Origin of the sequence: Micromonospora maris AB-18-032, assembly GCF_000204155.1 — a bacterium.
Lineage (GTDB): Bacteria > Actinomycetota > Actinomycetes > Mycobacteriales > Micromonosporaceae > Micromonospora > Micromonospora gifhornensis.
The window spans coordinates 2,344,312-2,401,982 of sequence record NC_015434.1 but is presented as its reverse complement, the minus strand read 5'-3'; the positions used below and the strand labels follow the sequence as shown (position 1 = coordinate 2,401,982).

General features: G+C 70.0%; 53 protein-coding genes, 1 tRNA gene and 6 pseudogenes (2 of these 60 only partly in view). 20 read left to right on the top strand and 40 right to left on the bottom strand.

Annotated elements, in window-relative coordinates; genetic code table 11:
- The 5 genes and pseudogenes from VAB18032_RS11040 to VAB18032_RS32790 all read right to left on the bottom strand — a co-directional run.
- Window positions 1-1,106 carry the 5' portion of a prenyltransferase/squalene oxidase repeat-containing protein gene (locus tag VAB18032_RS11040; RefSeq protein ID WP_013732904.1) on the bottom strand. It extends 346 nt beyond the left edge of the window, so the window shows 1,106 of its 1,452 coding nt (coding positions 1-1,106); it begins with the start codon at window positions 1,104-1,106; the stop codon falls past the left edge of the window.
- Window positions 1,107-1,440: 334 nt separating this feature from the next.
- Window positions 1,441-1,935, bottom strand: a complete 495-nt coding sequence (locus VAB18032_RS11035) for a hypothetical protein (RefSeq protein WP_193386298.1) — start codon at window positions 1,933-1,935, stop codon at window positions 1,441-1,443.
- Between the two features lie 31 nt (window positions 1,936-1,966).
- Window positions 1,967-3,010 carry a prenyltransferase/squalene oxidase repeat-containing protein gene (locus VAB18032_RS11030; RefSeq protein WP_013732902.1) on the bottom strand — a complete coding sequence of 348 codons (1,044 nt, stop codon included), beginning with the start codon at window positions 3,008-3,010 and terminating at the stop codon, window positions 1,967-1,969.
- Window positions 3,011-3,619: 609 nt separating this feature from the next.
- Window positions 3,620-3,697, bottom strand: a pseudogene (locus tag VAB18032_RS32795) (CGNR zinc finger domain-containing protein); the annotation flags it as partial.
- Window positions 3,698-4,001: 304 nt separating this feature from the next.
- Window positions 4,002-4,259, bottom strand: a complete 258-nt coding sequence (locus tag VAB18032_RS32790) for a hypothetical protein (RefSeq protein WP_244881190.1) — start codon at window positions 4,257-4,259, stop codon at window positions 4,002-4,004.
- Between the two features lie 69 nt (window positions 4,260-4,328).
- On the opposite strand from VAB18032_RS32790, the gene VAB18032_RS31600 reads away from it, so the two are divergent.
- On the top strand, window positions 4,329-4,592 hold the full coding sequence (locus VAB18032_RS31600) for a PDDEXK family nuclease (RefSeq protein ID WP_148272232.1): 264 nt from the start codon (window positions 4,329-4,331) through the stop codon (window positions 4,590-4,592).
- A gap of 120 nt (window positions 4,593-4,712) precedes the next feature.
- Window positions 4,713-5,830, top strand: a pseudogene (locus VAB18032_RS11020) (IS630 family transposase).
- A 3-nt stretch (window positions 5,831-5,833) separates the two neighbouring features.
- Here VAB18032_RS11020 and VAB18032_RS11015 read toward each other — a convergent pair.
- From VAB18032_RS11015 to VAB18032_RS33345, 3 genes and pseudogenes are all read right to left on the bottom strand, one after another.
- Complete coding sequence (locus VAB18032_RS11015; RefSeq protein ID WP_086011323.1) at window positions 5,834-6,103, bottom strand: hypothetical protein; 270 nt, start codon at window positions 6,101-6,103, stop codon at window positions 5,834-5,836.
- A 55-nt stretch (window positions 6,104-6,158) separates the two neighbouring features.
- Window positions 6,159-6,401 (bottom strand): DUF2267 domain-containing protein, encoded by a 243-nt coding sequence (locus VAB18032_RS32785; protein WP_013732894.1) that lies wholly within the window; start codon window positions 6,399-6,401, stop codon window positions 6,159-6,161.
- Window positions 6,402-6,459: 58 nt separating this feature from the next.
- Window positions 6,460-6,540: pseudogene (locus VAB18032_RS33345) on the bottom strand (hypothetical protein); the annotation flags it as partial.
- A gap of 657 nt (window positions 6,541-7,197) precedes the next feature.
- On the opposite strand from VAB18032_RS33345, the gene VAB18032_RS11005 reads away from it, so the two are divergent.
- Complete coding sequence (locus VAB18032_RS11005) at window positions 7,198-9,675, top strand: ATP-dependent Clp protease ATP-binding subunit (RefSeq protein ID WP_013732893.1); 2,478 nt, start codon at window positions 7,198-7,200, stop codon at window positions 9,673-9,675.
- Between the two features lie 90 nt (window positions 9,676-9,765).
- Here VAB18032_RS11005 and VAB18032_RS31595 read toward each other — a convergent pair whose 3' ends face one another.
- Window positions 9,766-9,966, bottom strand: a complete 201-nt coding sequence (locus VAB18032_RS31595; RefSeq protein ID WP_013732892.1) for a hypothetical protein — start codon at window positions 9,964-9,966, stop codon at window positions 9,766-9,768.
- Between the two features lie 109 nt (window positions 9,967-10,075).
- Window positions 10,076-10,669 carry a DUF1345 domain-containing protein gene (locus tag VAB18032_RS11000; RefSeq protein ID WP_198408929.1) on the bottom strand — a complete coding sequence of 198 codons (594 nt, stop codon included), beginning with the start codon at window positions 10,667-10,669 and terminating at the stop codon, window positions 10,076-10,078.
- Between the two features lie 763 nt (window positions 10,670-11,432).
- Here VAB18032_RS11000 and VAB18032_RS31590 point away from each other — a divergent pair.
- From VAB18032_RS31590 to VAB18032_RS10990, 3 genes and pseudogenes are all read left to right on the top strand, one after another.
- Complete coding sequence (locus VAB18032_RS31590; protein ID WP_013732890.1) at window positions 11,433-11,792, top strand: hypothetical protein; 360 nt, start codon at window positions 11,433-11,435, stop codon at window positions 11,790-11,792.
- 384 nt (window positions 11,793-12,176) lie between these two features.
- A complete protein-coding gene (locus tag VAB18032_RS10995; protein ID WP_013732889.1) occupies window positions 12,177-12,944 on the top strand; it encodes a hypothetical protein in 768 nt (255 codons plus the stop codon).
- A 145-nt stretch (window positions 12,945-13,089) separates the two neighbouring features.
- Window positions 13,090-13,467: pseudogene (locus VAB18032_RS10990) on the top strand (tyrosine-type recombinase/integrase); the annotation flags it as partial.
- A gap of 516 nt (window positions 13,468-13,983) precedes the next feature.
- Here VAB18032_RS10990 and VAB18032_RS10985 read toward each other — a convergent pair.
- Complete coding sequence (locus tag VAB18032_RS10985) at window positions 13,984-15,267, bottom strand: IS701 family transposase (RefSeq protein ID WP_415877999.1); 1,284 nt, start codon at window positions 15,265-15,267, stop codon at window positions 13,984-13,986.
- Window positions 15,268-15,487: 220 nt separating this feature from the next.
- On the opposite strand from VAB18032_RS10985, the gene VAB18032_RS10980 reads away from it, so the two are divergent.
- Entirely contained in the window at window positions 15,488-16,054 is a 567-nt protein-coding gene (locus tag VAB18032_RS10980; RefSeq protein ID WP_148272231.1) for a hypothetical protein, read from the top strand.
- Window positions 16,055-16,521: 467 nt separating this feature from the next.
- Window positions 16,522-18,087, top strand: a complete 1,566-nt coding sequence (locus tag VAB18032_RS31585) for a hypothetical protein (RefSeq protein ID WP_148272230.1) — start codon at window positions 16,522-16,524, stop codon at window positions 18,085-18,087.
- Window positions 18,088-18,264: 177 nt separating this feature from the next.
- On the opposite strand, the gene VAB18032_RS10975 is transcribed toward VAB18032_RS31585, so the two are convergent.
- The 5 genes from VAB18032_RS10975 to VAB18032_RS10955 all read right to left on the bottom strand — a co-directional run bounded on the left by VAB18032_RS10975 (window position 18,265) and on the right by VAB18032_RS10955 (window position 21,288).
- Window positions 18,265-18,834, bottom strand: coding sequence for a cysteine hydrolase family protein (locus tag VAB18032_RS10975; protein WP_013732885.1), 570 nt, complete (start codon window positions 18,832-18,834; stop codon window positions 18,265-18,267).
- A 4-nt stretch (window positions 18,835-18,838) separates the two neighbouring features.
- Window positions 18,839-19,510, bottom strand: a complete 672-nt coding sequence (locus tag VAB18032_RS10970) for a hypothetical protein (protein WP_232510774.1) — start codon at window positions 19,508-19,510, stop codon at window positions 18,839-18,841.
- 82 nt (window positions 19,511-19,592) lie between these two features.
- The gene (locus tag VAB18032_RS10965) at window positions 19,593-20,507 is read right to left on the bottom strand and encodes an IS3 family transposase (RefSeq protein ID WP_013732883.1); all 915 of its coding nucleotides are present in this window, start codon (window positions 20,505-20,507) and stop codon (window positions 19,593-19,595) included.
- Window positions 20,504-20,797, bottom strand: coding sequence for a transposase (locus VAB18032_RS10960; RefSeq protein WP_013289120.1), 294 nt, complete (start codon window positions 20,795-20,797; stop codon window positions 20,504-20,506). Before VAB18032_RS10960 ends, VAB18032_RS10965 begins: the two co-directional genes overlap by 4 nt.
- A 56-nt stretch (window positions 20,798-20,853) precedes the next feature.
- Window positions 20,854-21,288, bottom strand: a complete 435-nt coding sequence (locus VAB18032_RS10955) for a hypothetical protein (RefSeq protein WP_013732882.1) — start codon at window positions 21,286-21,288, stop codon at window positions 20,854-20,856.
- A 723-nt stretch (window positions 21,289-22,011) separates the two neighbouring features.
- Between VAB18032_RS10955 and VAB18032_RS10945 the strand changes: the two genes are divergently transcribed.
- From VAB18032_RS10945 to VAB18032_RS10900, 10 genes and pseudogenes are all read left to right on the top strand, one after another.
- Window positions 22,012-22,260: a DUF6284 family protein gene (locus tag VAB18032_RS10945; protein WP_013732881.1), complete on the top strand. Its 249-nt coding sequence runs from the start codon at window positions 22,012-22,014 to the stop codon at window positions 22,258-22,260.
- Window positions 22,260-22,634 carry an RRQRL motif-containing zinc-binding protein gene (locus VAB18032_RS10940; protein WP_043720388.1) on the top strand — a complete coding sequence of 125 codons (375 nt, stop codon included), beginning with the start codon at window positions 22,260-22,262 and terminating at the stop codon, window positions 22,632-22,634. Before VAB18032_RS10945 ends, VAB18032_RS10940 begins: the two co-directional genes overlap by 1 nt.
- A gap of 112 nt (window positions 22,635-22,746) precedes the next feature.
- Complete coding sequence (locus tag VAB18032_RS10935) at window positions 22,747-23,583, top strand: DUF2637 domain-containing protein (protein WP_013732878.1); 837 nt, start codon at window positions 22,747-22,749, stop codon at window positions 23,581-23,583.
- A gap of 263 nt (window positions 23,584-23,846) precedes the next feature.
- Complete coding sequence (locus VAB18032_RS10930) at window positions 23,847-24,227, top strand: hypothetical protein (protein ID WP_013732877.1); 381 nt, start codon at window positions 23,847-23,849, stop codon at window positions 24,225-24,227.
- Window positions 24,228-24,271: 44 nt separating this feature from the next.
- Entirely contained in the window at window positions 24,272-26,170 is a 1,899-nt protein-coding gene (locus tag VAB18032_RS10925) for a conjugal transfer protein TraB (protein WP_232510773.1), read from the top strand.
- A gap of 134 nt (window positions 26,171-26,304) precedes the next feature.
- A complete protein-coding gene (locus VAB18032_RS10920) occupies window positions 26,305-26,544 on the top strand; it encodes a hypothetical protein (RefSeq protein ID WP_013732875.1) in 240 nt (79 codons plus the stop codon).
- 280 nt (window positions 26,545-26,824) lie between these two features.
- Window positions 26,825-27,717: pseudogene (locus VAB18032_RS10915) on the top strand (bifunctional DNA primase/polymerase).
- Window positions 27,714-28,979, top strand: coding sequence for a DUF3631 domain-containing protein (locus VAB18032_RS10910; RefSeq protein ID WP_013732873.1), 1,266 nt, complete (start codon window positions 27,714-27,716; stop codon window positions 28,977-28,979). The pseudogene VAB18032_RS10915 and the gene VAB18032_RS10910 overlap by 4 nt, the downstream one beginning before the upstream one ends.
- A 290-nt stretch (window positions 28,980-29,269) precedes the next feature.
- Window positions 29,270-29,503 (top strand): helix-turn-helix transcriptional regulator, encoded by a 234-nt coding sequence (locus tag VAB18032_RS10905; protein ID WP_013732872.1) that lies wholly within the window; start codon window positions 29,270-29,272, stop codon window positions 29,501-29,503.
- On the top strand, window positions 29,503-30,708 hold the full coding sequence (locus tag VAB18032_RS10900) for a tyrosine-type recombinase/integrase (RefSeq protein WP_013732871.1): 1,206 nt from the start codon (window positions 29,503-29,505) through the stop codon (window positions 30,706-30,708). Before VAB18032_RS10905 ends, VAB18032_RS10900 begins: the two co-directional genes overlap by 1 nt.
- Before the next feature lie 84 nt (window positions 30,709-30,792).
- On the opposite strand, the gene VAB18032_RS10895 is transcribed toward VAB18032_RS10900, so the two are convergent.
- The 9 genes and pseudogenes from VAB18032_RS10895 to ald form a co-directional block, all read right to left on the bottom strand.
- Window positions 30,793-30,866, bottom strand: a tRNA-Pro gene (locus VAB18032_RS10895).
- Window positions 30,867-31,061: 195 nt separating this feature from the next.
- Window positions 31,062-32,465: a ribosome biogenesis GTPase Der gene (der, locus tag VAB18032_RS10890; RefSeq protein ID WP_013732870.1), complete on the bottom strand. Its 1,404-nt coding sequence runs from the start codon at window positions 32,463-32,465 to the stop codon at window positions 31,062-31,064.
- Entirely contained in the window at window positions 32,462-33,142 is a 681-nt protein-coding gene (gene cmk, locus VAB18032_RS10885) for a (d)CMP kinase (protein ID WP_013732869.1), read from the bottom strand. The genes der and cmk overlap by 4 nt, the downstream gene beginning before the upstream one ends.
- A gap of 150 nt (window positions 33,143-33,292) precedes the next feature.
- A complete protein-coding gene (locus VAB18032_RS10880; protein ID WP_013732868.1) occupies window positions 33,293-34,063 on the bottom strand; it encodes a pseudouridine synthase in 771 nt (256 codons plus the stop codon).
- Window positions 34,050-34,898: an SMC-Scp complex subunit ScpB gene (scpB, locus tag VAB18032_RS10875; protein ID WP_043723733.1), complete on the bottom strand. Its 849-nt coding sequence runs from the start codon at window positions 34,896-34,898 to the stop codon at window positions 34,050-34,052. Before scpB ends, VAB18032_RS10880 begins: the two co-directional genes overlap by 14 nt.
- A gap of 236 nt (window positions 34,899-35,134) precedes the next feature.
- Window positions 35,135-36,224, bottom strand: a pseudogene (locus VAB18032_RS10870) (segregation and condensation protein A).
- Window positions 36,225-36,248: 24 nt separating this feature from the next.
- Window positions 36,249-37,172 (bottom strand): ParA family protein, encoded by a 924-nt coding sequence (locus VAB18032_RS10865; protein ID WP_013732865.1) that lies wholly within the window; start codon window positions 37,170-37,172, stop codon window positions 36,249-36,251.
- Between the two features lie 179 nt (window positions 37,173-37,351).
- Window positions 37,352-38,359, bottom strand: a complete 1,008-nt coding sequence (locus tag VAB18032_RS10860) for a site-specific tyrosine recombinase XerD (protein ID WP_050814581.1) — start codon at window positions 38,357-38,359, stop codon at window positions 37,352-37,354.
- Window positions 38,356-39,471, bottom strand: a complete 1,116-nt coding sequence (gene ald, locus VAB18032_RS10855) for an alanine dehydrogenase (protein WP_013732863.1) — start codon at window positions 39,469-39,471, stop codon at window positions 38,356-38,358. Before ald ends, VAB18032_RS10860 begins: the two co-directional genes overlap by 4 nt.
- A 292-nt stretch (window positions 39,472-39,763) precedes the next feature.
- Between ald and VAB18032_RS10850 the strand changes: the two genes are divergently transcribed.
- Window positions 39,764-40,018: a TM2 domain-containing protein gene (locus VAB18032_RS10850; RefSeq protein WP_013732862.1), complete on the top strand. Its 255-nt coding sequence runs from the start codon at window positions 39,764-39,766 to the stop codon at window positions 40,016-40,018.
- 64 nt (window positions 40,019-40,082) lie between these two features.
- On the opposite strand, the gene VAB18032_RS10845 is transcribed toward VAB18032_RS10850, so the two are convergent.
- The 13 genes from VAB18032_RS10845 to VAB18032_RS10785 all read right to left on the bottom strand — a co-directional run bounded on the left by VAB18032_RS10845 (window position 40,083) and on the right by VAB18032_RS10785 (window position 55,792).
- Entirely contained in the window at window positions 40,083-40,688 is a 606-nt protein-coding gene (locus tag VAB18032_RS10845) for an NUDIX domain-containing protein (protein ID WP_013732861.1), read from the bottom strand.
- On the bottom strand, window positions 40,685-42,418 hold the full coding sequence (locus tag VAB18032_RS10840; protein WP_043720374.1) for a CTP synthase: 1,734 nt from the start codon (window positions 42,416-42,418) through the stop codon (window positions 40,685-40,687). The genes VAB18032_RS10845 and VAB18032_RS10840 overlap by 4 nt, the downstream gene beginning before the upstream one ends.
- Before the next feature lie 138 nt (window positions 42,419-42,556).
- Window positions 42,557-44,938 (bottom strand): hypothetical protein, encoded by a 2,382-nt coding sequence (locus tag VAB18032_RS10835; RefSeq protein WP_013732859.1) that lies wholly within the window; start codon window positions 44,936-44,938, stop codon window positions 42,557-42,559.
- Window positions 44,938-46,071: a glycosyltransferase family 4 protein gene (locus tag VAB18032_RS10830; protein ID WP_013732858.1), complete on the bottom strand. Its 1,134-nt coding sequence runs from the start codon at window positions 46,069-46,071 to the stop codon at window positions 44,938-44,940. The genes VAB18032_RS10835 and VAB18032_RS10830 overlap by 1 nt, the downstream gene beginning before the upstream one ends.
- A gap of 7 nt (window positions 46,072-46,078) precedes the next feature.
- Window positions 46,079-47,737, bottom strand: a complete 1,659-nt coding sequence (gene murJ, locus VAB18032_RS10825; protein WP_043723729.1) for a murein biosynthesis integral membrane protein MurJ — start codon at window positions 47,735-47,737, stop codon at window positions 46,079-46,081.
- A gap of 1 nt (window position 47,738) precedes the next feature.
- Window positions 47,739-48,596: a hypothetical protein gene (locus VAB18032_RS10820; RefSeq protein ID WP_013732856.1), complete on the bottom strand. Its 858-nt coding sequence runs from the start codon at window positions 48,594-48,596 to the stop codon at window positions 47,739-47,741.
- Between the two features lie 94 nt (window positions 48,597-48,690).
- Entirely contained in the window at window positions 48,691-49,632 is a 942-nt protein-coding gene (locus VAB18032_RS10815; protein ID WP_013732855.1) for a copper transporter, read from the bottom strand.
- Window positions 49,633-49,660: 28 nt separating this feature from the next.
- Window positions 49,661-50,839, bottom strand: coding sequence for a putative cytokinetic ring protein SteA (gene steA / locus VAB18032_RS10810; protein ID WP_013732854.1), 1,179 nt, complete (start codon window positions 50,837-50,839; stop codon window positions 49,661-49,663).
- A gap of 118 nt (window positions 50,840-50,957) precedes the next feature.
- On the bottom strand, window positions 50,958-52,715 hold the full coding sequence (gene recN / locus VAB18032_RS10805; RefSeq protein WP_013732853.1) for a DNA repair protein RecN: 1,758 nt from the start codon (window positions 52,713-52,715) through the stop codon (window positions 50,958-50,960).
- A 497-nt stretch (window positions 52,716-53,212) separates the two neighbouring features.
- Window positions 53,213-54,097, bottom strand: coding sequence for an NAD kinase (locus VAB18032_RS10800; protein WP_013732852.1), 885 nt, complete (start codon window positions 54,095-54,097; stop codon window positions 53,213-53,215).
- Between the two features lie 85 nt (window positions 54,098-54,182).
- Window positions 54,183-55,037 carry a TlyA family RNA methyltransferase gene (locus VAB18032_RS10795; RefSeq protein ID WP_013732851.1) on the bottom strand — a complete coding sequence of 285 codons (855 nt, stop codon included), beginning with the start codon at window positions 55,035-55,037 and terminating at the stop codon, window positions 54,183-54,185.
- 15 nt (window positions 55,038-55,052) lie between these two features.
- Window positions 55,053-55,268, bottom strand: a complete 216-nt coding sequence (locus tag VAB18032_RS10790; RefSeq protein ID WP_013732850.1) for a hypothetical protein — start codon at window positions 55,266-55,268, stop codon at window positions 55,053-55,055.
- Window positions 55,265-55,792 carry a hypothetical protein gene (locus tag VAB18032_RS10785; RefSeq protein ID WP_013732849.1) on the bottom strand — a complete coding sequence of 176 codons (528 nt, stop codon included), beginning with the start codon at window positions 55,790-55,792 and terminating at the stop codon, window positions 55,265-55,267. The genes VAB18032_RS10790 and VAB18032_RS10785 overlap by 4 nt, the downstream gene beginning before the upstream one ends.
- Window positions 55,793-55,903: 111 nt before the next feature.
- Here VAB18032_RS10785 and VAB18032_RS10780 point away from each other — a divergent pair, with 111 nt between their 5' ends.
- Window positions 55,904-56,242: an SCP2 sterol-binding domain-containing protein gene (locus VAB18032_RS10780; RefSeq protein WP_043723725.1), complete on the top strand. Its 339-nt coding sequence runs from the start codon at window positions 55,904-55,906 to the stop codon at window positions 56,240-56,242.
- Window positions 56,243-56,248: 6 nt separating this feature from the next.
- Here the strand turns inward: VAB18032_RS10780 and VAB18032_RS10775 are convergent, their stop codons facing one another.
- Window positions 56,249-57,268, bottom strand: coding sequence for an HAD-IIA family hydrolase (locus tag VAB18032_RS10775; protein WP_013732847.1), 1,020 nt, complete (start codon window positions 57,266-57,268; stop codon window positions 56,249-56,251).
- On the bottom strand, window positions 57,265-57,671 hold the 3' portion of the coding sequence (locus VAB18032_RS10770; protein ID WP_415877998.1) for a tetratricopeptide repeat protein. It continues 631 nt past the right edge of the window; the window shows 407 of its 1,038 coding nt (coding positions 632-1,038); the start codon falls outside the window, past its right edge; it ends in the stop codon at window positions 57,265-57,267. Before VAB18032_RS10770 ends, VAB18032_RS10775 begins: the two co-directional genes overlap by 4 nt.

The window sequence follows — 57,671 nt, the reverse complement described above, 5'->3', positions numbered from 1 at the left end:
ATCCGGCCGAGCGGCACCTGGGCCAGGCCGAGCAGCGCCTGGGCGGTAGCGCGACGCCACTGGTCCCGAAGGTTGTCGGTGATGCCCTCGTCGACCGCCTCGGTCAGCGCGCCGGTGTCGTAGGCGATGGCTCCTGCGTCAGCCGTAGCGGCACCACCGTTGGCTCCGGTGAGCTGCAGCGCTGCCAGGGCCTGGGCGGCCCGGGTGGCCTCGGTGTCGCGGCCGGCCGCGGCGAGTGCCTGGCCGGCGAGGCCGGTGCTGTTGGAGTTCGCGCCGCTGGTCGGCCCGGACCCACCGAAGGACCCGTCGGCGCGTTGCTGTGCCACCAGCCAGTCCGCGCCGCGTCCCGCCGCGTCGTCGGCACCCGCGGCCAGCAGCGCCTGGACGGCCATCGCGGTCGAGTCGACATCGAGCGTGGCGTTGCTCTCGGCGTCGCAGGACGGCGACGGTGCGCCCGCAGCATCCGGGTACAGCCGAAACCCACCGGCCGCGCACTGCTGCCGGACCAGGAAGTCGACCGTCTCCTGCGGTGCGCCGCCGCTGCGGGCCAGTCCGAGGACCGCGAAGCTCTGATCGAAGGTGTTGGACGGGTCCTGGCCGGACTCGTCGGTGGTGCGGCTGGTGATCCGACCGTGCTGGTGACCGGTGTGCGCCCCGGAGACCAGCGCCAGGGTTTCCGCCCGTAGGTCCCAGCCACCGAAGTCGGTCGGATCGGTGCCGGCGGCGGAGGCCGCATAGAGCAACTTCGCGGTGGCGCCACCGTCGGTGAAGCCCTCGATGCCCCAGTCGTCGTAGCTGTTGTAGGAGCGCACGTTCGCGGCGATCTGCGCGGTCGCCGCCTGCCGGGTCGACGGGTCGACGCCGGTGGCGGCCAGGGCGAGCATGCCGTCGATGGTGAGGCCCCAGTCGGCACCACCGAACGGCCCGGGCAGGACACCGTCGGCGTACTCGCCGGCGAGCCAGGCTGCGGCGTCACGCGCGGCAGCGCTGTGGGCCGCAGAGGAGGCGGCCACCCCAGAAGGGGGTGTGGCGACGACGATGGCGAGCGCCGTGGCGACGGCGACGCCGAGACCGGCGCCGACGCGCCGGAGCGGGGATGTGGGCATCAGGGGTGCCTTTCGCAGAGCGGTCGGTGAAAGCTCCGGAAGGCACCGGCAACGCCGTCGCGACGACGTGCCGAAAGTCGGCTGCCCGGACTTCACCCTGTAGACCTCGACAGTGGAAGCCGCTCGTCCGATTCGGGGCATTCCGGCTCGCGAGACAGGGCTCGCTCACGGTTGCGGGTCAGCGCCGGCTTTTACCGGCTTCCCCCCGAACGGGACGCATTCAGTTGTGTGCCCGACACGCCGGGTGTCGACACCGTACCGTGCGGTCGCCCTACGGTGCCAGACGGCGTCGACACCCGGCAGGCGTCAGCGGCTCATCAGCCCGATCTGCAGGTCAGGGGGCGGTGATGCTGGGTGCCACACCGGCACCGAAGGACCATCCCTCGACCGTGCCCGGCGCCGGGTTGTAACTCGTCGCCCCCAGCGTGCTGTACGTCCAGGCGGCGCCGCTGCCCGAGGCGTGCCAGTACGACCAATACGCGCTAGCCGGCGGGGTGTTGATGCAGGGCTCAGTCGCGGCGGTCGGTTGACCGTTGATCCGACAGACGAACCCCAGGCCCCACCGCTGCGTTCCGGTCACCGTGAAGCCGGCGCCCTGCAGCGCGGCAAGCCCGGTGGCCGGGTCACCGAGAGCACACGCCACCTGGACGCCGCCACCGAGCGAACCGTAGTCGACCACCACGGTGACACCGGACGTCCCGGTGCACGTGGTGGCCTGCGCAGCCCGCGGGGACGGTTCGACAGCGATCAGTCCGAGAGCGACTACGGCGGTGGCCAGCACACCGGCGAGCCACCTACGGACGGGAATCTGGACAAAGGACATGGACACTCCTTCGAGGGGACGGGCGCTGTCTGGACCGTCAGCGGCAGCGCAGGATGGGGGCACCGGGAGACGCGGTGGCCGTGGTGAGCCGGGCATATCCGGTGCCGGTCAGGCCGAGCACGGCCTGGGCGGTGGCGCGGGTGGCGGTCGCCGGGTCGAAGACCCCACCGTCGAAATCAACCGCTCCCCGGTCGGCCACCGGCGCGGCGCAGCCGACCTGTAGTCCGGCCAGGAAGAGCCGGGCCCGCAGCCAGGCCACCGGCCGACCCCCGTCGCGCAGCGCCTGCGCCGCCAACCCGGTGCTGTTCGCATTCGCGACCCCGCCCGCGCTGGCGAAACCGCCGTCGACGCGCTGCACGGAAACCAGCCAGCGCAGCCCTGCAGCGGCGTCGGCCGACCGGCCGGCGGCACGCAGCGCCTGCACCACGACGGCGGTGGCATCCACATCGGAGACACAGACCGGCTGGGCCGCCAGCAGCGGATAGCCGCCGTCGGGGCACCGCGTGCCGGCCAGCCACCCGGCGGCGGCCGTCGGCACGCCCTGCGTGGTCCGGTCCAACGCGAGGATGGCGAACGACTGGCTGAACGCGTTGCTGAAATCACCCCACGCCGACAGGTCGGTGAAACGGCCACTGGGCGACTGGAGCGAGCGCAGCCGGGCGATGAGATCCACACCGCCGACGTCAGTCGGGTCACCGCCGCGCACCGCGACCGCAAGGGCAAGCTTGGCGGTCGCACCCGCGTACGCCTCGGTGACTCCGTCGCCGATGTACCCGTCGCGAACGCCCGGTCGGGTGACCCAGGCCAGGGCCTGGGCGCCGAAGTCGTCGGCGGCACCGGCGGCAGCGAACGCGAAGACCGCGTCGAGGGTCAGCCCCTGGTCCGGGTACGCGACGCCGTCGAAGACGGTCTCGAAACGTTCCCCGTCAACGAGTTGGCGGGCCAGCCAACCAGCGGCCGCATCCGGCCGGACGGCACCCACCTGAGTGGGCGCGGCGACCGCCGGGGTGGCCAGGGTGAGAGCGGCGAGTACGCCGCAGAACAGGGCGAGCAGGCGGTGCCGGCTCAGGCGGACGACCATCGGAAGCGCCTTTCCGGCCCGGCGGTCGTCAGAACCCGGCCCGCCCGGCGAGGGCGCGACTGGCCGGCCTCCGACCCGTGGGCCACGACGGGTGAGGAGCAGGACTCGCGGGCACGGCAGGTATTCGGGCTCGCCACCAGGGATACCCCTGGCGGCCCACCGTTGCGGGCCAGCGCCGGACTTCGACCGGACTTCCCCCGCACGCACACGCGGCTGTTCAATTGTCGCGCCAGTCTCGTCCACCCCGCAGCCGCTGTCAATCCGCGACCAGACACGCACCGTATGTGACCGTGACGGGTGGGGACCCCCTCCAGCCGGATCAGCCATCCGGCGTGACCGCCACAAGGGATTAAGAACAACCATCGATCTGGCAATTCCCTCGACGGAGTGCCCGCTCGATCGTGCCGGACACGTTCCTGCTCCAGACGTAGACCCGGGGCATACCGGTCGGTGAGCAGGTCTGCGTAAAGGTCGGCCTCGTCCGGATGCGGATGGGGAAGCTCAGTCCGGATCGGGTTCGGCTCCCGATTGCCTGGGTCGCCACACTCGGTAAAGCTCCTCATTCCACCGGCTGCGCCCTGACCATCGACCGGCTTCCCTGGGCGGTGGTCAGGGCTGGGTGGCGCGGTGTCTGGCGCGGTGGGCGCGGACGTGGTGGCGGGTGGCGCACCGGTCGGAGCAGAACCGGCGGCATCGGTTGCTGCTGTCGTCGAGGAACGCGGTCGGGCACCGTGGTTCCGCGAGACGCCGAGCCGGTCGATACCCCGTTCACACAGCCACACGGCGAGTCCCCACACGGCGGCAGCGACGTACTCGACCGAGCGCGGTGTGCCAGGTGCGGCGACGTGCACGGCCAGTCGACCGCCGAGGTGCCGGAGATCATTGGCCGGAACCGGTACCGGGCCAGCAGGGCTTTGAGCTCGTCCACCGCCTCCCGCTCGCCGCCTGCCGTCACGCTCTGGAACACCTGACGCAGGCGATGTCCGACCACCTACAGCCTGTGCAGGTCGGTGTCCACGACGGCGGACAGTGGGGGATGGTCGGCCAGCAGCGTCCGCGCGTCGGTGAGATCGTCGAGCCGTGCGTTGGCCAGTGCCATCGCCCGCAGGGCGAGTCGATAGCTGTCGGCCAGCCCGCTGCGGTTGCCCGTGCCGGCGCCGCGGGCACGGGATGGACGCTGTGATCCCACCGTCGTCGGGGCCGACCGTACGCCGACGGGTTGTGCCCTTATCGGGTCGCTGTCCGGCACCCCGCGCACCGTCCGTAGACGACGACACCGCCGGGCTGGGCGGGCAGATCTGGCCCGACGGCGCGTGCGGTGGCGAGGCTCGCGTCGACCGCCTCGGGCAACTGCCGCATGTCGCCGCAGGCGCCACAGACGGCGTGGTGGTGCGCGTCGTCGCCATCGCTCTTGATCGAGCTGCCCGAAAACATGGACCGCGACAAACGAACCCGCCAGGCGCTCGAGGACGCTGGCTGGCTGCTGATCGTCGTATGGGAGCACGAGGACGTGAACCTGGCAGTTCACCGCATCGTCAAGTCGGTGCGAACCCGCCGAGGATTCACTGCACTTGAAGGATGAGCATCGACGGCATGGCTTTCCAGGAGCTCCCTAGTGCTCTGACCACGAAGGTTCGCGGTGTTGGATGACACGCCGTCCGGCTTGGCTGACGGGCGGCGTCGCGGGCTTCAGGCTGTGGCGGTGGCAGAACCCGTGCGCGTCCGGCGGCTCAGTGACCAGGAGGGTCAGCAGCTGCTGAGGATCACCCGTCGTGGTACCGGCTCGCCGGTCCGATTACGGCGGGCCATGGTCGTGCTTGCTTCGGCCGGTGGGAACACGGTGCCGGCGATCGCCTGGCTGGTGCAGGCGGACGAGGACACGGTCCGGCAGGTCATCCACCGGTTCAACGAGATGGGCATGGCCAGCCTGGACCCTCAGTGGGCGGGTGGCCGTCCCCGCCTGATCAGCGACGATGACGAAGCGTTCATCGTCGAGACGGCCAACGCCCGCCCCGCAGCACTGAGGCGGCCGTTCACCCGGTGGAGCGTGCGCAAGCTCGCCGACTACCTCACCGCCCATGCCACTCGCCGAGTTCGGATCGGGCGGGAACGTCTGCGGCAGATCCTGCACCAGCACAAGATCACCTTTCAGCGGACGAAGACGTGGAAGGAGTCCACCGACCCCGACCGGGATGCCAAGCTGGCCCGCATCGAGTACGTCACCGCGCATTTCCCGCAGCGGGTGTTCGCCTTCGACGAGTTCGGGCCACTGGTCATCCGTCCACAGGCCGGTGCCGGGTGGGCGCCGTCCGGGCATCCGCAGCGGCTGCCGGCGAACTACCACAAGCTGCACGGCGTCCGGCAATTCCACGGCTGCTACAGCGTCGGGGACGACCAACTCTGGGGCATCGTCAGGCGTCGCAAGAGCGCTGCGAACACCCTGGCCGCGCTCAAATCGATCCGGGCTGCGCGTCCGGACGGAGCGCCGATCTACGTCATCCTCGACAACCTCTCCGCGCACAAGGGCCTCAAGATCCGGGCGTGGGCGGCTCAGAACAAGTCGAACTGTGCTTCACCCCGACGTATGCGTCCTGGGCCAACCCGATAGAAGCCCAGTTCGGCCCGCTGCGGACCTTCGTGATCGCCGGCTCCGACCACCCGAACCACACCGTCCTGACCCGCAAACTGCAGGCCTACCTGCGCTGGCGAAACGTCAACGCACGTAATCCCGACGTCCTGGCCGCCCAACGCCGCGAACGCGCCCGCATTCGCAGCGAACGCCAACGAGGCTGGCGGCAGCCGACTACACGTGCCGCCTGAGCGTCACGCATCGCCGGTTGCCCGCCCCACCCCGCCAAGCGCATCCAGTAGCCGGTTCCTCGCCTCCTGCAGCCGGACGGGGTAATCCGGCCTGAACACCTCCGCCAGCGAGGTCTCCAGCGTCCCGGAGATGCGATACAGCGGGGACCAAACTGCCTGGTCGCGATCGACCAACTCGTCGAAATCGGCAGTGCCCATCATCCGGTGAAGCCAGTCTGAGAACACCAACGCCTCGTCCCGGCTCAGCCTGATCATGAAGTCGTCCTCCGTCACCGCGCCGAGGCTACCGTCCACTCGACACCGTGAACGTTCGTGGTCAAGGCACTAGCTAGGTGCCAACCCCGCGGGTCTGGAGCCGTTCAGCCCTCGGCCCGGTCAACTGCCAGAACTCCTGCGGCAACTGGTCGACAGTGTCCCCGTACTCCTTCGCTCTGACCGACTCACGAAGGGTGTCCAGCACGGCCCGTGCTCCGTCGGTGGCCACCTGGTGATCCACCCCGGCCCGTGACTGCACCCGTTCGAAGAATTCGGCCAGTCCGAACCGTTCCGGATCTTCGGTGGGCCTGGCCACCAGCCCTCGTGGTTTCCTGAGGGAGTTGGGAGGCGAGGTCCCTCGCCTGGCCGCCTGTGATCCTTTCTGCCAACGTCTCGAGCGTGGCGCGGGTGATCGGTTCCGCCTGCCCCGGTGGAACCTTCGGTCGTGCTGCCACGGACTGGACGAACTCGGTGTAGTTCACCTCGGATCCCCCTTTCGAACCGATTACGGCGGGTGCCCGCGCCCGCCCGGGTGAAACGGCGGTTCGCCCCGCAGCCGGGTGGTGGCGGAGCGCGATCCCGACGAGGGCTCCGAGCCGCTCGACGGGGAACGCCCCGTCCCTGACCTGCTCCTTCAGCAGGTCAGGGCTGGCGGGCTAGGTAGACAAGACGCGCACAGCAACGCGCCGATCAGCCGGTAGAAGGCAACGGCCAAACGCTGGTCCCATGTTGGCGTGCTTCTGCAGGGCGTCCGGCCCGACGATGGTCGGAAGCGGCAGCAGCGCCGTGGTGAACAGCACGAACAGGTCGGTCCATTACAGGCCGCGATCGATTGCTGGATGCAGTCGAACGCCGCCTTGAGGTTGAGCCATACGACGGGCACGTACGAGTAAGAGGGCAAGGTAAGCGACGTGCTCGGGCACGAGAATGCCGAAGGTTTTACGGCGGTGGGTGACGACGGCGACCATCCCACCTGCCCCGCAGCGAGTACAAGCCCTGACCTCCCTCGCAAACCAACAAACCGCAAAAGCCGCCTTGGCTGGCGAAAGGTGCGTAGCGTTCAGGTGGGGCCTGTGCCGAGGACCCCCACCCATCCGGCAGGAAGGTATGAGATGTCGCTCGACGCGTTCCGCATCCCTGGCGGCTCCTTGGATGACCTGGTGAGTCGGTTCTTCGGAGGGGATCCGTTCGCGGGACGTCCGGTGGAGCGGGTCGACCTGTCCCGGCTGCTCTCCACCGAATCGCGGCAACTCCTGCAACGGGCAGCCGAGCAGGCTACAGAGTGGGGCAGCCCGTACCTCAACGTCGAGCACCTGCTGTGGGCCGCTGCCCAGTCCGACCCCACCCGCCGGATCCTCGACGCGAGCGGCGCCGACTCCGACGACCTGGCTCGCCAGATAGAGTCGGCCGTCCCCAGGGGCAGGCCACGCGAGGACACGCCTCCGCTCGCGCCGGCGGCGAAGCGCGCCCTGCTCGACGCGCACCGCGAGTCGCGACGGTCCGGCGCGACATACATCGGCCCCGAACACCTCCTACTCGGCATCGCCGCGAACCCGGAGACGACCGCGGGCCGGGCGTTGCGGGCCCTCGGTGAGGCCGTCACCGGGCCCACGCCGCCGGCTGGCGGCGCCGGTGGGCGCGGGGCCAGCAGCACCCCCACCCTTGACCAGTACGGGCGGGACCTCACCGAGGACGCCCGGGCCGGTCGGCTCGATCCGGTCGTCGGGCGTGACGACGAGATTGACGACACGATCGAGGTGCTCTCCCGGCGTACGAAGAACAATCCGGTGCTCACCGGCGAGCCGGGCGTCGGCAAGACGGCGATCGTCGAGGGCATCGCACAGCGCATCATCAACGACGACGTGCCCGAAACCCTGGCCAACCGGCGTGTGGTCGCACTCGATTTGTCCGGGATGGTGGCGGGCACCAAGTACCGCGGTGAGTTCGAAGAGCGACTGAAGAACGTGATCCAGGAGGTGACGGCCGCCGAGGACGAGCTGATCCTCTTCATCGACGAACTGCACACAGTTGTCGGCGCGGGCGGCGGTGGCGAGGGGGCGATGGATGCCGGCAACATGCTCAAGCCCGCCCTGGCCCGCGGCGAACTGCACGTGGTCGGCGCGACGACACTGAACGAGTACCGTCGCTACATCGAGAAGGACCCGGCGCTGGAGCGCCGGTTCCAGCCGATCCTGGTGTCGGAGCCGAGCGTGGAGGACAGCGTCGCAATCCTCAAGGGCGTACGCGACCGGTACGAGGCGCACCATCAGGTGCGCTACACGGACGAAGCGCTAGACGCCGCGGCTGAACTGTCCCATCGCTACATCACCGACCGGTTCCTGCCGGACAAGGCCATCGACCTGCTCGACCAGGCGGGGGCACGGGTCCGGCTGCGTTCCCGCACCCCGGCTCCGGACAAAAAGGAGATCGAAAAGCGGCTGTCCCAGCTGCGCCGGGAGAAGGACAGCGCGGTGGCGAACGAGGACTACCAGCGCGCGGGTGCGCTGAAAGCCGAGATCGGTGCGGCCGAGCGGGACCTGGCGGCGGCGCAGGAGGGCACGCCTCCGGTGCCCGAGGTGCACATGAGCGACATCGCCGAAGTGGTCAGCCGCCGTACCGGTGTTCCCGTCACCCAGCTCACGGAGGTAGAGAAGCAGAGGTTGAGGCGCATCGAGGAGCAACTGCACGAGCGCGTGGTCGGCCAGCACGAGGCCGTACGGGCTGTGGCGGCCGCCGTACGCCGATCGCGCTCCGGGCTGAGTGACCCCCAGCGACCCGACGGGTCGTTCCTCTTCCTTGGACCCACCGGCGTCGGCAAGACCGAGCTGGCCCGAGCCCTCGCCGCGGCGCTCTTCGGCGACGAGTCCAGCATGATCCGCTTCGACATGAGCGAGTTCCAGGAGCAGCACACGGTCAGCCGGCTGGTCGGAGCGCCCCCGGGCTACGTCGGGTACGAGGAGGCTGGCCAACTCACCGAGGCGGTTCGGCGCCGGCCGTACTCGGTGCTGCTCTTCGACGAGGTAGAGAAGGCGCACGCGGATGTGTTCAACGCGCTGCTGCAGGTGCTCGACGACGGTCGCCTCACCGATGCGCAGGGTCGCACGGTCGATTTCAGCAACACCATCCTGATCATGACGAGCAACATCGGCGCGGACCGCATTCTGGCCGCGCAGACGGCAGGGCGTCCAGTCAGCGACCAGCGCGAGGAACTGATGGGGCTGCTGGGGCAGCGGTTCCGGCCGGAATTCCTCAACCGGATCGACGAGATCATAATTTTTACCGGCCTGGACCGGGACCAGCTCCTCGAGATCACCGGCCTACTGCTGGACCGCACCCGCCGCCGGTTGCACGCACAGGACATCAACCTTGAGGTCAGCCCGGACGCCACCCAGTGGCTGGCCAACCGGGGCTACCAGCCCGAGTACGGGGCGCGGCCACTCCGGCGCAGCATCCAGCGTGAGCTGGAAGACCGGCTGTCGACCCTGCTGCTCGAGGACGGGGCGAATCCCGGCGACACCATCGAGGTCAATGTCGTCGGCGGCGAACTCGACCTCTCGGTCCGGCCTGCCGCCGCGTCGGCCGGCACATGATGCCCGTCCCACCATCGTCATCGAAAGCCCGAGGAACAGCTCACGAATGACTGCTCCTTCGGGCGTCGCGTCCACCATCTGCAGCACCCTCTAATGCCGATCCCACAGCGGTGACGCTTTGACGAGCCGCCTCGCCTCGGCGCGGAGGTCGTCCGGGTCGGCGGTCTGATCGACGTGGAGCCTGGTCTCGCCGATCACCCGCGTCTCGTGCCGGATCCAGTTCTGCAAGGAGTGCTCGGTGAACCAGGTGGTGAGCAGGTTGAGCATCCGGTCGTCGCAGGGCCGGATCAAAAACGTTGGTCAGCTTCATCTCCTCGACGCGCCCCCACTGCCCGTGGGGTCCCGCGCCGGGGTACGCGCGGATCCGTTCCAGCAGCGGGCGCATGCCATGCCACGTGGATCACGACTGGCCCAGGTTGGTGACCAGGTTGACGGCGACGGCCAGGATGCCAGTTCCGAAGGTATACGAAAGCAGCGCGTGCCCGAGCGCGATCCGGCGCATACGGTTACTCGTCGGTTCGTTCTCGCCCGGGGCGTAGGACATGCCGACCGTGAAAGCGACGTACGCGAAGTCGGCGTACGCCGGTGGATCGTTCCGCTTGAAGTCGATGCCACCGCCGTTGTCGCGGTAGTACAGCCGGGCGTACTTCAACGCGAAGACCGTGTTCACCAGCACCCACGCCAAGACCACTCCGACGACGCTAAGGATCACCAGCGTGACAGCCACCATGTCCTGCTGGTTCGAGGCGCGCACGAGCGCCTCGCCCACCGCGGCGAGACTGACAACGGACGCGATCAGGATCGCCGAGTCAGTGGAACGGGAGTGCTGCTCCGCCTCGGCAAGCTGCTCGGTACGCTTCGGGCTCGCCGACCAGCAGGCCCGCCACACCCAGACGAGGATCGTGCCCGCCGCGATCGTCCAGATCACCAGCGGCGTCAATTCCGGCGCCCCGACCAGCGCGGCGGCCGCCCCGGCGACGACACCGACGGCCAACGACCACAGCGCACGCCTGACCGACAGCAGGCGTCCCAGCGCCGGTCGTCCCGATCGCTGCTCCACCCAGTCAGCGTTCCGGATCAACCGGGTCGAGCAGCGGAAACCCGGAGCCATCACCAGATCGGGCTGCGCGAAGGTGGCGAGTCGACGGCGATCCACGCTCGAAGGCGCCTCGCGGCTGGTTCCGCATACGATGCTCGATGAGCCAGACTGCCGCCCCTCCGGGCACCGATGAGACGGCCGGCAGCCGGACAAAGTCCTCCGGCGGTTGCGCTCACGAGAAAAGTGCCGAGCAGGAGGCTGGCCGGCCAGTAACAGCCTGCGTTAGGGCAGTGGAGCCTGCGGCGAATCCCGGAATGGCCATCGGACCAGTCCGGTTTCGCGGAGAATGTGCTGGCGAACGAGTAGGCCCGGATCGAAAGTAGGGAGTCGACGTAGCGTCGGTGACGGCGGCGCTGCGTGGCGAAGATCCGATGATCCGCGAGCCGGATGAAAATTGGGTGTTCAGCGGCACGACTGCCGGTGACAGGCCAGGAAAGCACGAAGGACTCCACTTGGTACGCCCGGACGAAACGAAGGCGCCGCGCGGCCGCAGCGCCAGAGGCGGAAGAGCGGCCAGTGCGCTACGCGGACGACCTGCCAGCTCAACGGCGTGCTTCAGTAGGCCGGCACGGCCGTCGCTGCCAATCGGAACGGTTCCAACAGCATGGACACGTCGCATCGTCGGGCCGCAGGCTCCGGTGCGGATTGGGAGTCACGGATGTGGGCTGTCGCCGTCGGCGTTGACACACTACGCCTGATCACGGCCATTGAGGCCGCCGCAGGCTTCGGCCTGATGACCGCGGCCATCACGTACGTTCTGTCGATTTTCCCACCCACCGCACAGCTCAGTAACGCGGCCCGTAAGGTGCAGACCCAAGCCGACGACCCAGCGCTTCCCGTTCCTCTACTACTTCCGGGCGAGCGACCCGTCGGCCACATCATCCGTGGCACCGCCATGGCATGTCTGCAGGCACGGTGGGGCATCTCCACGGACGCCGCCCATACGCCCGTGTGCAGGGGCGCGAACTGCAGCTTCGTCTTCAGCACGCCATCGACCAATACGCCATCGGCTTCCTGATGCGCTCCCCCGGTGCCTGCGCCGTCCGCTGCACGCCGACGACGCTCATCGCCGCTGGCAGAGCTTGACTGACGCAGCCGACAACTGGGGCGTGGACACGCCCTGGGGAGGACGAGACGGATCTCGACGAGTTCGCCCGGTTCGTCGGATGCTGCCAGACCTTCCTGGATAACCTGGCCGAGCAACATCTGTACCCGCCCGCGCAGCTCCTACCTGCCGCCAGCCCGCCATGAAGCGCCAATGGGCATGTCGATCCCCTGGACTCGTGGAGGGCTCCGTCAGCCGGCCTGGGACTTCAGGGCGCGGGTGGCTTAACGTTAGTAGTCGATGGATGAACGCCAGTCGCAGACAAAGTGCCGGCAGCATTGACCCCGGCGTGTTCCGGTGACACTCACCCCGGCGGGCAGCCTGTGGGCGACGCTGGTGATGGCGTTCGTTCTGGGGGCACTTCACCTGCTCGCACCGTACATCCGCCGGAGGCTGCCGGTGCCCACCCACGCGGCGGCATCGCTGGGTGGCGGCATCGCCGCAGCGTACGTCTTCCTATACCTGCTGCCGCGCCTCGCCGAGGGCAACCAGGCGGTGGCCCACGTGCTGGAAGAGAAGGTGGATGCCACCCCGGCGCGCGGATTTGTTCTGTTCCTCGTAGCGCTGATCGGCTTCTTCACGTTCTACGTGCTAGAACGCGCCACCCATCGCTCAGGCGGCCACAAGCAGGAGCCCACCCGGGTGGTCTTCGCGTTTCAACTCGGCTTCTTCGCCCTCTACAGCGGGTTGATCACGTACACCCTGGCAACCAAGCTGCGCGCCGGGCTCGGGCCGGCGGTGCTGTTCACTGTCGCCATGGGGCTGCACGTGCTGGCCACCGACGGCGTGCTGGCCCAGCACTTTCCGGTCAGCCTCACCACCCGGTGGCGCCTCGTCCTCGTCGCCGGTGCCGGTGCCGGCTGGCTAACCGCTGTCGTCGCCCAGCCCACCGGCCTGCTGATGAACCTGCTCACCGCGTTCCTGGGCGGCGGGATCCTGCTCAACGTCTTCGTCGACGAACTGACACCCGAGCGTCACTCCAGCCTCACCTGGTTCACCGCCGGCCTCGCCGCCTACTCCGGCCTTCTCGCGATCGCGACCTTCACCGGTACAGGCGCCGCTTGAGGACGGCGACTCACATCGCCACACGCCCGCCCCCAGCGCCTCGACCCACCGGCGCCAGGTAACCAACCCTCCGGCAAACCGGGGGAACCTCAACGGCGAGGTCGCGGAGAAGAAGGCCAAGTCGGCGGCTGGCCAACGCGGCCTACCAATGCCGGCAACCGTGGCGAAGGCACTGAAGGCGTTCCAGACCCAGCAGAAGAAGGAACGCCTGAAGGCAGGCGACGCGTATGTTGACAGCGGCTACGTCCTGGTCAACGAGATCGGCGAGGGGCAGCGCACCGACTGGCTCCGCCGCCGGGTGTACGACCTGATGGCCAAGGTCGGGGTCCGCAAAGTCCGGCCCTACGACGCCCGACACGCCTGCCTGACCTACCTCGCCGCCGCCGGAGTACCCGATGTCGTTCTCGCGGCCTGGGCCGGCCACGCAGACGGCGGCACCCTCGCCAAACGGGTCTACGTCCACCCCGACAGCAGCCATCTGAAAGTGGCCGCCGAGCACCTCGAATCCGGGCTGTTCGGGTAGCTCTCGCACCCGGATTTCCAGCAGTACGCGCGTACGTGATGATTTGTGAGACAAACAGCAAAAAAGCCTTGACCCACCAGAGTGAATCAAGGCTCTGACCTGCCGAAACTCTGTCGGGACGGCCGGATTCGAACCGACGACCCCTTGACCCCCAGGACGATCCGCCACACGCCCACGCACGTCACACGCGCTATCCCCAAGATCAGGCCGTGCGGTCAACGCCGTGCCGCGCACCATCGCGCAGGCCGTGTGGTCCCTACTTGGTCCCCGGGACGCTGACACGCTCGATGACCGCAGCGCACGGTTTAGGAAGTGTGGACACGGCCGGAAGTCAGACGGCAAGCACCTGGCTTGACCTGCCTCGCCACACCGCCAGCTACGCCCAAGAGCTAACCGCCGTTGACCCTCGGCGTCCCTGTCAATGGGCACGGGGCGGGCACAGCCAGGCCGGGGGGGATTAGAAGAAGATCGGTGGCGGCTGGTCAGGGCATGACACCCCTGGTTAGTACTCCAACGTCACTTCGCCTGTCTGCGCTGGTAGTGGGATCGGCGGGCTCGGGCTTGGGATGTTCGTCGCCAGACCGACCAGTGCAGGATGTGCTCTGGTGGGAGCGTCACGGCGAGGACGAAGGCGTTGAAGAGGTGGCGGATCTCGGCGACGGTCAGCGGAATGATCTCTGGGTCGGTGTCGGGCTGCCGCGCGGCGAGAATGGTCAGGACGGCGAGGGCGAGCATGGCCAAGGTGATGTGGCGGTGCCAGCCGGTCCAGCCTCGGACCTGGTAGTGGTCCAGGCCGACTTGGCCTTTGCCGGTCTGGAACAGCTCCTCAATGCTCCAGCGGGAACCAGCGACGGTGACGAGGGTGTGTAGCGGCGCCGGGCGGGGTGACCAGCACAGATAGAAGGCCAGCTCACCGGTACTGCGGTTGCGGCGGATCAGCAGACATCGATGCTCACCGGGGCTGGTGGCGGTGGTGATCCAGGCCCACAGGTACTCGCGTGGTCCTTTCGCCCCGGGTCCGCAGCTGTGCTGCTGCCACTCGCGGCTGGGGATCCGGGCGGCGAGGTCGTCGACGCGGATGAGGGTGCGGCCGTCGTTGACGTCCACGCGTCGGTCGCAGCCGACGGCCAGGACGTAGCCGATCCCGCGGTGTTCGAGGTCAGCGCGCAGTCCGGGGTCGGCGCCGTAGACCTCGTCGCCGGTAACCCACCCGAACGGGACTCCGGCGTCCAGGGCGGCGGCGATCATCTGCCGGGCCAGCGCAGGCTTCGTGGCGAACCCGACCTGGTCGGGGACGCCGGCGGCGGTGAGGCGGTCGGGCTGCTGACACCAGGTCGTCTCGGGTAGGTAGAGCCGACGGTCGATCATCGCCCGCCCGTGCGGGGCGATGTAGGCCAGGAACACCCCGACCTGGCTGTTCTCGATCCGACCGGCGGTGCCGGTGTACTGCCGCTGCACCCCGACCGAGGACAGGCCCTTCTTCAGGAAGCCGGTCTCGTCGCAGGCCAGCACCGCGTCGGGGTGCCCGAGCTGTTCGATCAGCCAAGCCCGAACGTCGTCGCGGACGGAGTCGGCGTCCCACACCGCCGTGCGCAGCAGCCGCTGCATCGCCTGCGGATCGTCGTGACCCGCCCGCTCCGCCAGGGACCAGCACGTCTTGCGTTCCACGCCCGACAGCAGTCCTTCCACGAACTGCCCGGCAGTTCGACGGGGCTCAGCCCGCACGAACCGGTCAGCGACACGCGTTACCGCCTCGTCCAGGATCACCCGCCATCCGGCAGGGTCTACGCTGTGGCACACGGCCACCGCACGATCTTCGATTGTCCTCACAAACCATCGATGATCAACGCGGTGGCCGTCTTCATACCCGCGCCACGCCCAACGCCGAACCCAAGTGACGTTGGAGTATTAGGCCGTCCGTGGTTGTCGCACGGGGTCGGCCTTGACAGGCGTACGGATAGGGTACAGCCGCTCGGAACTCTGTGGCGGCATACCAACCACTCTTGACATGATGGGGTCTATGCGCGAGCTGTACGTGGTGAGGTTTGGCCACGAGCCCGAGATCGAGCCGCCTGCCGAGGTCGATGATGACGGTCCCGACGTAAAGACAACGTTTGCACACTTCGGCTTGGCCTTCTACCGCGCCTGCGTGCTGGAACATCAGGTGGTCAACATGCTGGTCTTCTCGCGCCTACTTGAAGCCGAGGCGGAAGCAAGGAGACTCCTCAGCGACCCCTGGGAGGAGCACTTCAAGGACACCCTCGGGCGCTTAGTCCGGCGCCTCACCGAAAGGGCGCAAGGCGATCAGCAGCTAACCGATGACCTGACCGAGGCAGTGCGGCTGCGGAACCACCTTGCTCATGCGTTTTGGAGGGAGCGCGCGGAGGACTTCTGCTCCGACGCTGGCCGGGCTGACATGATCGCCTTCCTGGAAAACGCCCGAGACCTCTTCACCAGAGTTGATGAACAACTCACGGACCTAGACACTGCCCAGCTAAAACGCGCCGGAATCACAGAAGAAATGATCAGTCAGCAATACCAGGAGATGCTGACACGCGCCGAGGCGAGGGATCAGCAGTTGTCATAGACCTTCCCTTGGCGGTGGTGGAGCGATCTCCTCGTCGGGCAGTCTCCGGCCGTCCAGCCTCCCTGGGCGGATCAGAGCACGGACGTTTCTGGTAAGGGGAGATGAGAGTGGGCCGGGCGAGTCGGCGGAAGCGGGAAGATCGCGAGTTGCGCTTTGCGAGGCGAGGCCGACTTGCCGGTGATCGAGCGGAAACGCGCGGTTTGGCGGTTCCGCCTACGGTCGAAGGCTATGAACGGGCTGCCTCAGTCGGCCCAATGGCAGTCAAGGAGGCATTGCTCGCCCGGCACAACGCACGGATGATCCGCTTCGCATACATGTCTAGGGCAAACTACGCTGGCATTCGGGCCCTCCTCGCGTCGGCTGGACACGCCGCTCTTGCGCTCCAAAGGCTAGGGGCAAAGCCGAATCGAGCTCCTTCCAATCCATACGGCGGATGGGCAGACCACCTTTCCTGGGGAGTGGATAGCGTGGTTGCTACGGCGAGGCTACTATTTGCCGGGCAGCTAGTCGGTGCCGCAATGATTATCCGGCAACAGCTTGAGCGATGGACTGAGAACCTGGCCTACAACATCCGCACCTTCCATCAGAAGGGGGAAAGCCGAGCCGAGTTCATTCAACGAGTATGGGAGATTGCCGACAGTCCGCAAGCGGCAGCACTTCGCAATTTGCAGGGAGCAGAGCACGGTGCTCCAATTAACCCGTGGAGTGGACGAAGAGCAGGAATCCTGTTCGAGGAGCTAAGTGAGTTGACTCATGGGCGTGGGCGTTTCGTTGGAGCGGCCCAATGGGACGCAGCCTTCCTGCTTCGCTCTTCACCCGAGGTGGATAAGCAGACTGTTGCTGCCGCCCACCGCCTGATTACTGCGGCCACCGCCCTCGTCGTTCGGCAACTCCGCGTCTGCGTCGAAACATTTGCTGAGGAAGAGGGCCGTTTGGATTGCGCACGTTTAGCGAGGGGCTTGCCCGAAACACTGCCCGCTGGAGCCAACGCGCCGCCACACTGGAGCCTGTGGCCCCTGGTTCCGCCAACCGGACTGAACGAACTCACGCGACGCCGACTAGCGGAGTATCGCGACACCTACGACCAAGCTATGTCTGGGAGTCGCCCAGCCGGTCGTCTTTTTCGTGACGATGAAATGACCGATCTCTTCTTTGTTGCAACGCGGTGCCGCTCTGCCGATACGGCTATGCGGGCATTCGAGCATGAACAGGAAGACCTCGGCGAGTTGAACTTTGATAACCTGAATGGCCGCGAACATCTCTTCATTTTTGCCTCAGAGATCGCAGGGCTGCTTGCGCTCTGGGAAAAGGGCGGCCCGGTCGGAAGTGCGGCGGCGGTAGCCGGTTCGGCTTTGAGAAGCGCTTACTGGCTTTGGCTGGAAGACGATGACCGCGCGATGGCGATGCTGCGTGTCGTGCTTGAGCAAGTTGCCCGAGTCCGGACCTGGAGAAACAAGCCAGATAAGGCCCTTGCCTTGGAAGAAAGGGGCGACGCCACTCCTAGGGATTGGCTGGACGAGTCTGGATTGCGTCGTCTCGGTGCTCTAAATAGGGCCCTGGGAGAAATGTCCCACTTCCGCGCCTCGTCCGACTGGTTTGGTGCCCGTTCTCTAATTATTGACCTCCAACCTGAGCATGAACGGAGAGAATTCTACGAACACACAGGCCGCGGTGAAGCACTGAACCAGGTGGCGACCCTCCTGTTTCGTGAGTGTACCGCCTCTATCGGATTCCACTCCGGTTCAGTTGAGGTGGCACTGTTGTCGATTCTAGGTTGGTTCGATAGAGCGTCACCGGAAGCTGAGAAGCAATTTGACGAGTATCTGCAACATGTTTGGAGTAGGCGCAAGACGTCGTTCAAGGTAGCACCATTCGTTGGTCCTGCCGGTGACCACCAAAGGATCTGGAAGGTTTTTGGCAAGGGTACAGACGCACCTCTAGATCCCTCAGTAGGCCGTCTCCTGCCGTTCGTTGGTCGCCAGCGCTATGGAGATGAGGAGATCCCGGAGGATCTGAAGCCAACAGGGCCGTGACCGGACAGGCTGCATAAGGACCGTGGTTCGCCCACGGCGCGACTGTGCAACCGGCCGGGCACGCCCCCGGCCGGTTGCCGACCACCAACGGGTAAAACGTGTGGTCCACGCCTGGTACCCCTAGGACGGAGCTAGGGATGGTGGGACTGGGCCAAAGCGTGAAGGCGTTTCCGCAGTTCAGAACGCAGGCGGCGACTGCGGTGACAGATCGATGAGCGCAAGGGGAATGTCGGCTAGCCGGATAACCTGGCGAGGACCGATGAACCTTCGCGCAACCAGTAGTCCTGCCTCGTGCGCCTCAGTGCCCGCGTGGCTTGCCGACGCATCCGCGATCAGCCACGGCGTGAAGTCGTGCTCGAATGCGTCCACAGCCCCCTTCAAGACGCAGCTTTCGGTAGCAATCCCACAGAAATAGTATTCTTCCCATCTCCGCTGTCTGAATAGTGCAACACCCTCCGAGGTGAATGGGCTATAGATCCTCTTGTCAAGCGTTACGCCCTGATCCACGTACGGCCGCAACTCAGGCACAAAATCAATATCAGGGGAAGACTGAAGCCTCTGCCAGCCAAAGAAGCGCTCGAAAGGACTACCCGGATAGTTCAAGTACCGGGTAAAAAGTGTGTCGCCGCCGGCCAACTGCCAGCGGTGCACCAAGTCGACAACGACAGGCACGATGTGCGCTGACTGCTCTCGCACGAAACCGTTCTGCATGTCGGTCACAACAAGTACCGGGCGACCCGATGTCATTGGCTCAACCTCGATCCGTATCACGGAGGGTCTCGATGGCTTGGTCTAGGGCTGGCATTAGGTCACACGTCCGCAGGATTGCTCGGCGCATTGCCTGATGCTGGCCGGTCTCCCGTAGCCGGGAAACAGTGAGACGGGAGCGCACTCCCCGAAGGTAGCGCCATCCATATTCCGACGGAACCCGTGGATCTCGCCCCTGCTCTATCTGACGGGCGATCGCGTCGCTGTATGCCCACATGGACTGGATCGCAAGCTCGCAAGAGATTATTTCGGGCTCCGTTAGGGAGCGCTCGGCAGAGATCGGGTGGTACACGACTCCGGACCATGAGGCGTAGCCCACAGAGATCCCCGGCACGCCGAACGATTCGATGCCTGCGTGGTCGTACGATTCGGCTAGCAGCGACTGCTCGACCAGTTCGGCATGCGCCAAGTGATCGTCATCCATCGGACGATCGCGGTGCAACAACACCTTCGGCGTCGACATGATGCGTAGCGCGGTTCCGAGCAACTCTGCTGGCCACGCTGGCTCAACAACCCAGTGAACACCGAGGACGTACACCGCAGACTCATCCTCGACGGGCGCAATGGGCGCGAGGTAGTCGATAGCCCATTTGATGTTGTCGCCATACGAGGCAACCCGCCACACGGCTAGCGCCGCGATCGTGGACAGCTGCACAGGCTCGACTAGGTGGAAGACCACGGACCCGCACGGCCAGACGTAGAGGGTGCAGTCGCCTTCCGGGTGCTTGAAGTGACCCCTATCGGCCGGACACCTCGATGTCTGTCAGGGACTCTCGGTGGATCTTCTCGTAGGTGTCGGGGCTGACGTTACCCAGACGGCTGTGTCGGCGGCGAGGATTGTAGAAGCCCTCGATGTAGGAGAAGACCTCCATCTCCAGCTCATGCCGTGACGGCCAGGCCCGGGTGTAGACCAGTTCGGTCTTGAGGGTGGCGAAGAACGTCTCGGCCATGGCGTTGTCGTAGCAGTCGGCGACCGAGCCCATCGACGCGAGGACGCCGCAGGAACGCAGGGTTCGGCCGAACTCGAACGACGTGTACTGCGTCCCGCGATCCGAATGGTGAATGAGCTGATCGCGGGCGGGCCGACGATGCTGGATGGCCATGCCGACCGCGTCGAGGATCAGCTCGGTGCGTAGATGGTCGGCCATCGCCCACCCGACGACTCTTCGGGAGTAGGCATCGACCACCACAGCGAGGTAGAGAAAGCCTTCCCAGGTGCGCAGGTAGGAGATGTCCGCGACCCACAACCGGTTCGGTGCCGCAGCGGTGAACTGCCGCTGGACCAGGTCCGGCGCGGTCGACGTTGACGCGGCCTTGCGGCGGGGCTTACCGCGCCGCCGGCGGTGGGCGCCCTCGATCCCGGCCAGCCGCATCAGCCGGGCCACCGCCTTGCGGTTCCACCGGTGGCCGCGCTCGTGCAACTCAGCGGTGAGCCGGCGGGCGCCGTAGACGCCGCGGTGCTCTGACCACGCCTGCCGGGTGATCTCGACGCGCTGCTGGTCGTGGCGTTTCCGCTCAACAGCGCGCTGACGTCCCTGCCGAAGCCAGTCGTAGAAACCGCTGTGCCCGACGCCGAGAAGTCGGCAGAGCAGACGGACCGGGTAGATGGTCTTCTCCGCGTCGATGAACCGGTACACGTCGGTACGATTCACCGCTCCGTCTCGCGTGCGAAGAAGACCGCGGCTTTTTTCAAGATCTCTTTCTCCAGCTCCAACTGGGCGACCTGCCGCCGCAAACGCACCAGTTCGGCCCGCTCGTCAGCGGCCAGATCGCTCGGCCGGCCGCCGTCACGTTCCTGCCGCATCCGATCGACCCAGTTGCGCAGCGTCTCGTGGTTGACGCCCAACTCCCGACCCACATCCCGAATAGTCCGACCGGAGTCGAGCACCAACGCCGCAGCCTGACGGCGGAACTCCTCGGGGTACTTGCTCTGTCGAGCCACAGCGTTTCCTCCTCCTCAGCAGGATGCCAAGTCAGGAGGTGTCCAGTCTCAGGGGGTCACTTCAGCTCGACGGGTGCCGAATAGCAGGTATGCCACTCCCCCACGGCTGGCGCGCAGCCTGCGACCTCCCGCAGCCGGGCAGCGCCATCAGCCCCGACGTACGCCGTCACGAACTTGTGGGATCGCGCCGAGAAGTGCGGGCGGTCCTCAGCGCCGCCGGTCAGCTCGCCGAACAGGTCATGGGGCTTTGCGTCGTACGCCAGGCAGTAGAGCTGCCGGTAGATCGGGTCGGTGACCGCCACACGCCCGGTCTCGTGGCGGTACATCGCTTTCTCAATGGCCTCGACCGTGGGCGTCTCGCGGATGCCGCGCTGTTGGCCGACGCGGTGCAGCTCTCGCGCGGCGCGCTTGCGCGACTCCCAACCGGCGGCCTTGCGGCGGTTGACCAGCACGAGATTGGGCTTGTACTGCCGTGGAACCTCAGTGGACATAGGCCGTGTCCTTCGTGTCCGTGCATAGGGCCTGCCCGGATCGCCGCCCGCAGGGCAGTCTCATTGGCAGGCGAGCAAGGTGCCGCCGCAGACGGGAGCCGAGGACAGGAGGCACCAAATGATCCGACCTAGCCGGTGGTGCCTTTACGCGGCCTCTCGGCCTGCCACTTCCGGATGGTTTCGGGCTGCCACGCCGGGGACCGGCCGAACATCCGGTCAGGCGCGGGAGCCTGCCCGCGTGAGACGTAAGAAGCCCAGGTTGCGCGACTGATCGGCGCACCTACCGAAGCGAGGTAGGTGCGTACATGGTCCGTCGTCCACCAGTCGGCGGGCAGGTCAGCGTCAGTCATCAGTACAAGCCTACGCGGTACAGGTGCTTGCACGAATACAACGTGGCGTTGTAGCGTCATGAATACAACGCCACGTTGTACCGTCCGGATGGCTCGGGGAACGACGGCACGCCGTTGCCGCACGCCCATGAGACGCCGGATCAGGCCGTTCATTGAGAACTCCACAGCGACAGGAATGAGCACGCGAAGGCCGCCGAGCGGCATCCCTGCCTTGAACCACCTGGTGGTCGACCCCGGTAGGTCCCGGGCGAGCGGGGCGAGCGGAGCGGATAGCGCGTGCTGCACAACCTTCCCAATCGAGCCGAAGACGCACCGGCTTTACCGGCTCGGTTGGCAGATCCCCCTGCTGTTCCGATCTTTACGGAGGTTTCCCGTGAGGAAGCACCTCGTTGCCGTCACCCCTGAGCCGACCATCGCCGACCTGGCTGCGATTGAGTCGGAGTGGCCGTTGATCGCCGCCGAGTTGGACGTGTTGGACGCGCAGATCACGCTGCTTTACGCCGAAGATCAGGGTGGCCCGACCGTCCTGGATTGGCGCAGGTTGCGCCGGGCTGAGGCTCGCGTGACCCGCGCCGCCGCTGAGGTGGCCGACCGCGCCACCGGCGCGGGTCGCGTGGCCTGATGTCCCGTATCCGCGCTGCCTACTACGACCCGGAGGGGTCGCGGTACGGCATCCCCACCTATTGGTGGCGTGGCGCGCCGCCGGGCTACGCCACCCGCCGTCAACTGCGTGCCGCTGGGCTGTGCCCTGGTGGTCAGCCGATCGCCGCTCAGATTCTCTGGCGCGGTGTGGGTGGCACCCGCACCGCGTACCTGTATCGACTGGATCTGGCCCGGCCGAAGCGTGTTGCCACCCCTGCCCAGCTTGCCGCGATCGGCAAGGCGTTGACGGCCCGTCGCACCTGCCGGACCTGCGGCACGGTGCGCCCTTACTGCATCCCGCGCTCGCTCGGCGAGTGCGTCGACTGTGCCTACCCGGAGGAGGTGGCCGCGTGATCGTCGCTGTGTTGCTGCTGATCCTGCTCGGCGGACCGGTGGTGATGCTCGCCCCGTTCGCTCTCGCTCATGTCCTGAACACCGAGACCATGCCCACGAAGGAGACGCTGCGATGACCGCCCCGACGATGAGCATCTACCCCCGGTCGGTTGATGAGTTGATGCCGGAAGCCCTCGCCCTGGTCGACCGGCTCGGCGCGGTCCCGTCCCGTAACCGGATCAAGACTGAGTTGCGGGTCGGTGCGCCGAAGGCGGACGCGATCCTGGCGCGGTTGACCGCCCCGACGGTCGACCCGGACCCGGTAGCGGACGTCGACCCGGCCGACCCGACCGGCACCCCGGACGGCTCGGACGCGGTGGCGGACCCGTCGCCGGTCGACCCGTCGCCGGTGGCCCCGGCTCTGTCGGCGCTCGAAGTGCCGCCGGTGGTGTCGACGCAGGCCCCGCCCGTCGTAGACCCGGATCCCAAAATCACCAACGCCCCGACCGCGACCGGGTCCCGCAAGCGGGTGACCGGTCGGGGGTGGGCTTACGTCGGAGTGATCCTCGGTGGGGTGGTGTCGATCGCGGCGAACGTGGCGCACACCTACCTGCCGAAGCCGCCCGACGGCGCGCCCGTCGGATGGACCCCGGATCCGACCTGGTCCCCGTCGCCGCTCGCGGTGGCGTTCTCGGTGTTCTGGCCGGTCGCCCTGTTCGTCGCGGTGGAGATCCTGACCCGCATCCCGTGGGGCGACGGGATCGGCTCGTTCGTCGCTCGGGTCTCCGGGGTGCTGCCGGTGGCGATGGTCGCCGCTGTCGTGTCTTACCGGCACCTGTCCGGGCTGCTGGAGCACTTCGGCGAAGACCCGCTCACCGTCGCCATCGGCCCCCTCGCCGTCGACGGGCTGATGGTGATGGCGTCGGCCGCACTGCTGGTCACCAGTCGCCGCAAGTCCACCGGTAGCTAGCTCTGCCCGGCGGCACAGCCCCACGGCCTAGGAAACCTGTGCTGTGCCGCCGGTCCTCGGTCCCTCCGATGGAAGGCGAGGCCCTTGATGGTGCCAGATCGGCGCGTCATTTCGGGCTTCTCCTGCCGGTCTCCCGGCCGTGCTCAGCCACCACGCGGTGGTGGGTGGGTGCGGGGGCCGACCGGCCCACCGTTTGCGCCGGGCGCGGCGCACGCCTGAGAAACGTTCCGCGCCCGGCCCTCCCGTGAAGGAGAACCCCCAGCATGGCAGGCACGAACGATCAGCGTGGCATCTTCACCGGTGCCGACGCGCTCACGGACAACGTCGCGTTGTCTCAGTGGTTCAACGAGACCCGCCGGGTGCTGCACGCCGCCGCCCTGGAGTTGGGCGTGACCGCGTCGGAGTTGGACGCGCGGTTGCGGGCCATCTCCGGCGGGGTGATCGTCGGTGGGCTGACGGCGCGGGCGCGGGCGCGTCAGGTGGCCAAGCCCATCACGCACGCCTCGGATGCGTTGGTGGTGGCGTCGCAGTACATCGTGACCGCGTCGACGCGGTTCGAGGCGGTGTACATGCCGGAGTTGGAGGCGGTCGGCCACCGGCCCCGCAAGACCGATTTCCGGTTCACCGACGGGTCCGGTCGATGAAGCGGCCCCGCACGCGGATGCCCCGTCACGGCGGGCTGTCCCCGATGTCGTACTCCGTGGACCTGCGGTCGGCCGCGTTGCCGTACCTGGTGTGCCCGACCGGGTGCCTGCTGGCGTGGCCGGTGGCCGCCGCCTCGCATCACTGGTGGGGGTCCAATCCGTGGGCCGCTGCCGGGCTCACCGCCGCCGGTGGCGGGTTGACCGCGCTGACCTGGTTCGCCGGGCGTGCCCGTGGCGTGATCCGGCAGCGCATCGCCACGCTGTTGACCGCGTCGGGATCGCTGTGGATGCTCGGCGCGACCATCGCCGCGCCGTGGGAACGGCCCTGGCTGGACTTGTGGGCCGGGGGCACGCTCACCGCCTCGGTGGCGGTCGCGGTCATGCGGCTCATGGCCAAGGCCAACCCCGACGAACAGGCCACCCGCACCACCGGCGGTGGCCTCGCCGACGCGGTCGCCGCGCTCAAGGACGCGCGGATCGGACGGCCAACCGTCGACGGGGCAAAGGTGAAGGCCAACGTGGCGATGCCGCACGGCGACACCCTCGCCGACGTCGAAGGATCCCGCGATGCCATCGCCTCAGCGTTGGACGTGGCGCCGTCGGCGGTGCGGGTGCACCGCGACCCGGACAGTGTCCGCACCGGCCGAATCGAGGTGGTACCGGTCGACCAGCTCCGACACACCATCGCGTGGGGCGGACCGTCCGCTCCCGGCCGCTCCGTCGGCGACGCCCCGCTTCGGTTCGGTGTCGCCGAGGACGGCGAACAGGTCGGACTGTGGCTGACCGGCCGCCCCGGTGTCCGCCCCGCCACCCACGTCCGCGCCACCGGCATGACCGGCTCCGGCAAGACCGAATGGGCGCTGGTCGTGATGACCGACTACCTGACCCGCGCCGACGGCGCGCTGGTGGTGGTCGACACGGTGAAGCGTGACCAGACCGTGAAGCCGGTCAAAGACGGCCTCACACTGCTGGTCACCGAGGATGAGCACGCCGAAGCGTTCTTCGACATCCTCGCCGAGAAGGTCATCCCGGCCCGCACCGAAGCACTCGGCCGGGAAGACCTCACCGAGTGGATGCCGGGCTGCTCGCTGTCGCATCTGCTCGTGTGGGTCGAGGAATCCGCGGCATGGTCCGGTCACCCCGCCCTCGTCCAGGTGGCGGAGCGGGCGCGGTCGGCCGGTATCTCCCTGGTGCTGTCTCAGCAGCGCTGGACCCACGACCGGGCACCGACCTCCCTCCGCAGCCAGTTCGCCACCAACGTGTGTTTCGGCATCGACAGCCGCGACGACCCATCGTTGGCCCTGTCCGGAGAGACGGTCGACGCCGGGGCGTCGCCGGAGACATGGGGGAGCAGCAAGCCCGGATACCTCTACATCGAATCACCCGGCATCCCCACCGGCCGGTGGCCGATCCCGTGCCGCTCCGAACTGGCCCAGCGTGGCGACCTGGCCGCCGCCGTCACGGGGTGGGCACAGGTCCGGCAGCCGCTCGACCCGGTCACCGCCCGCGCTCTGGCCCCCGTCATGCCCACCACCGCCAAGCCGTCACCCGGCCCACGCCCCACCGCCCACGGCGACGGTGGCAGGGATCAGGAGGTACCCGCCATGGCCGCCCGCCCCGGCGTCAACCCCCACGACCCGCCCGACAACGTCGACCCCGCCCAGGAACTCGACACCACCCCCACCCCGCGCCGCTTCTCCCTCGCCCTGCCCCAGCAGAGCAGCCCGGAACAGGCCCGCGTGATCCTGCGCGAGCACATCGCCGCACTCGCCGCCCAGGGCGAGACCGAGGTACGCCCGGCCGACCTCGGCGACGTGCTCGCCGCCACCGGCTACACCGCCAAGTGGCTGTCCAAGGCCCTCGCCGAACTCACCACCGGTAACCAACCGCTGCTCATGGCGATCAACCGCAACGGCCGATACCGCATCCTGCGCACCGCCTGACGCAACCCTGCCGGGGCCGTGGAATCCACGTGGATTCCACACCGATTCCACGGCCCCTCACCTAGACAAACCCGCCGTGGGATCTCCGTGGGATCCACGGCCCGCCCTGCCCTGCCCACCACCCGGGAGCATCGATGAACCTCGCCGCCGTCGCGCTCACCGCGCTCGCTGTCGGCACCATCCTCGGAATCACCCTCGGTATACCTCTCGGCCGTCGCGTCGAACGCGTCGCCTGGCACGCCGAAGCCGCCATCGGCCGCGCCCGCGTCACCGGCTGGCTCATCCGCGACCTCACCAGCCTCGCCCTCACCACCGCCGCCGTGGTCGCCGTCGCCGCATTCGTGCTCTGGGCACTCCTGCGCCCCGGCCGCTAAAACCCACAACCCTGATCGGCGCGCTTCGCGCGCTCATCACCGGGTGGCCAGCCTTCCGCCCGTGCTGGCCATCCACCGCCGCGCACGGAAGACGGCCCGACGTATGGCCCTCACCGCTCCCCGGTGCGGGCACTGGATCGGCGCTGACCGGCGCTACTGCCACAGCCCTGACCAGGTCCGCCCGTACCTGCAAGGCCCTCGCTGCCCCACGCACACGCCGTCGGCCCTCGCTGGCCGACCCGAACCTGTCTCCACACCCGTCGACGCTGGGAGGAACCCCATGCCCGACCTATCCGCACTGCTCACGGCTGCCCTCGACTACGTGGCACGCGGGTGGCCGGTGTTCATGCTCGGCCGCACCAAACGCCCCGTCGCCAACTGCCCCGACTGCGCCACCACCACCGCCGGCCACGACCGGGAAGCCTGCCCCTGCCTGACCTGCCACGGCTTCTACGCCGCCACCACCGACCCCGACCGCGCCGCCGCCATCGTGCGCGCCGTCCCCACCGGACAGTTGGCCCTGCGAACCGGTGCCGCGTCGGGCGTGGTCGTGGTCGACGTCGACCCGGCGCACGGTGGCCGGGACAGCATGAACGCCCTGATCGCCGACGGGCTGTTGCCACCCACCGCGTACGTGGTCACCGGCTCCGGTGGCCTGCACCTCTACTACCGGCACCCCGGACAACCGGTGCCATGCAGTCAAGGCAAGCCCGGACAGGGGCTAGGTCCCGGTATCGACGTCAAAGCCGACGGCGGGTACGTCGTGCTTCCGCCCAGCGTGCACCCGCGTACCGGCCGTGCATACCGGTGGGCACCGGACCGGGCGATGGAGGAGATGCCCCCGCGCTGGTCACCGCCTGCCGACCGGCCCCGCCGACACCACCGGTGGCCGCGACCATGCCGACCACCACCCGCGAGGCGGGGGGCATCTCCTTCCCCGACCGGCTCTTGGCCGCGCACCTGCAAGCGGTCACCGACGCACCGGAAGGCACCCGCCGCACCACCCTCTACGGCGCGGCGCGCGGCGTCGCGCGCATGGTCGCCGTCGGGGCCATCGACCAGGCCGACGCCGTCGCCGTTCTCACCGACGCCGGGCGTCGCGCCGAGCAGACCGACCGCGACATCCGCGCCGCCATCCGAGGCGGCTTCCGCGCCGAAGGACTCGCCGCATGACCCACCAACCGACCAACACTGACCAGCACCACGACGGCGTGGCGATCCTCGACGCCCTACACGCCTGCCTCACCAAGTACGTCATCCTCCCCAGCGCTGAGGCCGTCGACGCGGTGGCGCTGTGGATCGCCGCGACCCACGCTCAAGCCGCGTGGGCGCACGCGCCCCGCCTGGTCATCCGCGCACCGGAGAAGCGGTGCGGGAAGTCCCGGCTTCTCGACGTGGTGGAGGGCACCTGTCACGACCCGCTCATCACCGTCAACGCCTCACCTGCCGCCGTGTACCGGGCCATCGGCACCGGCCACCCGCCGACGCTGCTCGTCGACGAAGCCGACACCCTCTTCGGCGGGAAGAACGCCGACGCCAACGAAGACCTACGCGGCCTGCTCAACGCCGGACACCAACGCAACCGCCCCGCCATCCGCTGGGACAACAACACCCAAAGCTTGGAGAAGATCCCCACCTTCGCCATGGCCGCCCTCGCCGGAATCGGCGCGATGCCCGACACCATCGAAGACCGCGCCGTGGTCATCCGCATGCGCCGCCGCGCCCCCGGCGAGAAAGTCGCCCCCTACCGGCACCGCCGAGACGGCCCCGCCCTACGCGCCGTCGCCCAACAACTGGCCCGATGGCTACACGCCAACCTCACCGCGCTCGAAGCCGCAGAACCACCCATGCCGGTAGAGGACCGCGCCGCCGACACCTGGGAACCCCTGGTAGCCGTCGCCGACCTCGCCGGGGGCACCTGGCCCCAACGCGCCCGACAGGCCGTCACCATTTTGACCGCCGAAGCCGACGGAGCCGGGAACGTCTCCCACCGGGTACGCCTACTCGCCGACATCCGCACCGCCTTCACCACCCTCGGCGACCCGACCGCCGCGCCCACCGCCGACCTCCTCGCCGCCCTCAACGGCGACCCCGAAGCACCCTGGGCCGACAGCGGACCATCCGGCCTCACCGGCAAGAAACTCGGCGACCTGCTCCGAGAATTCGACATCCGATCGGAGACCATCCGCTTCCCCGTCGGGCAGGCCAAGGGCTACACCCGCGACGCCTTCACCGACGCATGGCAGCGCTACTGCCCCACACCCGAAACCCCTTCCACCGAGGTATCCGTACCATCCGTACCAACCTCATACCCGCAGGTCATTCCCGGTACGGATCACCCCGCCGGTACGGATCGATCCGTACCACGACGCACCCTCACCACCGCCCCCGGTACGCATCAATCCGTACCGCGAACCAATCCGTACCACCCCTGACCAGCCAAAACGAGCTTGGTACGGATGGTACGGATACCCCCGGCCACCGGGACACCCCAACCACCACGCCGTGGTGACCAGTACCCCCACCAGAACGGCCCGCTGAGAAGCCCTCAGCCGCATTCGGCCACACCCACACCACCGGACACCCCGGAACGTGGCCCCACGGCGCTCTCAGTGGGCCGTTCTACGCCCCTCTGCACCCGACATTTCTCTGCCCTTCACAGATGCCACTTCGTGTCAGAAAGGCGCGCATCGTGCGACTCGTGACGCAGAATGCCTCACCAGATATGCCCGCCCCGGAAGGAGGCGACATCATTCGGCTCTCGCCAAAGCCGTTCATGTCCACCGAGGAGCTTGCCGAGCTGCTGGACGTCGACCCGTCGACCATCCGGCGGTGGCGCACTCTCCAACCGTTGCAGGGTCCGCCGTTCATCCAGATCTCTGACCGGGTGGTGAAGTACGCGACGGCCGATGTTGAGCGGTGGCTGTCGGCCCGTCGTGTCTACCCGCAGGCGGCTTGATGGCGTCGCCGCAGCAACCACCGATCGGTGTACGGCTGGCCACCGATGTGGAGCACCGGCCCGGCCGCGACCGGCCCTACCGGGCGCGGGTGCGGTGGACCGACCCGACCAGCAAGCGCCGGATGTCCAAGTCAACGACGGTCGCCACACCGGAAGAAGCGCAAGCCTGGATCGACGGCATGGCCAGCGCCGCACAAGGTGGCGTCGACCCGGTCGCCGCTACCAAGCGACTCGCCGAGTACGGCGAGAGCGTGATGACGCTGGCCCTACGCGGCTTGGAACGCAAGACGCTTGATCCGTACCTGGCGGGGTGGCGTAAGCGGGTGGTGCCGACGCTCGGGCACATTCCTGTTCGGATGATTACCAATGGTGCGGTGGATCGGGCGGTGCATTCCTGGATCGCCGACGAATACAGCCGATCCACGGTGAAGAACAGTCTCGCCGTGCTGGTCCGGGTGATGGAACAGGCCGTACGGGACGGCATCATCCAACGGAATCCGGCACAGGTGACCGGGTGGCAACGCGAATACCAGCGGGCCGCCGATGAGTTGGACGATCCGCGCTCGCTGGCTTTGCCCGATTGGGAGACGCTGACCAAGCTTGCCGCTGCCCTGGTCGACCGGTCCGCGAATCACTTCACCGGGTGGGCCGACGTGGTGATATTCGCCGCCTGCACCGCCGCTCGAATCGGTGAGGTTTCCGGCGTACGGGCCGAGGACATCGACCGGGAAACGTGGATGTGGACGGTACGCCGCCAAACCACACCCAGCCCCGGTGGTCTCATCGACAAGGGCACCAAGGGAAAGCGCGCCCGGACCGTGCCGCTGATCGAAGAGGTACGGCCGATCGTGGCTCACCGCCTGGACGCCGTGACCAAACCCGATTCCCGGCTGTTCACCGGGCCACGCGGTGGCCGGATCAGTACCGCAGTTCTCCGTGACGCGACGCATTGGGATGAGGTGGTCACCACGCTGGGATTTGAGCACCTACGCCGACACGACCTGCGGCACACCGGCCTTACCTGGATGGCCGACGCAGGCGTACCGGTGCACGTCCTACGGAAGATTGCCGGACACGGATCGCTGACCACGACCCAGCGCTACCTACACCCCGACCGGCAGTCGATCACGGACGCCGGAACGGCGCTCAGCGCTCACTTGAAGGCCCGCCGGTCCCCAGGTGGTCCCCAGCTACGCGCCGTCTAGATCAGGAAACCCCTACTACCCCGGCACGAATTAGAGGCCGTTGACCAGGGAGAATATCCCGGTCGACGGCCTCTTTTCGTGCTGTCGGGACGGCCGGATTCGAACCGACGACCCCTTGACCCCCAGTCAAGTGCGCTACCAAGCTGCGCCACGTCCCGTTGCTACCGCCGGACCTTGCCCGCGACAGCCGGTACAGCTTAGCGCAGCTTCTCCCATCCGTCGCACAGCCCCCACCCCCACCGACCCCCTGAGCCGGACAGGTCACTACCTCTAAAGTGTCCTAGGAAGGAGGGTGAAGAGGGCGGGCCCAGGTGGGAGGGCAAGCAGCCTCTCACCTGGGCCCGGGAAGCAGATCAGCCGTGTGCTTTGCCTCGGCCGCCGGGGCCGAGCTTCTTGCGGGGGCGTACCGAGATCTCGATGGGGCTGCCCTCGAAGCCGAACTCCTCGCGGAGCTTGCGCTCGACGAAGCGTTGGTAGCCGGCGTCCAGCGGGCCGGTGGTGAACAGCACGAACCGTGGCGGAGCCACGCCCGCCTGGGTGGCGAACAGGATCCGCGGTGCCCGTCCCCCACGTACGGGGTGCGGGGTGGCCTGGACCAGGGCGGTGAGCCAGGCGTTGAGCTGCGCGGTGGGGATGCGGGTCTCCCAGCTGTCCAACGCCCGGTGCAGGGCGGCGGCGAGCTTGTCGACGGCCCGACCGGTCATCGCCGACAGGTTCAGCCGGATCGCCCACGGGATGCGGCGCAGTTCCCGGTCGATCTCCTTGTCCAGGTAGTACCGACGGTCGGCGTCGACCAGGTCCCACTTGTTGAAGGCGATGACCATGGCCCGGCCGGCCTCGGTGACCATGGACAGGATCCGCTGGTCCTGTTCGCTGATCGGTTCGCTGGAGTCGAGCAGCACCACCGCCACCTCGGCCGCTTCGATCGCGGCGGCGGTACGCAGGCTGGCGTAGTACTCGGTGCCGCTGGCCTTGCCGACCCGCTTGCGCAGGCCGGCGGTGTCCACCAGGTGCCAGGTTTCGCCGCCGATGGTGACCAGGCTGTCCACCGGGTCGACGGTGGTGCCGGCGACCGAGTCGACCACCGCGCGTTCCTCGCCGGAGAAGCGGTTGAGCAGGCTGGACTTGCCGACGTTGGGTCGGCCGACCAGCGCCACCCGTCGTGGGCCGCGCGGGCGGTTCTCCACGATCTTCGGTGCCTCGGGCAGCGCGGCCATGATGGCGTCGAGCAGGTCACCGGAACCACGGCCGTGCAGCGCCGAGATCGGGTGCGGTTCGCCGAGGCCGAGCGACCACAGCGAGGTGGCCTCCAGCTCGATGTTGGCGTTGTCGGCCTTGTTGGCGACCAGGATGACCGGTTTGGCGCTGCGCCGCAGCATCTTCACCGCCGCCTCGTCGACGTCGGTGGAGCCCACCGTCGCGTCGACCACGAACACCACCACGTCGGCGGTGGCCACGGCCGTCTCGGCCTGCGCGGCGATCGCGGCGGCCCGGTCCTTGGCGTCCGGTTCCCACCCGCCGGTGTCGACCACGGTGAAGGACCGGCCGGACCACTGCGCGTCGTAGGGGATCCGGTCGCGGGTCACCCCGGGTACGTCCTCGACGACCGCCTGGCGGCGGCCGATGATCCGGTTGACCAGAGTGGACTTGCCGACGTTGGGTCGGCCGACCACGGCAACCACCGGCTGCGGGCCGGTCGGCTCCTCGGTGTCGAGGTCCGGTTCCCGCAGCTCCACCCAACCGTCGTCGTTGCTCACGCCACGCCCCGCTCGGTGAGCAGCTCACGCAGTCGGGCCACGACCTCGTCGATGCCCAGTTCGGTGCTGTCGAGCACCACGGCGTCGGCGGCCTGGGCCAGCGGGTCGGCCTTGCGGGTCGAGTCCAGCTGGTCGCGCCGGGCCAGGTCGGCGGCGGTGGCGGCGACGTCGGAGGCGTTCTCGGCGCTGCGGCGGGCGGCCCGCGCGGCAGCCGAGGCGGTGAGGTAGACCTTCAGGTCGGCGTCGGGGGCCACCACGGAACCGATGTCGCGGCCCTCGACCACGATCCGGCCCGCCTTGTCGATCATGTCGCGTTGCCGGGCGACGAGCAGCGCCCGCACCGCCGGTACGGCGGCCACCGCGGACACGGCGGCGGTCACGTCGGCGCCTCGGATTTCGGTCTCGACGTTCACCCCGTCGGCGGTCACGGCGTACCCCTCGGGGTCGGTGCCGATGCGCAGGTCGACCTCGCCGGCGACCTTGGCCACCGCGTGCGCGTCGTTGAGGTCGACGCCGGAGCGCAGCACCGCCCAGGTGATGGCCCGGTACATCGCGCCGGTGTCCAGGTAACGGGCGCCCAGGCTGGTCGCGAGCCGTCGCGACACGGTGGACTTACCCGAACCGGACGGCCCGTCCACAGCGACGACGCAGCGCCCGATCGGTACGTTTTCTCCCACCGTTGTCCTCCTCAGCCCGTACCTCACGATCCGCCGTCACCGACGTCACGCAAGCGGTTGACACACATGTCCCATCATGCCCGGCGCCGAACCCCACGGCCCGCCGGGCCGTCCGCGAGCCTACCCTCAGCGGTACCCGCGACCGCGCGGTCAGTCACCCACGGCCTTGAACAGGGCGGCGACCTCCGCGTTGGTCAGCCGTCGGGTCCGCCCGCTGCGCAGGTCGCCGAGCCGGATCGGCCCGATGGCGGTACGCACCAGCCGGCTCACCGGGTGCCCGACCTCGGCGAGCAGCCGCCGGACGATGTGTTTGCGTCCTTCGTGCAGGCTCAGCTCGACCTGGGCGGTACGCCCCAGACTGTCCACCACCCGGAACGCGTCGACGCTCACCGGCCCGTCCTCCAGCTCGATGCCGGCGGCCAGCCGCTTGCCCAGGTTGCGCGGGATCGGCCCGGCCACCTCACACAGGTAGGTCTTCTGCACCCCGTAGGAGGGGTGCATCAGCCGGTGCGCGAGGGTGCCGTCGTTGGTGAGCAGCAGCAGGCCCTCGCTGTCCGCGTCGAGCCGCCCGACGTGGTAGACCCGCTGCTCGACCCGGTTGTTGAGGAAGTCGGCCAGCGCGGTGCGGCCCCTCTCGTCGGCCATGGTGGAGACCACCCCGCGGGGCTTGTTCATGGCCAGGTACACCAGCCGGGTGTCGGCCTGGAGTCGTTCACCGTTGACGTGGATGACGGCGGTGGCCGGGTCGACCTTGTCGCCGAGCTGCGCCACCCGCCCGTTGACCGTCACCTTCCGCCGGAAGATCAGGTCCTCGCAGGCACGCCGGGAGCCGACACCGGCGGCGGCGAGCACCTTCTGCAGGCGTTCCGGGCCGGTATAGACGGGCGCGTCGGGCGAGGGGGTGCGGTTATCGCGAGGCATCAGCAAGCTCTTCTACGTCGTCGGGGAGGAACGGGGCCAGCGGCGGCAGGTCGTCGAGGCTGTTGAGGCCGAGTTTCTCCAGGAACATCGTGGTCGTCCGGTACAGGTACGCCCCACTGTCGGACTCGGTGCCACACTCTTCGACCAACCCCCGGGAGACCAGGGTACGGATCACCCCGTCGCAGTTGACACCGCGGATGGCGGAAATGCGCGACCGGGTCACCGGCTGCTTGTACGCGACCACGGCCAGGGTCTCCAGGGCGGCCTGGGTGAGCCGCACCGACTGCCCGTCCAGGATGAAGCGCTCCACGTAGCTGGCGTATTCCGGCCGGGTGTACAGCCGCCAGCCACCGGCCGCCCGCCGCAGGTCGAAGCCGTGTCCGGCGGCGGTGTAGCCGGCGGCGATGTCGTCGAGCATCGGGCCGATCCGCTCCGGCGGCTGCTCCAGCACCTGGGCCAGGGTCAGCTCGCTGACCGGTTCGTCCACCACCAGCAGGATCGCCTCCAACGCGCCCCGCAGTTCGGTGTCGTCCAGCAGCGGCGTCGGCTCGGGTGCCGGCCTGGCCCGCCCGGACCGCTGCCTGCGCCCTGCGCCGGCATCCCCCACCGCCGTCCCGGCCCGCTCACCGGCCGCCTGCCCGTCGGCACCCGGTGCACCGACCGAGTGCGTCGATGACGCATCTGTCCCCTGTTCGTCGGCACCCGGCTCACCGACCGAGTGCGTCGATGACGCATCTGTCGGCTGTTCGTCGGCAACCGGTTCACCGACCGCAAGCGTCGGCGACGCATCCGCTGCCGGCTCGTCGGCAACCGGTTCGCCGGCGGGAAGGGTCACCGACGCGTCGGATGCCTGCCCGTCGCCGGCCGGCGGCGGGGTGTCGTCGGCGTCCAGTTGCGGCGGCTCGGTCGGGCTCTGCGGGCCGGACTCACCGGTGTCGTCGACGGCATCGTCGGTGGGCCGCGCCTGGGCAGGCACGGTGGTGGCGGTCTCGGCGGGTGGAGCGGGACGCTGCCAGGGTGGGATCCAGGCGGCTGCCTGGTCGGCAAGCGAATCCCGGCGTTCCTCGTGACTCATCCGGCGTGCTCCTGCCTCGTTGCCGTCCCGTCCGTGCCTGCTTCGCTTCCCGACACGGCCCCCGAGTCCGTCACCGTGTCGACCACCACCACGGGCCCCGGATCCGTGTGGACCACCGGCGCGGGCCCCGGATCCGTGTCGACGACCGACCCGGGTTCCGGATCCGTCTCGGCGGCCGGTGCCGTCGGGTTCTCCGCCGGCTCGGCGGGGGCGCCGGCGTACTCGTCGATGGTCAGCGCCGGTCCGCCGTCGGCGGGTCCGGTCCAGCGTACGGTCAGCTCCTCCAACGCCTGTTCCTGCACGAAGGCCACCACCCCCTGCCGGTACAGCTCCAGCAGGGCGAGGAAGCGGGCCACCACCTCCAGGGTGGCCTCGCAGTCGGCGCAGAGCAGGGAGAAGGTGGCGGTGCCGGCGCGGCGCAGTCGTTCGGCGATGATCCCGGCGTGTTCCCGGACACTGACCCGGACCATGTGCACGTGGGCGATGGAGACCTCGGGGATCGGTTTCGGGGTCATCGCCTTCACGGCCAGCTTGAGCAGCCGTTGCGGGCCGATGCCGAGCACCAGGTCGGGCAGGGCTTCGGCGAAGCGGGGTTCCAGGGTCACCGCGCGCGGGTAGCGGCGTCCGCCGACCTCCTCCAGCGCGGCGATGTGCGCCGCCGCCTCCTTGTACGCCTTGTACTGCAACAGCCGGGCGAAGAGCAGATCCCGCGCCTCCAGCAGGGCGAGGTCCTCCTCGTTCTCCACCTCGGCGGAGGGCAGCAGCCGGGCCGCTTTCAGGTCGAGCAGGGTGGCGGCGATGAGCAGGAACTCGCTGGCCTCGTCGAGGTCCCAGTCGTCACCCATGGCCCGGATGTAGGCGATGAACTCGTCGGTGACCTGGTGCAGGGCGACTTCGGTGACATCCAGCTTGTGCTTGCCGATCAGTTGCAGCAGCAGGTCGAACGGGCCGGTGAAGTTGGCCAGCCGTACGGTGAACTTGCCGGTGTCGGCACCGTCGACCGCGTCCGGATCGGCCACCGGCGTCTGATCGTCCGCGGCGGCGGGGTCGAGGGGCGGGGCGGTCACGCCGACGACCGTAGTCCACGGCCTGGCCACGGGATTGCGGAGCCTACCGCTCCGCCTGCGCGGCGATCACCTCGCGGGCGAGCTGGCGGTAGTTGCGGGCTCCGGAGGAGGCCGGGTCGAGGGTGGTGATCGGGGCGCCGGCGACGGTGGACTCGGGGAACTTCACGGTCTTGGTGATCACCGTCTGGTAGACCTTGTCGCCGAATGCCTCCACCACCCGTTGCAGCACCTGCCGGCAGTGGGTGGTGCGGCTGTCGTACATGGTGGCGAGGATGCCTTCGAGTTCCAGGTCGAAGTTGAGCCGTTCGCGGACCTTGTCGATGGTGTCCAGCAGCAGCGCCACGCCGCGGAGGCTGAAGAACTCGCACTCCAGCGGGATGAGCACGCCGTGCGCGACGGTCAACGCGTTGATCGCCAGCAGGCCCAGGGAGGGCTGGCAGTCGATCAGGATGTAGTCGTACTCCTTGCGGACGCTCCTGAGCACCCGCGCCAGGGCCATCTCCCGGGCGACCTCGTTGACCAGTTGGATCTCGGCGGCGGAGAGGTCGATGTTGGCGGGCAGCAGGTGCAGACCGGCCACGTCGGTCTTGATCAGGACGTCCTCGGCGGTGACGTCGTCCTGCATCAGCAGGTTGTAGACCGACAGGTCCAGGTTGTGCGGGTTGACCCCCAGGCCGACCGAGAGGGCGCCCTGCGGGTCGAAGTCGACGAGCAGCACCTTGCGGCCGTACTCGGCCAGCGCGGCACCCAGGTTGATGGTGGTGGTGGTCTTGCCGACGCCGCCTTTCTGGTTGGCCATCGCGATGATCCGCGCCGGGCCGTGCCGGTCGGTGGGCATCGGCTCGGGGATGGGCTTGCGCATTGTGTAGGCGGCCGGGTCGGCGGGCCCCAGGTCCGCACCGAGGGCGTTCTGCTGTTCGCGGAGCTCCGACGTCCAGGTCTCGGCACGGTCACCGTTGCCAGCCATGTCCTCGTTGCCCCCTCCCGACGACCATCCGGCGTCGGAGCCGCCCGACGTCCTTTGCGGCGCCGCTGCACACCCCGGTCATCTCACCGCCAAGGCTGCGCTGCCGACTGTACGCCACCGGCGAGCAGGGCGTTCGGCACCCGCTCGGCGTGTCGGCCAGCGGCACCGACCAGGGCCGCTCAATCGCGGGCACGTGGGTGGGCGGTGGCGTAGACCTCGCGCAGCCGGTCGACGGTGACCAGAGTGTAGACCTGGGTGGTGGTGACCGAGGCATGCCCCAGCAACTCCTGCACCACCCGCACGTCGGCGCCGCCGTCGAGCAGGTGGGTGGCGTACGAGTGGCGCAACGTGTGCGGGGAGACCGCCTGCGGCCCGTCGACGGGCAGAGCGGCGCGTTCGGCGGCGCGGCGCAGGATCATCCAGGCGCCCTGGCGGGTCAACGGACCGCCCCGGGAGTTGAGGAAGACCCTCGGGGTGCCGCGGCCGGCGGCGACCAGCCCGGGGCGGGCCCGGACCAGGTAGGCGCCCAGCGCCTGCATCGCGTACCCGCCGATGGGCACCAGGCGGTCCCGTCCGCCCTTGCCGCGCAGCTGCACCACCGCGTCGGTGAGGTCCACATCGTCCACCGCGAGGCCGACGGTCTCGGAGATGCGGGCGCCGGTGCCGTACAGGAACTCCAGCAGTGCCCGGTCGCGCAGCGCGAGCGGCGCGGTGTCCCCGGCGGCCTGCACCGGTCCGGCGGCGTCCAGCAGTCGGACCACGTCGTCCAGCGACAGGGCGCGCGGCAGCCGGCGCGGCGGGGTGGGTGGTCGCACGTCGCGGCTCGGGTCGGCGGCGGCGAGGCCCTCGCGCAGCGCGAACCGGTGCAGGCCCCGCACGGCGCTGGCGGCGCGGGCGGCTGATGAGGCGGCCAGCGGCGGATGCCCGTCGTCACCGGCGCGCAGCCGGGCCAGGTGGCGTTCGATCTCGCCGGCGGGGACGGCGGCCAGGTCGCTCACCCCGGCGGCGGCCAGGCTGTTCAGGTAGCGGTCCAGGTCCCGGCGGTAGGCCACCAGGGTGTTCGCGGCGAGGCCCCGTTCGACGGTGAGGTGGTCGAGGTAGCCGCGCAGGGCGCGGCGCAGAGCCGGCGCGGGCTGGTGGCCCGTGCCGGCTCCGTCCGCTGCGGCGGTCGGGGTGCGGCCGGTCAGGCCAGCACCTCGGCCAACGGGGTGGTCGGCAGGTCGTGTGCCTCCGCGACCGGGCCGTACACGACCTGTCCGTCGTGTGTGTTCAGGCCCAGCGCCAGCGCCGGATCGCGGCGGGACGCCTCACGCCAGCCGTGGTTGGCCAGCTCCAGCGCGTACGGCAGGGTGACGTTGGTCAGTGCGTACGTGCTGGTGTTCGGTACTGCGCCGGGCATGTTCGCCACGCAGTAGAAGATCGAGTCGTGCACCTTGTAGACCGGGTCGGCGTGCGTGGTGGGCCGCGAGTCCTCGAAGCAGCCGCCCTGGTCGATCGCGATGTCGACGAGCACGCTGCCGGGCTTCATCCGGGAGACCAGTTCGTTGGAGATGAGCTTGGGGGCCTTCGCGCCGGGCACCAGCACCGCGCCGATGACCAGGTCCGCGTCCAGCACCGCCCGCTCGATCTCGTACGCGTTGGAGGTGACGGTCTGCAGATGGCCCCGGTAGATGGCGTCGGCCTGCCGCAGCCGGCCGACGTTCATGTCCAGCAGCAGCACCTCGGACTGCAGGCCCAGCGCGATCGCGGCGGCGTTCATGCCGGAGACACCGGCGCCGATGACGACGGTCTTGGCCGCGTAGACGCCGGAGACGCCGCCGGGCAGCACGCCCCGACCCCCGCCGGTACGCATCAGGTAGAAGGCGCCGACCTGCGGGGCGAGTCGACCGGCCACCTCGGACATCGGGGCGAGCAGCGGCAGCGACCGGTCGGGCAGCTCCACCGTCTCGTACGCGATGCCGGTGACCTTGCGGTCGAGCAGCGCCTGGGTGCAGTCGGGGGACGCGGCCAGGTGCAGGTAGGTGAAGAGCACCTGCCCCTCACGCATCCGGTGGTACTCCTCGGCGACCGGTTCCTTGACCTTGAGGACGAGTTCCGCGGTCTCCCATACCTCGTCGGCGGTGTCCAGGATCTTGGCGCCGGCGGCGGCGAACTCCTCGTCGGTGATGCTCGACCCGACTCCGGCGCCGGCCTCGACGAAGATCTGGTGACCGTTGCGGGTGAACTCGTTGACTCCCGCAGGCGTGATCGCCACCCGGTACTCGTGGTTCTTGACCTCGCGGGGAATGCCGACCTTCACGATGCAGACCCTCTCTCCGCCGGACCGCTAACCCGACTACGCGGCATGTGGTGGCCCCTTTGCCACTACACGGACAACCGGTCCTGTCGGCGCAGTTTATTCGGGCTCGGCACCACGTCGGAGCATGCACTGTGACACCTGGTGCCCGCGGACGTTGACGAAGTGTCAGGTGCGGCACCCCACCCTTCGGCGGAGTGGCAGGTCAGCCGTCCAGACGGTGATCGGCCGCATCGTCCCACTCATGGCATGCCGGTCACACGGGCCGCCGGATGGATCACTACTGTGTCGCCTCATGACATATCCCCCTCAGCCCGGGATTCCCCAGGGCGTTTCTGACAAGAGCAAAGTCGTCGCGGGCATCCTGCAGATCCTGCTGGGCGGATTCGGTGCCGGCCGCTTCTACATCGGCGACACCAAAACCGCTGTCATCCAGATCATCGTCACCTTCGTGACCTGCGGTGTCGGCAGCCTCTGGGGCCTCATCGACGGCATCCTGATCCTGGTCAACGGTGGCACCGACGCGCAGGGGCGTCCGCTGCGCGACTGACCCGTGACAGCACGCAGGGGCCGGGCGATGTTCGCCCGGCCCCTGCGCGTCGTCTGCTCCCGGCTCAGCCCGGCAGTGGGGCGTCCGCCCGGCGTAGCGCCGACCAGCCGGCGTCGCGGGCGCGGGCGGCGGCGAGCAGCCCGGCCACACAGGACGCATTGGTGATCTCGCCGGCCAGCACCATGCCGACCGCCTCGTCGAGGTCGATCCGGACGATCTGCAGGTCGGCCTCCTCGTCGTGCCGGTCGTGGCGCTGCTGCTCAGGCACGTCGGCCAGATCGCGAGCCAGGAAGACCCGGACCAGTTCGTCGGTGAAGCCCGGCGAGCTGTGCAGGTCGACCAGGACGTCGAGACGACCGGCGGTCAGGTCGACCTCCTCGGCCAACTCCCGTGCCGCGGTGACCGCCGGGTCCTCGCCGGCCACGTCGGTCAGCCCCGCCGGCAACTCCCACAACCGTCGGCGCACCGGCTGGCGGTACTGCCGGATCAACACCACCTGACCGGCGTCGTCGAGCGCCACCACCGCCACCGCGCCGACGTGCCGGACCAGGTCACGGGTGGCGGTGCCACCGCCGGGCATGGTGACCTCCTCGGAGACCACCTCGAAGATGCGCCCGGAGTAGCGCACCTGGCGGGAGCGCACCTCGTAGCGGTGCTCGACCGCGCTCACGACGCGGACGTCGCCGGCGCGGCGGTGCCGTTGCGGGTGACCCGCTCGGCGGCGTCCAGGTCGACCGGAAGCTGGTCGGCCTGCGAGTACGCCACAGCGGCCTGCACGAACGCGGCGAACAGCGGATGCGGCCGGGTCGGACGGCTCTTGAGTTCCGGGTGCGCCTGGGTGGCCACGAAGAACGGGTGCAGCTCGCGGTCCAGTTCGACGAACTCGACAAGCCGCCCGTCCGGCGAGGTGCCGGAGATGTGCAGCCCCGCCTTGGTCAGCTGGTCACGGTAGGCGTTGTTCACCTCGTAGCGGTGCCGGTGCCGTTCGCTGATCTCGGTGCTGCCGTACGCCTCGGCGACGATCGACCCCTCGGCCAGCTTCGCCGGGTACGCGCCCAGCCGCATGGTGCCGCCCAGGTCGCCCTTGCCGGCGACGATGTCCTCCTGGTCGGCCATGGTGGCGATGACCGGGTGCACGGCCTCGGCGTCGAACTCCACCGAGTTGGCCCCTTCGAGTCCGGCCAGGTGTCGGGCCACCTCGATGGTCATGCACTGCAGGCCGAGGCAGAGCCCGAGCAGCGGGATGCCGTTCTCCCGGGCGTACCGGGCGGTGCCGATCTTGCCTTCGATGCCACGGACCCCGAAGCCACCGGGGATGACGATGCCGTCGACACCGGCCAGGGCGGCCGCCGCGCCCGTCGGGGTGACGCAGTCGTCGCTGGGCACCCAGCGCAGCTGCACCCGGGCCCGGTTGCCGAACCCGGCGGCCCGGATCGCCTCGCTGACCGACAGGTACGCATCCGGCAGGTCCACGTACTTGCCGACCAGGGCGACGGTGATGGTGCGCTGCGGCTGGTGCACCCGCTCCAGCAGGTCGTCCCAGCCGTCCCAGTCCACGTCGCGGAAGGAGAGCCCGAGCCGACGCACCACGTACGCGTCGAGGCCTTCGCGGTGCAGCACCTTGGGGATGTCGTAGATGCTCGGCGCGTCCGGGGCGGCGATGACCGCCTCGGCGTCGACGTCGCAGTACAGCGACAGCTTGTGCTTGAGCTTGTCCGGGATGTCGCGGTCGGAGCGGCAGACGATCGCGTCGGGCTGGATGCCGATGTTGCGCAGTTGCGCCACCGAGTGCTGCGTCGGCTTGGTCTTCAACTCCCCCGACGGCGCCAGGTACGGCACCAGCGACACGTGCAGGTAGAAGCAGTTGTCCCGGCCCAGGTCGTGGCGGACCTGACGGATCGCCTCCAAAAACGGCAGCGACTCGATGTCACCGACCGTGCCACCCACCTCGGTGATCACCACGTCGGGGGTACGGCCGTCGTCGTCCGGGTCACCCATCGCCAGGATCCGGGACTTGATCTCGTTGGTGATGTGCGGGATCACCTGGACGGTGTCGCCCAGGTACTCGCCGCGCCGCTCCTTGGCGATCACGTCGGAGTAGATCTGGCCGGTGGTGACGTTCGCCTTGCCGGACAGCGCCCGGTCCAGGAAACGCTCGTAGTGGCCGACGTCGAGGTCGGTCTCGGCGCCGTCCTCGGTGACGAAGACCTCGCCGTGCTGGAACGGGTTCATCGTTCCGGGGTCGACGTTGAGGTAGGGGTCGAGCTTCTGCATCACCACGCGCAGTCCCCGCGCGGTCAGCAGGTTACCGAGGCTGGAGGCGGTCAGCCCCTTACCCAGCGAGGAGGCGACTCCCCCGGTGACGAAAATGTGCCTGGTCGTCCGTGCTGTTGGGGCCAAGGCCTGCTCCCGTGTCGTCCGTCGCGGTCGTGCAGACCGCCGAGCCGATCAGCGAAGTGATCACGCGATCCACGGGATTCCACGCTAACACCTTCCCGGTGCGGGCCTGGTGGCGCACCCGAGGTACGCCTCATCGGCTCACCCGGTCGCCACCTCGGCCGATGACCGTATCGCCCGGCCCCGGTCGCGTCGCGGCTCGTGCGACGCCCCGGCGTCGCCCGCCGGGGCGGCGCCGCTGCCCTCGTCGCCGGCACCGACCGCCCCGGCGCCCGACGAGTCGGCATCCGACGCCCCGGCCTGCGGCGAGGCGGCATCAGAGCGGTCGGCGTCAGCGGGCCCGGCATCGGACGAACCGGCATCCGACGGCCCGGCAGCAGGCGGCCCGGCATCGGACGGCCCGGCGTCCTGGGGGCGGTCGGTGGCGGGTCGGGTCCGGTCCGCGGCGTGGTCGAGCACCCGCAGCGCGGACAGCGCCGCCATCGGCACCACCACCGCCGCGGCCGCACCGGCCACGTCCAGGGCCACCGCGCCCAGCACGCCACCGATCCCGACCGCCACACCGGTGCCCGCCATCGCCGCACGGATCGCCGGATAGATCCCGAACAGCCGCCGCAGGCCGCCCCACGGTTGCAGCAGCGCGAACCACAGCAACAGCGCCCCGACCAGCGCCAGCACCGTCAACGGACTGTTGACCAGGGTCTGGAAGCTCGACGCGCTGGACCGCTGCACCGTCAACCCGCCCGTACCGTCGCCCAGGGCGGCGAGGAACCGGCCCAGGCTCCCCCGCTCGCCGGGCGGACGACCCAGGTCCACCACCGCGAACCCGATCATCACCGCCAGCCCGGCCATGCCCGCCCAGGCCAGCCGGGTCATGGTCAGCCAGCCGCCGGTACTGATCGCCGCGGCCACGCTCACCCCGGCGGTCAACGCGATCGCCCCGATCGAGTCGGCGCCCAGGTAGGGGCTGCCGACCACCACCACGGCAGCACCACCGATCAGCACCATCACCGTCGGCCGCCACTCGCGACGCACCCGCTGGGCCAGCCATCCGGCGGTCAGCAGCGAGGCGGCGATGAACACGCCGAGCCCGACGGTGCCGAGCCCGGCGTACCGGCCGCCTTCCAGGGCGGAGTAGCCGATGACCCCGTTGAGTTGCAGGCGCGCGCCGGTGACCACGTCCAGACCGACCGCCAGCATGGTCAATCCGGCCACCGCACCCAGCGGGCCGAGGGTGCTGCGGTAGCCCGGCGCGAGTCGCACCAGCAGCGTCGCGGCGGCGAGCAGCGCAGCCGTCAGCCCGGCGAAGGTGACAGCCGGGTAGGTGTTGCGCCACCAGGGCACCGCCTCGGCCAGCAGCGCCGCCGGCATGGCCAGCGCGGCGGCGACGAGCAGCAGTTCCACCACCGCCACCACCCGCCGGGACACCGGCTTCGGACCGTACGGTCCGGCGTGTCGGCGGGCACGGCGCAGCAGCGGCAGCACCGCCACCGCCAGCGCCACCTGCACGCCGGCCAGCAGGATGAAGAATCCGCCGGCGACCTCCCGCTGCGCGGCGGCCTCCCGGTCGGCGTCGGCGGGCTCGGCGATCGCCGCGGCCAGGTCGTCCGGCCGGCCACCGACCGACTCGGCGGGTCGACCGAGGAACTGCCGGTCCGGCATCGGACGGCCCAACGCCGTCAACGCGGTCGGCGCGAGGTCGATCAGTTGCAGGTAGCCGCGACGCCCGGTGGTCGGCGAGGTCAACCAGCCGTTGTCCCAACCCGGCCCGTCGGCGACGGCCACGTGCAGCCGCGACGGCTGTTCGGTGTCCGCGACCCCGGCCACGATCACCAGCGAGTGCGGTGGCCGGGCGGCCAGCACCCGGGCCAGTTGCGCGTCGGCGTCGCGGGCCGCCGCCGCCCGCTCGGCCGGGTCGGTGCCGGCGACCGTGCCCAGGTCGACGATGCTGAGCACGCAGGAGCCGAGCAGCCCGGCCGGATCCGCCGGCAGGGTCGGCTCGTACCGGTCGACCCGGCCGAAGGGTCGGGCGGCGGCCACCGCCGCGCCCGGACCGACCGCCACCGAGCAGCGCACCGACTCCGACAGGGCGCCGGGCACCGTGCCCCACGGCAGCCGGTCCTGGTTGTGCATCACCACGCTCTCCTGCTCCGGCAGGTTCGCGCCGATACGGTCCGGCTTGTCCACCCTCACCTCGGTCGGCGGGCACGTGCCGTCCCGCTGACCGCCGGTCCACCCGGCGAAGCTGCCCGCCCCCAGCGTCAACCAGCCGTCCAGCGGGCAGGTGGGCCGGTAGGCCGAACGCACCGACAGCGACCCGATCGACCCTTCGCGGGCCAACTGCCACAGCGTCGGGGTGCGCTGCGGGTCGACGTCGTCCCACCGCAGCCCGGCCACCCCGACCAGCACCACGAAGTCGGCGCCGGGTCGAGGCGGCGGCGTCCGCGGCCCCGCCGCCAACGCGAAGATGCCCACCACCACCACGACCAGGGTGAGCACGATCGGAGCGACTCGTCGCAGCATCACCGACGTCCCGTCGACGAGGCGTCGGCGTCCGGCGCGGCCAGTTCGGCGTAGAGCGCGACCACCTGGGCGACGGTGTCCGTCTCGGTGGGCCACGTCGCTGCCCGCGCCGCGCCACGCCGCCCCCACTCGACGCGGCCGGCGTCGTCGTCGAGCAGGCTCTGCACCGCCGCGTCGACCGCGTCGACGTCGCCCGGCGGCACCAGCACGGCCGCGTCGCCGACCAGCTCCGGCAGGCCGCCCACCGCGGTGGCCACCAGCGGTACGCCGGCACGCAACGCCTCCTGGGCGAACAACTGACGCGCCTCCCAGTCGCTGGTCACCACGGCCAGGTCCGCAGCGGCGAGCAGGTCCGCCACGTCGGTGCGGTGCCCGAGCAGGGTGATCGGCGCGCGCACGGCACTGATCCGGGCGGCCAGCGGCAGATACGCCGGCCCGCTGCCGGCGATCACCACGACCGGGGGCGGGGTGCGCTCCCGCCACCGGGCCGCGGCGTCGATCAACACGTCGTAGCGTTTCTGCGGGTGCAACCGACCGACCGAGAGGATCAACGGCTGGTCGGCGGCGACGGCGAACTCGGCCCGTACGGCGGCGCGCCCTCGACGCGGCGCAGGCAGCACCGGCGCGGCCACCGGCGCCAGCCGGGCGTCGGGCGCACCGAGCGCGACCGCACGGTCGACCAGGTCGGCCGACGCGCCGAGGGTGACCCGGGCGCCCCGGGCGACGATCCGCTCGACCAGGCGCGAGATGCGGCCCCGCAACCCACCGGTGAGCACCGCGTTGTGCCAGGTGACCACCAGCGGGGCGGACGGTCGGGCGAGCACCGCCACCAGAGCGGCGCGCAGTCCGTGCGCGTGCACGACCCGGACCTGCTCGTCGGCGAGCACCCGACGCAGCACCGCGACCGCCCGGGCGTCACCGGGGGCGGGGCTGGCCGGGATCTCCACCGCCGCGAACCGGGCACCGGCCGCTTCGAAGTCGAACTGGTCCTGGGTCGCCGCGGGCCCGCAGACCAGCACCGGCAGCCCGGCGGCGGTCAACCCGCGGGTCAGTGCCCGCACGTGCTGTCCGACACCACCGGTGCTGGAGGCCAGCAGCAGCACCACCGTGCCCGTCCGCTCAGGCGTGCCCACCGGCTGATCACCCCTTCCCGTCGGCCTGCTCCGGGCGGTTCCCGTCCGCCTGCCTACCCCGTACGCGGGCCGGCAGCCGTCGGCGCAGCCCGGCCAGCACCGGACGCACGTCGCGTCGGTCGACCAACCAGACCACGGCGAGGAACACGACACCGACCAAGGCTCCGGACAGCATGCCCTGCCCGAGGGCCACCCACCGCGTCGGGGTGCCGTCGGCGTCCGCGAGCAGCCGCAGCAGGCCCAGCGCGGCCAGCGTCCCCGCGGTGGCGCCCAGCAGTCCCGCGCCGGCGGCCCTGCCGGCACCGGCCAGCGCCACCGGCCCGGCGGCGCGCCGCACGGCCAGCAGCAGCAGCCCGCCGAGCAGCAGCATGCCCACCGAGTTGGCAAGTGCTGCGGCGAGCACCCGGTCGGCCACCGGCAGCAGCGTCGACAGCGGCAGCAGGGCCAGCGGGACGACAAGCCATCCGGCGGTGATGGCGGCGGTGGCCGAGCGGGTCGCCCCCCGGGCGTACAGGGCCCGGGAGAGCACCGCGAACAGCCCGTACCCGAGCAGCCCGGGGGCGTACCCGGCGATGGCGTGGGCGGTGGCGTCGGCGTTGAGGGGAAAGAACCGCCCGATCGGCCCGGCCGTGCCGACGAGCACGGCAGCGCCGAGGAAGCTGAGCAGCAGCACCCCACGCAGCGTGGCCGCCAGGGTGCGACGGTAGGTCTGCTCGTCGCCGCCGGCGGAGGCCGCGGCGAGGGTGGGGTACGCGGCGGTGGCCAGCGGCACCGACAGCACCGCCCAGGGCAGCAGGTAGAAGGTCTGGGCGAGGTTGAACACCTGCGGCGCCTCGGTGAGCCCACCGGCGACCCGGTACAGGATCACCGCCAGCGCCACCTGCTGGGCGGTGACCGTCACCACCCCGGCCACGGCCAGCCCACCCACCCGGGCCCGGGCGTCGGCGGTGAACGTGTAGCCGAAGCGGGGCCGCAACCGCAGCCGGCGGATCGGGATCAGCAGCGACAGCGACAACACCGCCACGCCGAGGGTGGTGCCCGCCGACAGGATCAGCTCCGCGCCGCGGCCGGCCTGCGCCACGCTCGCCCCGGGCCCGGCGACCCCGACGAAGACCAGGTACACGACGATCACGGTGAGGCTGGACAGCAGCGGCGCGATCACCGGCCAGGCGAAGCGGCGGTGCGCCTGCAGCACACCGCTGAGCACGATGCCGATGCCGTACAGCGGCAACTGCGGCGCGAAGACCCGCAGCATCCGGGCCCCGGCGGCGAGTTCCTCCGGCGACCGGCTGTCCCCCAGCAGGTTGATCAGCGGGCCGGCGCCCAGCGCCAACAGCACCGCCAACGGCACCAGCAGGGTCACCGTCCAGGTCAGCAGGGCACCGGTGGTGGCCGCCACCGCCCGCCGGTCACCGGCGGCGACCGCACCGGCGAGCAGCGGCACGACCAGGCTGGCCAGCGCCCCACCGGCCACGATCTCGAAGATGATGTTGGGTGCGGTGTTGGCCAGCACGTACATCGCACCCAGGTCGCTGTCCTGGACCACCCAGGTGAACACGGCCGTACGCCCGAACCCGGCCACCCGGCTGAGCACGGTGAGTACGGCGATGAGCGCGGCAGCCGAGGCCACCCGGCCGGCGCCGGCGAGGGGGGCCGGTCTGGTCACGTCAGTCGGGGCGGCGGCCCAGCGCGTCGAGGTCACGCAGCCCCGGCGTACTCGCGATGACCTTCGTGAAACTGACCTTCTCGCTGGCGGCGGTGAGTCCGGCGAGCACCGCGAGCAGGGCGGCCCGACCGACCGGGCCGGTGCGGGCGGCCAACGCCACGCCGAGCACCGCGCCGAGGGCGTTGGCGCCGCTGTCGCCGAGCATCACGTCCTCGTCCAGGTCGGCGGGGAGCAGCCCGGCGGCGGCACCGACCGCACCGGCGGCGATCCCACCCTGCCGGCCCGCGGTCAACGGTGCGCCGAGCAGCAGGCCGGACTTCAACGCCCGCCCGGGCCGCAGGTCGAGCAGGTTGAGCAGGTTCGCGGTCCCGGCGATCACACCCGCGCCGAGCAGCACGTCGACGCCGCGACCCAGCGGGCCCTGCCGCGCTCGCCGCCGATGCCCGGCCACGCCCTGGTCGGCGGCGAGCAGCGTCGCGGCACCGAGACCGGCCGCACCCACCCCGACGATCTTGACCAGGCCGGCGGTGACCCGGCCCTGCCGCAGCGCGGCGAGGTGCCCCGCGAAGCCCTTGTACGCCTTCTGTTCCGGCCGCGCGCCGACCACGTCGTCGTACAGGCCGACGGCACCGGCGCCGAGCCCGGCCAGCAGGGTCGCCGCGCCGGCCGGCACGCTCGCCGCCCCGCACGCCGCCGCGCCGCTGGCGCCCGCCGCGAGCGCCGGCCCGGCCGCCAGGGTGACGGTACGGCCACGGAAGTTGGTCCGCGCAAGCCCGGCCCCGGCCGGGGAGGTCCGCACCTGACGCAGCGCGTACCGGGCGGCAGCCGCCCCGATGCCCGCCGCCAGCAGTCCCCGCACAATCGTCACGCCGCCGCCTCGCTCCGCACGCTCACACGGCCCTCCTGCCAGTCGGCGGACATCGTCGAAATCGGTGCACCGGGTGCACCGGCGCTCACTGGGGCAGTTTAGGCAGCAGCGACGCGGCGTTGTCACCCACGCCGTACTGACCGGCCTTGCGCTCGGTGAGCTGCTGCACCAGGGCCAGCGTGGTGACCAGTTGCCCCTGCACGGTGTTGGCGTTGTCGATGGTCGAGATGGTCTGCGCGAGCACGGCGTCGCCGCGGACGAAGGCCACCAGGTTGCCGTTGGCGGAGCCGTTGCCGGCCACCACGATGCCCCCGGTCCGGTCGAACTGCTCGGCGATCTTGACGACCGATTCGTCCTTCTTGGCGGAGTCCTTGTCCACGTACGGCAGCCCACTCACCACCACCACCGCCTCGGCCGCCGTGGTGATCCGGTCGGCGGCGCTCAGATAGCTGGCGTTGCTGTACGCGGCCAGCACGGCCCGCCGGTCGGCCTCGGTGACCGGTTCCGACCCGGCCGGCTGATCCAGCAGCACGGTGGCCAACAGGGCGCTGGAGGTCTCCACCCCGTGACCGTTGCCGGGCAGGTTGGCCGTCGGCGCCCCGGTCGGCCGGGCCGCGGTGACCGCCAACTCCAGCAGGTTGTTGTTGTTCTCCGGGTTGATGAACTTGTCCTGCAGATCGATGCGCCCGGTGAGGTCGGCGCCCGCCAACTGCAACATCTTGATCACACCTTCGGCGTGGTCACGGCCGGTCGGCGTGGTCAGCACCAGCACCCGCTTGCCGGTCAGCTTGCCCGGCAGCGTGATCTGCGCCATCTCGGCGGCGAACTGCTCCTCCAGCTCCAGCTCCCGTTCCATGCTCTGGACCGTCTGACGCATCTGCTGGTTGGCCTTGCTCAGCGCGTCGACGTGCTCCTTGAGCGAGTCGGCCACCGGGCCGTTGAGCGCGGCGGTGCCGACCACCAGGCCGATCGCCAGTGCCAGGAAGACCGCGGTCAGGGAAACCACGTGGTAGCGAAAATTGATCACGCTTGCAGCCTCTTGAATCGGTCGGGGGCTAGAAGAGCTGGCCGAGCTGGAACACGAAATTGTCCCACCACTCGGAGACCACACCCAGGTACGCCTTACCAACGGTGGAGACGGCCACCGCCGATGCCATGGCCGCGACCGCCGAGAGCACCAGCAGCAACAGGGAGGAACCGGAGATGCCCTGCCGGTAGAGCCGGCTGACGCCCTTGGCGTCGACCAGCTTCCCGCCGACCTTGAGCCGGGTGAGGAACGTCGAGGCCATGCCGCCGCGGCCCTTGTCGAGGAACTCGACAAGGGTGGCGTGGGTGCCGACCGCCACGATCAGCGAGGCGCCCTTCTCGTCGGCCAGCAGCATGGCCAGGTCCTCGCTGGTGGCGGCGGCGGGGAAGGTCACCGCCGACACCCCCAAGCCGTTGACCCGGGACAGGCCGGGCGCCCGCCCGTCCGGGTAGGCGTGCACGATCACCTCGGCGCCGCAACGCAGCACGTCGTCGGTGACCGAGTCCATGTCACCGATGATCATGTCCGGTGTGTAGCCGGCCTCGACCAGCGCGTCGGCGCCACCGTCGACGCCGATGAGCACCGGCTTGAACTCCCGGATGTAGGGGCGCAGCACGTCCAGGTCGGCCTTGTAGTCGTAACCCCGGACCACGATCAGGCAGTGCCGGCCCTGGACCTCGGTGACGATGTCCGGCACGCCGACACCGTCGAGCAGCAGGTCACGCTCCTGCCGAAGGTAGTCCATGGTGTTGGCGGCGAACGCCTCCAACTGCACCGACAGGCCCTCCCGGGCATCCGTCATCGCCTTGGCCACGCTCTCGGCGTCCTGCAGGCTGCCGTGCGCCACCGGGTCGTCACCCAGGAAGACCGTGTTGCCCTCGATCCGCACGGTGTCGCCCTCGCGGATCCGCTCGAAGATGCCCTCACCCAGGTCGTCGAGCAGCGGGATGCCGTTGGAGACCAGCACCTCCGGCCCGAGGTTGGGGTACCGGCCGGAGACCGACGGCTTGGCGTTGAGCACCGCACCGACACCGACCGCGACCAGCGAGTCGGCGGCGACCCGGTCCAGGTCGACATGGTCGATGACCGCGATGTCACCCGGGCGGAGCCGCCCGACCAGGCGTTTCGTCCGGCGGTCCAGGCGTGCGGTGCCGAGGATCTGTCCCGGTTCCGCGTTCCGGGCCCGGCGCAACGTGGGTAGACGCATCGTGACCATCCTGGCATGTGAGGCAGGCGAATCCGTCGCGACATGCCTGAGCAGGGCCGCCTACCCAGGGAAGCACATACCGGCGAAGGCCGGTGTGCCTCCGCTCACAATGATGGTCTCACGACCGCCTTTCCCGGGCCGCCACGGCCAGCAACTCCTCCGCGTGAGCGATACCCAGATCCGAGTCCGGCAAACCCGCCAACATCCGGGCCAACTCCCGCGCCCGCTCGGTGTCCTCCACCACCCGCACCCCACTGGTGGTCACCGCACCACCGGTGTCCTTCGCCACCACCAGATGCCGGTCAGCGAACGCCGCCACCTGCGGCAGATGGGTCACCACCAACACCTGGTGACTGCGGGCCAACCGGGCCAACCGCCGCCCGATCTCCACCGCAGCCTGACCACCGACCCCCGCATCGACCTCGTCGAACACCAACGTGGGCGGGCCACCGGAACCGGCGAAGACGACCTCGATGGCCAACATCACCCGCGACAGCTCACCACCGGAGGCACCCCGCTGCAACGGCAACGACGGCGCACCCGGATGCGCCAGCAACCGCAACTCGACCTCGTCGCCACCGTCCGGCCCGACACCGACCTCCACCCCGTTGACCGGCAACGTGGGCTCGGCCCGACCCGCCGGTCGGGGCAGCACCGCCACCTCCACCCGGGCGTGCGGCATGGCCAACCCGGCCAACTCCGCGGTGACCTGATCGGCGAAACGAGCCGCCGCCTCCTGTCGGGACACCGACAACCGCCCGGCCAACTCGGCCACCTCACCGGCCAGCCGCGACGCCTCCCGATCCAACTCGTCGAGCAACTCATCCGAGGTGTCCAGCTCCGACAACCGGGCACCGGCCCGCTGCGCCCAGGCGATCACCCCGTCGACGTCGTCGGCGTACTTGCGGGTCAACGCCCGCAACGCCGCCCGACGCTCGTAGATGGCCTGCAACCGGGCCGGATCGGCATCCAGACCGGCCAGATACGTCGACAGTTCCACCGACACGTCGGCGACCAGGGTCGCCGCCTCCTCCAGCCGCGCCGCCAACTCACCGAGAACCGGATCCGTGCCGGCCTGCGCCTCCAACGTCCGCCGGGCGGTGCCCAGCAGCGACGACGCGTCCGGCGTGTCGTCGGTGGCCTCCAGACCACCGGCCACGCACTGGTGCGCCAACTGCGCCGCGGCGCGCAGACCCTCGGCATGCTCCAGCCGCTGCACCTCCGCCTTCAGCTCGTCGTCCTCACCCGGCTGCGGATCGACCCGGGTGATCTCGTCGAGACCCAACCGCAGCAGATCCGACTCCTGATGACGCTCCCGCGCGTTACGCCGCCGGTCGGCCAGGTCGTCGACCACCCGCCGCCACTGCGTGTACGCCTCCCGCGTCGCGTCCAGCAACTTCTCGTGCTCCGGGCCGGCGAACCGGTCCAACGCGGCACGCTGCTCGGCCGGCCGCAACAACCGCAGCTGATCGGACTGGCCGTGCACCGCCACCACCTGCTCGCCCACCTCACCGAGCATCGACACCGGCATGCCCCGCCCGCCCAGATACGCCCGCGACCGCCCCTCGACGGTGACCGTACGGCTCAACAGCAGCGCACCGTCCTCGTCCGGCTCACCACCGGCGTCACTGATGCGCGCGTGCACCGTCTCGGCGAACCGCCCGGACAGCCGCAACCGCCCCTCCACGACCGCCCGACCCGGCTGGGCGCGCACCCGCCCCGCGTCGGCCCGGCCACCGAAGAGCAGACCGAGGCCGGTCACCACCATGGTCTTGCCCGCACCGGTCTCGCCGGTGATGACGTTCATCCCGCCGGTCAACGGCAGCGTGGTGTCCTCGATGACGCCCAGTCCGGTGATGCGCAGCTCTTCCAGCACAGCACCCGACAGTAGACGCGGTGCCCGACAGTTGACCAGCCGGCGCGGGCCGCGGCGCGCCCCGACCGCAAGCGTCGTACAGTTCAGCCCCATGTTGGAGGTGGTCGGCCTGACCCCGGCCGAGGAGGAGCTCTACCGCTGCCTGGTGCAGCTCACCACGACCCACATCGACGAGCTGACCGAACGGCTGCACCGCCCCCGTACCGACATCATCACCCACCTCGACGCCCTGCGCGCCCAAGGACTGGTCCTACCGGCCGACCCCGAACCGGACGCGGCGCTGCGCCCCCTTCGCGCCGGACGTCCCGCTCGGCAGGGCACTGCTGCGCCAGCAGGAGGCCCTCAAGTGCTCGGAGTCTGCGACGCGCCGCATCGCACGGTCACCAGTCGCGGCACGCCACACCGGCGACACGTCGCCAGGTGGACACCAGGCGGACCGCCGGCCGGCAGACAGGCGTCCGTCCGATTACCGCCGGGGCCTCACGAAGCGGGCCCGGTCAGCGACGGGAGCCCCGCCAGCCCTGCACCGGCAGGTCGAACTTGGCCACCAGCCGATCGGTGAACGGCCGATCCCGCAGCCGCACGACCCGCACCGGCAGCGCCCCGCGCCGCACGGTGATCCGCGCCCCCGGCGGCACGTCGTAGACGCGCCGACCGTCGCAGGACAGCACCGCGAGCGTGGTGTACGGATCAACCGTGATCGAGATGGTCGACGTGGGTGCGGTGACCAGCGGACGGCTGAACAGCGCATGCGCACTGATCGGCACCAGCAGCAGCGCCTCCACCTCCGGCCAGACCACCGGCCCGCCACCGGAGAACGCGTACGCGGTGGAGCCGGTCGGAGTGGCGCAGACGACGCCGTCGCAGCCGTACCGCGACAACGGCCGCCCATCCACATCGACCATCAGCTCCAGCATCTGGGACCGCTCGCCCTTCTCGACGCTGATCTCGTTCAGCGCCCAGGACTCGATGGTCGGCCCGCCGTCGAACTCGGCCGTGACGTCGACGGTGAGCCGCTCGTCGACTGTGTAACTGCGGGAGACCACGTCACTTACCGCACTGTCCAGGTCATCGATCTCCGCCTCGGCCAGGAAACCGACCTTGCCGAGGTTGATGCCCAGCAGCGGCACCTTCGCCGGTCGGGCCAGCTCCGCCGCACGCAGGAACGTGCCGTCGCCACCGAGCGCGAAGACGATCTCCGCGCCTTCGGCGGCCTGCGGGCCGCTGACCGGGATGACCCCGGGCAGGTCCAGATCCTCGGCCTCCTCGGCGACCACCCGCACCTCGAAACCGGCGGCGATCAGGTCGCAGGCCACCGCCCGGGCATGCTCGGTGCTGCGGCGACGACCGGTGTGGGTGACCAGCAGAGTGGTCCGGCTCACCGGCCCCACCCTCCGGCCACGGCAGCATCCCGCCGACCGGCGAGCGGCCGGTACGGGTACGCCGTTCGACGCCCACTGTTCGCGCTCACCCTGCGACCTCCTCCGTCGCCGCGCCCGGCACCTCCCCGGACATCGTCGGACCCTGCGGCCCGGCGGCGACCACCGCCCGGACCCGTTCCGGATCGGCCGGCGGCGCGCCCCGGCGTAACCATACGAAGAACTCGACGTTGCCGCTCGGCCCGGGCAGCGGGCTGGCCGCCACGTCCACCAAACCCAACTGGTGCCCGGCAGCCGCTGCCGCGACATCGAGCACCGCCTCGGCCCGCAGCGCCGGATCCCGCACCACCCCGCCCGCGCCCACCCGTTCCTTGCCCACCTCGAACTGCGGCTTGACCATCAGGACGAGGTCCCCGTCGGTGCAGCCCGCCAGCGCCGGCAGCACCAGCCGCAGCGAGATGAACGACAGATCGGCGACGGTCAACTCGACGGGCCCACCGATCACGTCGGTGGTGAGCGTCCGCACGTTTGTGCGCTCGAAGACCCGTACCCGCTCGTCGTTACGCAGCGACCAGGCGAGCTGCCCGTAGCCGACGTCGACCGCGACCACCTCGGCCGCACCGGCGCGCAGCAGCACGTCGGTGAAGCCCCCGGTGGACGCGCCCGCGTCGAGGCAGCGCCGACCGGCCACGGTCAACCCGCCGGGACTGAACGCGGCGAGCGCCCCGGCCAGTTTGTGGCCACCCCGGGACACGTACTCCGAGGTGGGATCGTCACCGGTGACCAGCAGCGGATCGGCCGGATCGACCATGGCGGCGGCCTTGTGGGCCCGCACCCCCCGCAACTGGACCCGACCGGCCTCCACCAGAGCGGCCGCCTGCTCCCGCGAACGGGCCAGGCCACGGCGGACGAGTTCGGCGTCCAACCGGTTTCGACGTGCCATTGACCGACGGTCTCCTCAGGCCTGATCGATGGTGGCCAGCGTTTCCCGCAACGTCTGGTACGCGGCCTCGTACTGCGCGATCTGGTCGGCCGGGGCCAGGGCCGCGGCGTTGGCCATCGCCTGGACCGCGGCCTGCACCGCCGGGTGCTCGACGTCGTCGGTGTCCTCCGCGCTGAAGCGACGTGGCGGCGGACCCGGACGTGGCCCCGGCAGCGGCCCCGGCGCACTCATGCCGCGCCGTCCGCGTCCGCCCGACGTGCCGAGGCGGACCCACCACCAGTGGCCTTCTTCGCCACGGCCTTCTTGGCGACCGTCTTCTTGGCCACCGCCTTCTTCGCGACCGCCTTCTTCGCCACGGTCTGCTTGGCCAGGGCCTTGCTGGGCGGGGCAGCCGCAGCGGTCGCGGGCGTACCCACCGACGAAGCCTCGCCGGACGTCGCCGGCCCGCCCGCCGCGCCGGCCGTACGCAGCCGGCGCTCCAACTCCCGCACCCGGCGCTCCAACTCGGCCACCTCGTCGGCGCTGGCCAGCCCCACTGCACCGAGCGCCCGCTCGACCTCGAACCGCACCAGCTTGGTCAGCGACTCCCGGTTCGCCGCTCCGGTCGCACGGAGTTCGTCGGCGAGCGCCTGGAGTTGAGCGGCGGTCGCGCCGGTCGAGCCCATCGCCCGACGCACCGCGTCCTGCGCCTTCTTCCGAGGCGCCTCCGTCAAGCCCATGGCCAGTTCGAGGTAGGCGCGCCACGCGTCCTGCATGCCTGATTCCTTCCACCCGGCGGGTCTGCAGGTGTCACGCTACCGGGCCACCCGGACCACCCCGTGCGGTACGGTGCCCGGGGGATGACGTGGTGTGGCGAGGAGGCGATGGTGGCCACGGTGGACGAGTGCCGGCAGGCGTTGCAGGATCTGGCCGCCCGGCTGGAGAGCAACGCGCAGACCGTCCGTGAGCGGGTCGACCTGGATCGCACCCTGGCCTGCCGGATCACCGACCTGGAGACCGCCTTCCACGGCCGGATCAGCGACGGACGGCTGATCGACCTCGCCGACGGCGACGACCCCAAGGCCAAGATCGCCTTGAGTACGACAAGCGACGACCTGGTCGCCCTGGTTCGCGGCGAACTCGACGTCACCCGCGCGGTGGCCAACCGCCGGGTGTCGATCAAGGCGAACCCGTTCGACCTGATGAAGCTCCGCAAGCTGCTCTGAGCGCGGTCAGGAGGCCAGGCCGAGAGCGTCCAACGCCTGCGCCGCCTCCGCCGACGCCGCCCGGGGCACTCCGGTCGGCCGATGCCACCAGGCCACCGCGCAGAGCGCCGCAAGCGCGTCCAGGGGGCGCCCGGCACCGGCCAACTCCCAGCCGTCGGTGCCGGTGACCACGTGCCAGCCGCCGACGTCACCCGCCGGCGCCGGCACCCGCACCACCTCCGCCGGGTCGAAGAGCCCGGCCAGATTCCAGCCGACGTACGTGGGACGCCGGTCCGACGGCGCGGCAAGCAACTCCGGTACGTCACTGACACCGGTCAGGACCAGCAGACTGTCCAACCCGGCCCGGTTGGCGCCCTCGATGTCGGTGTCCAACCGGTCACCGACCACCAGGGTCCGCCCCTCACCGGCGCGACGCGCGGCGGTGGCGAACAACTCCGGTGCGGGCTTGCCCACCACCTCGTCCGGCTGCCGACCGAGCGCCGTGGCCAACGCGGCCACCAGCGCACCGTTGCCGGGCAGCGGTCCCCGACCGCTGGGCAGCGTCCGGTCGGTGTTCGTCGCGATCCAGGACGCACCCTGCCGCACGGCCACCGCCGCCTCGGCCAGGTCGGCCCAACCCACCTGCGGACCGTAACCCTGAATCACCGCGACCGGCGAGTCCTCGGCCCGCGACACCGGCTTCAGCCCGACCGCAGCGACCTCGGAACGCAACGCCTCCGCACCGACCACCAGCACGGGTGCCCCGGCGGGCAGCCGCTCACCCAGCAGTTGGGCGGCGGCCGCAGCGCTGGTCAGCACCTCGTCCGGCCGGGCCTGCACACCCATTCCGGTGAGCAGATCGGCGACGTCGGCCGCGCGACGCGACGCGTTGTTCGTCGCGTACGCCACCGCCCGGCCCTCATCATGCAGCCGCGCGACGGCCTCGACCGCGCCGGGGATCGGCCGGTCGATCAGGTAGATCACGCCGTCCAGGTCGAAGACCACCAAGGCGTAGCCGTCGACCAGCCGTTCCCCGCCACCGTTCATCGCCGCTGCGTCTCCGACTCCGGCGAGCCACCCTGCTCGGACCGGTCCGCACCGTCGACGGGCGTAACCGTCGGCGGCACCACCGCGTCGGCGTCCCGCTCCTCGTCCGCAGCCTCCCCGGCCACGTCCTCGACCGCGTCGCCCTCGACGACCGGGCTGTCCTCGACCGCGTCGCCCGCGTTCACAGCGTCACCGGGCTCGCCTTCGAGGGCGACGGCGACGGTCACGTCCTCGGTCGCGCCGTCCTCGTCCTCGTCCTCGTCCTCGTCCTCGTCGTCGTCGTCATCGTCATCGTCATCGTCACCGGCGCGTTCGGCGAACGCGACAGCGGCCCCGGACACGTCGGTGTCCGGCTGGGCCTCGACGGCTCCGGGCGCACCCGGGCCGGCGACCAGTTCCTCGG

Coding starts and splice junctions, on each gene's coding strand:
- VAB18032_RS10920 (WP_013732875.1), top strand. CDS start 26,305: ATGAACCTCGCCGCCGTCGCGCTCACCGCGCTCGCTGTCGGCACCATC.
- VAB18032_RS11030 (WP_013732902.1), bottom strand. CDS start 3,010: ATGGTCGTCCGCCTGAGCCGGCACCGCCTGCTCGCCCTGTTCTGCGGC.
- VAB18032_RS10925 (WP_232510773.1), top strand. CDS start 24,272: ATGTCGTACTCCGTGGACCTGCGGTCGGCCGCGTTGCCGTACCTGGTG.
- VAB18032_RS10905 (WP_013732872.1), top strand. CDS start 29,270: ATGCCCGCCCCGGAAGGAGGCGACATCATTCGGCTCTCGCCAAAGCCG.
- VAB18032_RS10935 (WP_013732878.1), top strand. CDS start 22,747: ATGACCGCCCCGACGATGAGCATCTACCCCCGGTCGGTTGATGAGTTG.
- VAB18032_RS31590 (WP_013732890.1), top strand. CDS start 11,433: ATGTGGGCTGTCGCCGTCGGCGTTGACACACTACGCCTGATCACGGCC.
- VAB18032_RS10775 (WP_013732847.1), bottom strand. CDS start 57,268: ATGAACGGTGGCGGGGAACGGCTGGTCGACGGCTACGCCTTGGTGGTC.
- VAB18032_RS10790 (WP_013732850.1), bottom strand. CDS start 55,268: ATGAGTGCGCCGGGGCCGCTGCCGGGGCCACGTCCGGGTCCGCCGCCA.
- VAB18032_RS10930 (WP_013732877.1), top strand. CDS start 23,847: ATGGCAGGCACGAACGATCAGCGTGGCATCTTCACCGGTGCCGACGCG.
- VAB18032_RS10955 (WP_013732882.1), bottom strand. CDS start 21,288: ATGTCCACTGAGGTTCCACGGCAGTACAAGCCCAATCTCGTGCTGGTC.
- VAB18032_RS10785 (WP_013732849.1), bottom strand. CDS start 55,792: ATGCAGGACGCGTGGCGCGCCTACCTCGAACTGGCCATGGGCTTGACG.
- VAB18032_RS10975 (WP_013732885.1), bottom strand. CDS start 18,834: ATGACATCGGGTCGCCCGGTACTTGTTGTGACCGACATGCAGAACGGT.
- VAB18032_RS10795 (WP_013732851.1), bottom strand. CDS start 55,037: ATGGCACGTCGAAACCGGTTGGACGCCGAACTCGTCCGCCGTGGCCTG.
- VAB18032_RS10850 (WP_013732862.1), top strand. CDS start 39,764: ATGACATATCCCCCTCAGCCCGGGATTCCCCAGGGCGTTTCTGACAAG.
- VAB18032_RS10880 (WP_013732868.1), bottom strand. CDS start 34,063: ATGCCTCGCGATAACCGCACCCCCTCGCCCGACGCGCCCGTCTATACC.
- VAB18032_RS10865 (WP_013732865.1), bottom strand. CDS start 37,172: ATGGCTGGCAACGGTGACCGTGCCGAGACCTGGACGTCGGAGCTCCGC.
- VAB18032_RS10910 (WP_013732873.1), top strand. CDS start 27,714: ATGACCCACCAACCGACCAACACTGACCAGCACCACGACGGCGTGGCG.
- VAB18032_RS10835 (WP_013732859.1), bottom strand. CDS start 44,938: ATGCTGCGACGAGTCGCTCCGATCGTGCTCACCCTGGTCGTGGTGGTG.
- VAB18032_RS10940 (WP_043720388.1), top strand. CDS start 22,260: ATGTCCCGTATCCGCGCTGCCTACTACGACCCGGAGGGGTCGCGGTAC.
- VAB18032_RS11005 (WP_013732893.1), top strand. CDS start 7,198: ATGTCGCTCGACGCGTTCCGCATCCCTGGCGGCTCCTTGGATGACCTG.
- steA (WP_013732854.1), bottom strand. CDS start 50,839: ATGCGTCTACCCACGTTGCGCCGGGCCCGGAACGCGGAACCGGGACAG.
- VAB18032_RS10900 (WP_013732871.1), top strand. CDS start 29,503: ATGGCGTCGCCGCAGCAACCACCGATCGGTGTACGGCTGGCCACCGAT.
- VAB18032_RS10980 (WP_148272231.1), top strand. CDS start 15,488: ATGCGCGAGCTGTACGTGGTGAGGTTTGGCCACGAGCCCGAGATCGAG.